Raw genomic sequence first — 57671 nt, forward strand, 5'->3', positions numbered from 1 at the left:
CGAATCGATCAACAACTGGACGCCGCTCTTGTTCATCACGGTGTCGTCTTCGTTGATGGCTTCGTCAAACGTGAAGCCGTACTGGAAGCCCGAGCAGCCGCCACCCTGCACGAATACGCGCAGCTTCAGCTCCGGGTTGCCTTCTTCTTCGATCAGTTCTTTGACCTTGTCAGCCGCCGCGTCGGTAAAGACGAACGGTGCCGGCATCTCGGTCACGGGGGTGTCGGTCACTGCGTCCATGCGAACTCTCCAAAATAGCTTCTACACGCTATTGTATTGCTGTTCCCGATATCGTGCTGAAGCCCATGAAATCAATAGGTTCTTATGCACACCGGTTGATTCATGCGGCGGCAGGTGTCAACCATGTCCTCGTACACCTGTCAGCGATGTCCGCATACGGACCGAACGTGCAGCACGACAAATAAAAAAGCCGCCTTCGCAGATGCGTTGGCGGCTTTCTGCAGCAGGCCCTGTCTGAAACAGAGCCAGCTCGAAACGATTAACGCTTCGAGAACTGCTTGCGGCGACGTGCCTTGTGGAAACCGACCTTCTTACGTTCCACTTCACGTGCGTCACGCGTCACGAAGCCTGCGTTCGACAGAGCCGGCTTCAGCGTCGCGTCGTAGTCCATCAGCGCGCGGGTGATGCCGTGGCGAACTGCGCCGGCTTGACCCGTTTCACCGCCGCCCGTCACGTTGACCTTGATGTCGAACGTAGCAGCGTGGTTCGTGAGTTCCAGCGGCTGACGCACGATCATCAGCGACGTTTCGCGCGAGAAGTAGTCGGCGATAGGCTTGCCGTTGACGACGATCTCGCCCTTGCCTGCCTTGATGAAGACACGAGCAACAGCGCTCTTGCGGCGGCCCGTACCGTAATTCCAGTTACCGATCATGTGGGCTCCCCTTAGATCTCGAGCGCCTTCGGCTGTTGTGCCGAATGCGGATGCGTTGCGTCTGCGTAGACCTTCAGCTTCTTGATCATCGCGTAGCCCAGCGGGCCCTTCGGCAGCATGCCCTTGACCGCTTTCTCGAGCGCGCGGCCCGGGAAGCGTTCCTGCATCTTGCCGAACGTCGTCTCATAGATACCGCCCGGGTAGCCCGAGTGGCGATAGTACTTCTTGTCCGTGGTCTTGTTACCCGTGACCTTCAGCTTGCCGGCGTTGATAACGATGATGAAATCACCGGTGTCGACGTGCGGAGTGAATTCAGGCTTGTGCTTGCCGCGAAGACGGTGTGCCACTTCGCTGGCGACACGCCCGAGAACCTTATCCGTCGCGTCAATCACGTACCATTCGCGCGTAACCTCATGGGCTTTTGCGGAAAACGTCTTCATGATCGATCCAAAAAATAGTGCTGCGCCCTGTGTTTTTTTCCTGCTTGTAAGTGCGCTTCGAGGCGCGTGCAGGCTCTCCCTGGTTCTTCCTCCGCGGGCGCGACTGCGGAAAAGCCCTGAATTATAAAGGAATTTGTGCCAAGGAGTCAAAGCGCCCGGACAACGGAAAGCTGAGGACGAAAAAAAGCCCGAACTAGCGGTTCGGGCTTAATCCACCTTAGGAGGAGGGTGGAGGAGACATGCGGAGATTGTCGAACTGCGACAACCAATGAACTGATTATATGGTTGGTGCTTGTGCGACGCAAGAACATTTGCAATGCGAAATAGAGTTTCATTATGCGGAATTTACTTGAAGCATCCACAAAATAAAGAAAATCTCTTTAAAACAATGATTTAGATTACGCGCACAGATCTACCGCTGCAGTTGCCCTAGAGCAACACGCCTAAAACGGTCCGTGCTATCCCTTATGCGCCGAACATGCCGCAGCGCAGCAAGCAAGGTGTAATCCGCATAACCCGCCGTCGGTGTCGCTCCGGGCGAGCCATCACCCGCCGGGCTACAATGCGCATCTCGAATTCAAGCTTGCGAGCGGAGTACACGAATGGAATGCAAAGTCAGCTGGATGGGTCAGGACGGCATGGCGTTCGCCGCCGAAACGGGCAGCGGCCACCTCGTCGCGATGGACGGCGCGCCTGAAGGCGGCGGTCGCAACCTGGCGCCGCGTCCGATGGAAATGGTGCTGCTCGGCACGGGCGGCTGCACGGCATACGACGTCGTGATGATCCTGAAGAAGAGCCGTCAGGAAATCAGCGGCTGTTCGGTGACGCTGAAAGCCGAGCGCGCCAGCGAGGACCCGAAGGTATTCACGAAGGTCCATTTCCATTTCACGGTGACGGGCAAGAACCTCAATCCGTCGACGGTGGAACGGGCGATCAATCTGTCGCACGACAAATATTGCTCGGCGTCGATCATGATTGCGAAAACGGCCGAACTCACGCATTCGTTCGACATCGTCGCGGACTAAAGCCGCCCGAAGCGGCGCGAGCGCCGAAAAAGAAAATGCCGGCGTCCCAACGGACGCCGGCATTTGTCATTTGAGCGGCAAAGCAGGCCGATAAGCCGGATTTTGTGCACGCGACGCGCCCGAAAGCGCGCCACGCGTGGCAGCCATTCCTCTAGACGCGCCATTGCTGACGCGCTCAAGCTTCCTACCCGCTGACGTGACGGGGGCCCCGCCCTGCATCTCGAAGATGCTAGCCAGCCTACTTGGAATTGCTCCGGGTGGAGGTTACCGTGCCGGTCTGCCTCGCAGCAGCCGCGGTGCGCTCTTACCGCACCGTTTCACCCTTACCTGATCCCAGCTTGCGCCGGGCCATCGGCGGTTTGCTTTCTGTTGCCCTGTTCCGCGTGTCGCCACGGATGGCCGTTAGCCATCACCCTGCCCTGTGGAGTCCGGACTTTCCTCGCCCTCGCCGGCCGAAACCGCCGAGGCCGCGACTGCCTGGCCTGCTTTGCTGGCGGCGATTTTAACATCTGCCGTTATGCGCGACCGCCGTCCGCTGCGAAACACGGACGCATCGTCGTAGAAAGACGGCGCTTCATTCTCTGGCCACCAACCGGGAACGCCGAGCACGGGCAGCGGCGCGAACATCCGGGCGCTGAATCCCGGCGTATCGAGCAACGTGCGGGCAACGCTTTCGTCCAGATACGCGTCGCGCGAAACGCGTGTCCATGAGAAATACGCGGATGGCACATCGACGATCCACGCGTGTGCTGTACACGCTTTATAGGGCGTGACGAGCTTTTCCAGCAGCGCGTGCCCGAAGCAGCGCACCTCGCAGCGCTCGTCCCACGCGGTGCGCCGGTCCACGAATAGGGTTTTCCAGTCGAACGAGCGCAACGCGGCAGCCAGCGATTCGTCCGCACACGCGAACAGCACGGCGTTTTCGTCGAACAGCGTCAACGCATCGCGTGTGCCGCCGCGCGTCGAACCGATGCCGAGCACGTCGACGACCGCGGACCCGCGTGCGCTCAGCGCCGCCTTGATGCGCGGAAACTGAAACCACATCAATGCGTTGAAGAAATCATGCAGATTGTGGCGCGTCGGCACCTGGCCCGTCGCCGCGATATGGGCTTCGTACGCGGTGCCGGGCGGCAATTCGTCCTGCGGGATAAAGGCGAGCGGCTGGCCGCGTCCCGTTGTGACGACGGCGGACGCGGCATCCGCGTTCATCTCGTGCAACTGATCCGCCGCGCTGCGCAGCGCAGCCTGCTGCCAGCGCACGCCGCGCGCCGCAACCTGCGCGAACCACGGCATCGACCAGTCGATATCCGCGAAACCCGACGCAGCGCGTTTCAACGCGCCGCCCGGTGAGTCCATCTCGCGCGACATTCGCTCAGCAAGCGCTCAAACGAGCTTCCAGCCGATCGTCTCGCCGCCGCGCAACGGCACGACGGGCGTGTCGCCGGCCGTGACTTCCGCCGGCAGCGTCCATTCCTCGCGACGCAGCGTCACCTTCTCCTCGCTGCGCGGCAGGCGGTAGAAATCCGCGCCGTGGAAGCTCGCGAAGCCTTCGAGCTTGTCGAGCGCGCCTGCGTTGTCGAACGCTTCCGCGTACAGCTCGAGTGCATGCAGCGCCGTGTAGCAGCCCGCGCAGCCGCACGCGTGCTCCTTCAGGCCCTTCGGATGCGGCGCGCTGTCCGTGCCGAGGAAGAAGCGCGGATTGCCCGAAGTGGCCGCCTCGACGAGCGCCACACGATGCGTCTCGCGTTTCAACACGGGCAAGCAGTAGTAATGCGGACGAATGCCGCCCTGGAAAATCGCATTGCGGTTGTACAGCAGATGATGGGCAGTGATCGTCGCGCCCAGTAGTTCGGGCGGCGCGCCCGCGTCGCGGACGTAGTCGGCGGCATCCTTGGTAGTGATGTGCTCGAACACGACCTTCAGCGCCGGGAAATCGCGGCGCAGCGGCGTCATGACGCGGTCGATGAAGACTTTCTCGCGGTCGAACAGGTCGATCGACGAATCGGTCACTTCGCCGTGAATCAGCAGCGGCATGCCCGTTTCCTGCATCATCTCGAGCGTTTTCGCGCATTTACGGATGTCGGTGACGCCCGCATCGGAATTCGTCGTCGCGCCCGCCGGATACAGCTTCACGCCATGCACGAAGCCGCTTTCGCGGGCGCGGCGGATTTCTTCAGGCGGCGTGTTGTCGGTCAGATACAGCGTCATCAGCGGCTCGAACTTCACGCCGGCCGGAATCGCCGCAATGATGCGCTCGCGATAGGCGCGCGCCATCTCGGTCGTCGTGACGGGCGGTTTCAGGTTCGGCATGATGATCGCGCGGCCGAACTGGCGCGCGGTGTGCGGCAGGACGGCGGCGAGCATCGCGCCGTCGCGGACGTGCAAGTGCCAGTCATCGGGACGGGCGATCGTGAGGGTATCGACGGAAGCAGTGGATGCGGTCATGGCGGGGATTCACGAGCGTCACAGGCGCGGCAAATTGCGCAACTGACGGCATAACTGACGAGGTCTTTCCACAATTGCAGCCAAAACACCCGTCAATTTTGCTTTTTGCCGCTTCTGGCTCGGTGATATGCTTGGAAAATCATCATTGTAACGGGTCGGCCCACGTGGGCTCATACCCCGTTAGAAAGGCTTGTCTTCCGCATCATGTGCCAACTACTCGGAATGAATTGCGCCGCGCCCACGGACGTCACGTTCTCGTTCACCGGCTTCGCAGCGCGCGGCGGCGTCACTGACCACCACTCCGACGGCTGGGGCATCGCCTTCTTCGAAGACAAGGCCTGTCGCCTGTTCATCGACCATCAGTCGTCGGCCACCTCGCCGATCGCCGACATGGTCAAGCGCTACCCGATCAAGTCGAAAAACACGATTGCGCATATCCGTAAGGCGACGCAAGGGCATATCGTGCTCGAGAACTGCCATCCGTTCATGCGGGAGTTGTGGGGACGGCACTGGATCTTCGCGCACAACGGCGATCTGCAGAATTACAGCCCGGTGCTGTCGGGCGTGTATCAGCCCGTCGGCAGCACCGATAGCGAGCTGGCGTTCTGCGCGCTGCTGCAAGGTCTGCGCAAGGCGTTTCCCGGCTCGCAGCCGCCGCTGGACGAACTGTTCGCCGCGCTCGAAACGCTGACGCGCGAAATCACCCAGTTCGGCGTGTTCAATTTCCTGATGTCGAATGGCCAGGCGCTGTTCGCGCACTGCTCGACTCACCTGCATTACCTCGTGCGCAGCTGGCCGTTTTCGACCGCGCATCTCGTCGATGCGGACGTGTCGATCGATTTCGCCAAGTACACGACACCCGAAGACCGCGTCGCCGTCATCGCCACGCAGCCGCTGACCGACAACGAAATCTGGACGGCTTTCGAGCCGGGCGATCTGCTGATGTTCCAGCACGGCGAAGTGATCGCGCGGGCCAACGTACCTGTGCCGCCGGCCGTGCTGGAGAAGGCGCGCAATCCCGGTTGCGATCCGAGCGCTTCCGCGAGCATGCTGCCCGCCGCCTCTGTTGCCGATCTTGAATCCGACGACGCCGCCGCGTACGAATCCTGATCGTCCGATAGCCGTTGTCGCGCTGGTTCCGTCGCTCGCTGCCAGCGTCAATGCTCGCGTACGTTCGCCGCGAGAACGGCTTCGCTACACCCGTCACCGTTTCCCGTCTCATGCGCCGCGACCGTTCCGCACAGGAACTGACGCAGCGCGGGATGACAACGCCACCGTTCCGGTTCGTCTGATTCCTTCGCATCGCCCGGTTCAGTGTTAGGCGAACAACAATCGCACAGCTTAGTGCGACAAACTTCGAGGCTCGCGGCAAGCGCGCTCGCGCTCAGCGGGTCCGCGTAGTTGACCGCGGAGATATCCAGCAGAAGGCGTTTCAGAGGGGAATCTGTTCCGTCACGCAGCACCTCCTTCATCAGGCGCCCGGCGATCTGCTCCGCCTCGTGCTGAAAAATGTCGAACATTCTTCTGGATAACTGATTTCTTTGTCCGTGACGAGAAATCCACAATTGTGCCGACTCCGCGAACTGCGCAGACGTCAGCCATTTGCCTTCCAGCCGCATTGACACCAACTCATGAACGACCAGGTCGCTCATCAAAAACACTTTCATGGATTATCTCTTGTCGATCGAAAGCGAATGACAGCGACGCACCCCGCTCGCCTTCATCACGTTTCGCCGGAAGCTTATGCTCACGCCAGCACAAGTTGCATGAGACGATTCCGATTAATATGTCGCTTAATAGATAACAGTCCTAATAGAAGCAAGACGCAATTAAGAGAAATAAAAAAAGCCGCCCCAAACGGAGCGGCTTTTTTGTCTCTACAGTCTGATTCTTAATGCAGAATCTTTGCGAGAAAATCTTTCGCACGATCCGATTTCGGATTCGCGAAAAAGTCTTCCTTGCGGTCGTCTTCGACGATGAGGCCCTTATCCATGAAGATCACGCGATGCGCGACCTTCTTCGCAAAACCCATTTCGTGCGTCACGCACATCATGGTCATGCCTTCCTGCGCCAGTTCGACCATCACGTCGAGCACTTCATTGATCATTTCAGGATCGAGCGCGGACGTGGGTTCGTCGAACAGCATTGCGATCGGGTCCATCGACAGCGCGCGCGCAATCGCCACGCGCTGCTGCTGACCACCCGACAACTGCCCCGGATACTTGTCCGCATGCGCGCGCAGGCCGACGCGGTCGAGCAGCTTCAGGCCCTTCGCAGTGGCTTCGTCCTTCGAGCGGCCGAGCACCTTGATCTGCGCGAGCGTGAGGTTTTCGGTGATCGACAGATGCGGGAACAGCTCGAAATGCTGGAACACCATGCCGACCTTCGAGCGCAGCTTCGACAGATTGGTCTTCTTGTCGGTGAGCGACTGGCCGTTGATGACGATCTCGCCCTTCTGGAACGGCTCGAGCCCGTTGACCGTCTTGATCAGCGTCGATTTGCCCGAACCCGACGGGCCGCACACGACCACCACTTCGCCCTTTTTCACTTCCGTCGTGCAGTCGGTCAGCACCTGGAACTGGCCGTACCACTTCGACACATTCTTGATAGAGATCATCTTGCGACCTTTTTCTGAAGACTTTTGACGAGGCTCGACGCGACCACGCAGATCACGAAGTAACACGCACCGGCGAACAGTACCATTTCGACGTTCGTGCCGTCACGGTCGCCAATATTCGTGGCCGTGCGGAAGAAGTCGGCGAGGCTGATCACGTAGACGAGCGACGTATCCTGAAACAGCACGATGGCCTGCGTGAGCAGCAGCGGCACCATCGCGCGAAATGCCTGCGGCAGCACGACGAGGCGCATTGCCTGTGCGTAGTTCATGCCGAGCGCGAACGACGCGTTCACCTGGCCGCGCGGTACGGCCTGAATACCCGCACGGATGATTTCCGAGTAGTACGCGGCTTCGAACAGCGAGAACGCGACCATCGCCGACGCGAGACGGATGTCGATGTCCGCGGAAAGGCCCAGCACGTTTTGCAGCAGCTGCGGCACGATCAGGAAGAACCACAGCAGAACCATCACGAGCGGGATCGAACGGAACAGCGTCACGTAGATCTTTGCGAACCATTCGAACGGCTTGAACGACGACAGCCGCATGATCGCGAGCACCGTGCCCCACACGATGCCGATCACGATCGCGAGAATCGTGATCTTGAACGTGACGACAGCGCCAGTCCACAGCGTCGGCAGTGCGCCCGGAATACCGCTCCAGTCGAAATGATGCATCACTTGCCTCCGATATAGCCAGGCAGCCGGCTCTTGGCTTCGACGATGCGCATCAGCGACATCACGATCATGTTGATGAGCAGATACGCGATCGTGACGGCGATGAACGACTCATACGTCTGCGCCGTGTAGTCGACGAGCTGGCGCGCCTGCGCGGACAGATCGAGCAGACCGATCGTCGACGCAACGGCAGAGTTCTTGAAGATGTTCAGGAACTCGGACGTGAGCGGCGGCACGATGATCCGGTAAGCCACGGGCAAGAGCACGTAGCGATACGTCTGCCATTGCGTCAGGCCCAGTGCGAACCCCGCGAAGCGCTGACCGCGCGGCAGCGCGTTGATGCCCGAGCGCACCTGTTCGCATACGCGTGCGGCGGTGAACAGCCCGAGACAGATGATCGACGACGAGAAGAACTGCGCGCCCGGCGGCAGTTGCTTGAACCAGGTGCCGATCGAAACGGGCAGCAACTCCGGTATCACCAGATACCAGACGAAGAATTGAACGATCAGCGGGATGTTACGGAAGATGGCGACATACACGGTGCCGATTGCCGCGACGCGCGGGTTCTGGACCGTACGCAGCACGCCGAAGAACGACCCGACGATCAGCGCGATCACCCACGCGCACAGCGAAACGGTGACCGTCACCCATAGACCGGACAGCAGCCAGCCCAGATAGGTGGTCGGCTCGCCGGTGGAAACCGGACTCAGCAGAATGCCCCAGTTCCAGTGGTATGACATGACGAAGACTCCAACAAAAAGAAACGGAAGAAGCGCTTGCCCCTTCCGTTCCGTTCAACACGTTGACTTTTGAGCTAACGGTTGCCGAGGGTTAGTCGATTGCCTTGTCGTTCGGGCTCTTGTAGAGCGCCTTGATGTCATCGCTTTCCGGGAAGGCCAGGTTGAGGCCCTTCGGCGGGATCGGCGATTCGAACCACTTCTTGTAGATCTTGTCGGCTTCGCCCGACGTTTCGACCTTGGCGATCGCATCGTCGACGACCTTCTTGAACTCCGGATCGTTCTTGCGCAGCATGCAGCCGTAAGCCTCATGCGATTGCGGCGCGCCGACGATGATGAAATCGTTCGGCGTGTTCGACTTCGCGCGCTCGCCGGCGAGCAGTGCGTCGTCCATCATGAACGCGGCAGCGCGGCCCGTCGACAGCGTCAGGAACGACTCGCCGTGGTCCTTCGCGCTGATGATGTTCATGCCCATGTTCTTGTCCTGGTTCATCTTGCGAAGCAGGCGCTCGGACGTGGTGCCAGCCGTCGTCACGACGGTCTTGCCCTTCAGGTCCGCCCAGTCTTTGACGCCGGAATCTTTCTTCGTCATCAGGCGCGTGCCGATCACGAAAATCGTGTTCGAGAATGCAACCTGCTGCTGACGTTCAGCATTGTTGGTGGTCGAGCCGCATTCGAGGTCGACGGTACCGTTCTGCACGAGCGGAATGCGGTTTTGCGACGTGATCGGCGTCAGCTTGACCTTCAGGTCCGGCATGTTCAGCTTCTGCTTGACGGCATCCACGACCTTCAGCGCGAATTCCTGCGAGTAGCCGACCACGTTCTGCTTGTCGTCGTAGTACGAAAACGGAATCGACGATTCGCGGTGGCCCAGCGAAATAACGCCCGTGTCCTTGATCTTCTTCAGCGTGCCGGCGTCCTGCGCATGCGCGCCTACCGTAAACAATCCCAGTGTCGCGAGAAGCAGCGCAGCTTTTTTAACCTTCATTTGTGATCTCCTTGGCAAGAACCGGCGCCAGTGTATCTCAGTAATTATTCTGAAAGTATGGTTGTTAACCATGTTCCGCGTGTGGTGTTGCATAAAGCCACCACTTTGCCGCGGGGCGGCGCCAGTATTGGCTTACAGCGCCTTCACCGGAGCGATGCAACCGTCATCGGATGCGTCGTTTTTGCCGGTTTGGCGCGACGTCAACTGCACAAAAACGGACGGCACCCGAAGATGCCGTCCGCCCGGTATTCTGCGCGAGTCCGCCGATTCGCGCTGGTGAAACATCGTTGCGCGGCGCCCGCCTCCATGCCGGGCGCCGTGCCGCCGTGTATGCGAGATACACGGCAGCGCCGTATCAGGGATACAGGCCGCGCATTTCGCGCGCTTGAAGGATGCGTTTGCAAGCAACGATGAACGCCGCCGTACGCACCGACACCTTCTGCTCGCTCGCCACCTGCCACACGGCCGCAAACGCTTCGCGCATCACGCGTTCGAGACGCTCGTTGATCTCGTCTTCCGTCCAGAAGAAGCTCGAGAAATCCTGCACCCATTCGAAGTACGACACCGTCACGCCGCCCGCATTCGCGACGACGTCGGGGATCACGAGGATGCCCTTGTCATGCAGGATGTCATCGGCGGCCGTCGTGGTCGGGCCGTTCGCGCCTTCGACGACGATCTTCGTACGAATCTTGCCCGCGTTCTTCTCGGTGATCTGGTTTTCCAGCGCAGCCGGAATCAGGATGTCCGATTCGACCGTCCAGAAGTCATCGTTGGCGATCGTGTCGGCTTCCGCGTAGCCGCCGACGCCGCCATGCTTCGCGACGTGTTCGAGCAGTGCGACTGCATCGATGCCCGACTCCTTGTACAGCGTGCCCGTATGATCCTGCACGGCGACGACCTTCGCGCCCGCTTCCTGATACAGACGCGCGGCGATGCCGCCGACGTTGCCGAAGCCCTGCACGGCGATGCGCGCGCCTTCGATATCCATGCCGATGCGGCGCGCCGCTTCGCAGCCGACGACGAACACGCCGCGGCCCGTCGCTTCACGACGGCCAAGCGAGCCGCCGAGCGTGATCGGCTTGCCCGTCACGACGCCCGTGGCCGTTTGGCCCTGGTTCATCGAGTACGTGTCCATCATCCACGCCATGATCTGCTCGTTCGTGTTCACGTCCGGCGCGGGAATGTCGGTGTTCGGTCCGATGATGATGCCGATTTCGCTGGTGTAGCGGCGCGTCATGCGCTCCAGCTCACCACGCGACAGCTTGCGCGGATCGACACGGATCCCGCCCTTCGCACCGCCGTACGGCACGTTCACGGCAGCGTTCTTCACCGACATCCACGCGGACAGCGCCATCACTTCCGACAGCGTCACGTCCTGGTGATAACGCACGCCGCCCTTGCCCGGACCGCGCGACACGTTGTGCTGCACGCGATAGCCTTCGAAGTGCGCAACCGTGCCGTTATCGAGTTCGATGGGCACGTCGACGATCAGAATGCGCTTCGGGCGCTTGAGCGTTTCGAGCCAGCGCGACAGCGGGCCCAGATAGGGCGCCACGCGATCGACTTGACGGAGATAGTTGCCCCAAGGGCCGAGATCGTCGGCATGAAGGTAGGACGGGATGGACTGCAGATTTGCCGCGGTAGACATGAACGCTCCAGCGTTTTTATCGGGTGACGCTATTGTCGAAAAAAAGCGCTGAAAGGGTCCAATGCCGTTTGGTCATCCCATTATGTTTTTCTTGCATAACGCTGGGGAAAGCGCAAATGCGTGTCGCAAAGCCGTTACTTGCGCGTCCCGCAATGCAGTGTTGATTACTTCGAGGCTTGCGTGAGTTCCGTGCTGACGACGTCCCACAGCGCGCGCACCAGTTGCTGGCGCGCGTCGTCGGTCTGCACGGCGAGTTTGTCGCGGTACAGGCGGATCTCCATCGTCAACGTGAGCTGACCTTGTGCGACGCCGCGCGACGCACGGTCGAGCCGGATCAGGCGGCCATCCGCGACGGCGTCTTCGACGGCGCTGTGCGGCAGGAACGCGACGCCGTGTCCGGCCAGCGCCATCGCCTTCAGCCCTTCGGCCATGTCCGTTTCATACACACGATCGAGATAGAGACGTCCGGGCGCCGTCGCAAAGATCACTTCCGTCATGCGTCCCAGATACGCATTGGGTGTGTAGGAGAGATACGGCGTGGGCGCGTCGGACGTGCCGGGCAACGTGTAGCGCGGGCGGCCACCCTTACCTGGCGCGGAGAACGGACTGATCGCTTCGATGCCGAGCGTCAGCATGTCGTAGCGCGCGGGATCGAGCGCGACGGGATGGCTCGGATGGTGATAGCCCATCACCAGATCGCAGCCGCCTTCGACCAGCGACAGCACCGCGTCGTGCACATTCAGCGCGCGCAGCCGCGTGTGAATCGGGCCGAGCTGCGCCTCGATGCGTTGCAGCCAGCGCGGGAAGTACGTCAGCGACAGCGTATGCGGGACGGCGAACTCGATCGTCGCGGCGGGCGTCGCCGTATGGCCGCGCAACAGCGTGCGCGCCTCGTGGAACTGCGACAGCATCGCGAGCGCCTGCTCGTAGAAGACCTGGCCCGCTGCCGTGAGGCGCGTCGGGTAAACCGAACGGTCGATCAGTTCCGTGCCGAGCCATGCCTCGAGCGCCTGGATGCGCCGTGAAAAAGCCGGCTGCGTGACGTGCCGCAATTCCGCCGAGCGGCTGAAACTGCGCGTTTCCGCCAGCGACACGAAGTCTTCGAGCCATTTCAGTTCCATACGGACCAGCGCTCCAGCAGTAACGGAAAGCCTGCATTCTAGCGGCGCCGCGCGTGGCCAGGCGCATGGGCGCCGGGCCCCGCGCCGGGTCCGATGTCCTAAAGTGGTAAAATTCGCGGTTCTCCCCGCTTGTATCTGTCACCGACTCTTCACGGTTTCTGCCCCCTCCCATCATGTCCGACACCCGCCCCGACACTCTCTTCGCGCTGACCGCCCTGTCCCCGCTCGACGGCCGTTACGCATCGAAAACCGAAGCCCTGCGCGACTGGCTCTCGGAAGCCGCGTTCATGCGCCATCGCGTGAAGGTGGAAATTCACTGGCTGATCGCGTTGTCGCACGCCGGTTTCGCGGAAGTGCCGCGCTTCTCGGAAGCGTCGGAGCAGTTCCTGCTGCAACTCGTCGAGCGCTTCACCGCGCATGACGCCGCGCGCATCAAGGACATCGAGCGCGTGACGAATCACGACGTGAAGGCTGTCGAGTACTGGTTGAAGGAATCGGTGAAGGGCCAGCCGGAACTGGAACGCGCGAGCGAGTTCATCCACTTCGCGTGCACGTCGGAAGACATCAACAACACGTCGCACGGCCTGATGCTCGCCGGCGCGCGCGAACACGTGATCCTGCCCGCGCTGCGCGCCGTGCATCAACGCCTCATCGCGCTCGCGCATGCGCAGGCCGATCAGCCGATGCTCTCGCGCACGCACGGCCAGCCGGCCAGCCCGACCACGCTCGGCAAGGAAATCGCGAACGTGGCCGCGCGCCTGTCGCGCGCGATCGACCGCATCGCGAAGGTCGAACTGCTCGGCAAGATGAACGGTGCTGTCGGCAACTTCAATGCGCATCTGTCCGCGTATCCGGAGTTCGACTGGGAAGCGTTTTCGAAGGAAGTCGTCGAACAGCGTCTGAAGCTGACGTTCAACCCGTACACGATCCAGATCGAGCCGCACGACTACATGGCTGAACTGTTCGATGCCGTCGCGCGCGCGAACACGATCCTGCTCGACCTCGACCGCGACGTGTGGGGTTATATCTCGATCGGCTATTTCAAGCAGAGGACGAAGGCAGGCGAAATCGGTTCGTCGACGATGCCGCACAAGGTCAATCCGATCGACTTCGAAAACTCGGAAGGGAACCTCGGGCTGGCGAATGCCACGCTGCGGCACCTGGCAGACAAGCTCCCCGTTTCGCGTTGGCAGCGTGACCTGACCGATTCGACGGTGTTGCGGAATATTGGTGTTGCGTTTGGGTATTCGTTGCTGGCGTATGACGCGCTTAATCGTGGTCTGGATAAGCTTGAGGTGAATCCTCAACGTTTGAACGATGACCTTGATGCTACGTGGGAAGTGCTCGCCGAGCCGGTGCAGACCGTCATGCGCCGGTACGGGATCGAGAACCCGTACGAGCAGTTGAAGGAACTCACGCGTGGGAAGGGTATTACGCGCGATGCGCTGCAGACTTTTATTAATGGTCTCGCTATTCCTGCGGATGCCAAGGAGCGTCTGCTGGCGATGACGCCTGGGTCTTATGTCGGCAAGGCTGCTGAACTGGCTAAGCGGATCAAGTAGTCTCTTTTATTGCCTGCGGCGGCGGTTGGTTTTGGGTTTGCTGTTCGCAGGGTTTTCGATGTGGTTTGCTTTGAGTTTTTTTCGCTGGCATCCGCGTTTTGTTAGCGTGCTTCAGGCGTCGCCCCTGTGCGGGGCGGCACCTACTTTTCTTTGCCGCCGCAAAGAAAAGTAGGCAAAAGAAAGCGGCTCACACCGCCAGTCCTTGTTCCTGCCTGAGGGCCCCCAAAGGGTCTTACACTTCACACGGCAACCACGTGACCCACGTTCGTTGCCAGCGCGCTTACGGTGCGCCTCACCCGCTTCACGCTCCCGCACTACAGCGACCCTTGCCAGACACTCCTCTGCCGCCCAGGTGGCAAACGGTGTGCAGGCCGCAAGTGCTCCACACGCCTCACTCCGGACCGATAGCGCATGCGTCAGACGCTGTAAGAACGCCAGGCTATACGCCGCGACAACCTACACACAGTTTGCCACCTGGGCGGCATATATCATTCGCTGCCGTCTGCCTTTGTATGGGTGCCTGACGCGGGTGATGCGATTGTTCGAAGCGTTGGCAACGAGAACGGGCCAGGGCACTGCCGTGTGAAGGATGGGGACGTTGGGGGCCCGTGGATAGGAACACGGGCTGGCGGTGTGAGCCGCTTTCTTTTGCCTACTTTTCTTTGCGGCGGCAAAGAAAAGTAGGTGCCGCCCCGCACAGGGGCAACGCTCGAAGCACCAATAACATCTAGCGGACGCCAGAGCAAAACACCAAAACCACCACAAACAAAAACGGCCCGCGCAGCAAAAAAAAACGACCACCGCTAACGGGCCATCAACCAACCACTACAAAACACTACCTCGCGCGAAACTGACTGAGCGTCTCCTCAACGATCTGCTCGGGCGTGAGCTCGATACTCACAGTAATAGCCTCATCATCACCAGGCTCTTCCAGCGTATCGAGCTGACTCTGCAGCAAAGAAGGATCAAAGAAATGCCCAGTGCGTGTCTGCAGACGCTCCTGCAGCACTTCCCGCGAACCCTTGAGATAAACGAAGCACACATCCTTATCGCCCGCGCGCAGGATATCGCGATACGAACGCTTCAAAGAAGAACAAGTAAACACCGCATCTTCATGCGCCGCCTGCTTCTCCTCGATCGCGGCGCGAATCGTCCTGAGCCACGGCCAGCGATCATCGTCCGTCAGCGGAATGCCGTTGTGCATCTTCTCCTTGTTGGCAGCGCTGTGAAACGCATCGCCGTCGGTGAAACTGCACTTGAGCCGCTCCGCCAGCATTTCGCCAATGCGGGTCTTGCCGGCGCCCGACACGCCCATCGCGATCAAAATCATCTGAAACTCCTTACAGGACCGCCGCCAATGCGAAGGTCAAACCCAAACCCATCAGCGAAATGATGGTTTCGCAGAGCGACCACGTTTTGAACGTCTGCCCCACCGTCATTCCGAAGTACTCCTTGATCAGCCAGAAACCACCGTCGTTGACGTGCGAGAAAATCAGCGAGCCGGAGCCCGTTGCCAGCACCAGCAGTTCCGGTTTCACCTGCACGCCGCTCGCCGCGGCGATCGGCGCGACGATGCCGCACGCCGTCGTCATCGCGACCGTCGCCGAACCCGTCGCAAGGCGGATCAGCGCGGCGACGAACCAGCCGAACAGCAGCGGCGACAGATGAGCCGCCGTCGCCGTCGCGACGATTTCCTTCGAGATGCCGCTATCCATCAGCACGCGGCCAAAACCACCGCCCGCGCCCACGATCAACGTAATGCCCGCGATCGGCGCAAGACAGTCGCCGCAGAACTTCTGGATCTGCTCGCGATTGAAGCCACGTTTCGCGCCGAAGGTCCAGAAGCTCACCAGCACCGAAATCAGCAGCGCGACGTCCGACGTGCCGATGAACTTCAGCAGATCGTTCGGCGTCGTCTTCGGCGCGAATACGAGGTCCGCCCAGCTGCCGACCAGCATCAGGATCACAGGTAGCAGAACCGTGAACAGCGTGATGCCGAAGCTCGGCAGATCGCGCGATCCCGCCGTGTGCTCGGAATCGACGAATTGCGCCGCGAGCGGGTTGTTTTCCGCGAGCTTGATATGGCGATGGATCAGCAGCGCAAACAGCGGACCCGCGACGATCGCAGTCGGTATGCCGACGATCAGACCATACGCGATCGTGCGGCCGATGTCGGCGTGATACGCCTGCACCGCGAGCAGCGCGGCCGGATGCGGCGGAATCAGGCCGTGCACGACGGACAGACCCGCGACCATCGGCAGGCCGATCAGCAGCAGCGATTTACCCGTGCGCTTCGCGACGTTGAATGCGATCGGAATCAGCAGCACGAAGCCGACTTCGAAGAACACCGGCAAGCCAACGATGATCGCGACGAACATCATCGCCCAGTGAATGTTCTTTTCACCGAACCAGTTGATAAGCGTGGTGGCGATGCGCTCGGCGCCGCCCGATTCCGCCATCATCTTGCCGAGCATCGTGCCGAGGCCGACGACGATCGCGATGTGACCCAGCGTATTGCCATTACCCGTTTCGAACGACTTCACGATCGTGCCCGCCGGCATGCCGACGGCAAGGCCCAGCAGCAACGACACGATAATGAGGACGAGGAACGGATAGACCTTGAAGCGCGTGATCATCAGGATCAGCACCGCAATGGCAATCACGGCGTAGATCAGCAGCGTGCTGCCGTGGACAGCTTCCATGAAGCTCCTCCTTTGCTTTGTTGGTTTGAATTGCAAAGTGCTGCTGCACCTCGCCCGCTTCCGGATGCTGAAAACACCTTCAATCAAGGCACTTTCGCGGACGCTGAATTTTACTGTTTGTTGACGTTGATCGCGCGTGGAATAAACCCGCGCAAAAAATAAAAAAACCTCGCCGCCTCACCCTTTTCGGGCTTGAGCGGCGAGGTTCGATCGATCACGTTCAGCGCGTCGTCAGAACGCGATGCCGTTGATCAGTGTGCGGGCGCAGCAAGTTCGCTCGCAGCACGCGCGAGACGCGTAACTTCGTCCCAGTTCTGTGCAGCGAGCGCCGCCTTCGGCGTCAGCCACGAGCCGCCAACGCACACGACATTCGGCAGCGCGAGGAAATTCGGCGCGGTTTCTGCCGTGATGCCGCCAGTCGGGCAGAACTTCAGCGTCGGGAACGGACCGTGGAAGGCTTGCAGCATCGGCACACCGCCCGCCTGTTGCGCCGGGAAGAACTTGACGATTTCATAGCCGAGTTCGAGTGCGACGATGATGTCGCTCGGCGTCATCACGCCGGGCAGAAGCGGCAGACCGGCGTCCTGCGCGGCCTTGTGCATGTCTTTCGTGAGTCCCGGCGACACGCCGAACTGCGCGCCCGCCTTCTTCGCCTGCTCGCAATGTTCCGGCCTCGTGATCGTGCCGACGCCAACGACGATGTCGTCGGCAAGCTGGCTCGCGCGCTCGATCGCGCCGATGCCCGCAGGCGTGCGCAGCGTGATTTCCAGCACCTTCACGCCACCTGCGTGCAGCGCGCGCGACACGTGTTCGCCCTGTTCGACGGTATCGAATGCGAGGACCGGGATCACCGGACCGAGGCGCACGATTTCGCTGACTGTTTTCGACGTCATCTTCAGACTCCTTTTCGCTTTATTTCTGCATTGCGTGGCTGGCTTCGCTCGCCACAGCGTTTGCCGTTTCAGATGCGTGCTGCGCTGCGTGCGACGCTTCGCCGACGAGCGGTCCGAACACCGATGCACCCAGTTCCGCCGGCGCTGCTGCAGCACGGAACACACCGAACAGTTCGCGGCCGAAGCCTACTTCGTTTTCCGCCTGATGCTGCGACACGGCAATCGGACGCGCAGCCCATTCGGCGTCGTCGATTTCGATATCGAGCACGCCCGCTTCTGCGTCGATCACCAGCATGTCACCCGTGCGCACCTTGCCGAGCGGGCCTTGCAGCAACGCTTCCGGCGACACGTGAATCACGGCGGGCACCTTGCCCGATGCACCGGACATGCGGCCGTCCGTGACGAGCGCGACATGGAAACCTTGATCCTGCAACACGCCGAGCAGCGGCGTCAAACGATGCAGCTCGGGCATGCCGTTTGCCCGCGCGCCCTGGAAGCGCACGACGGCAATGAAGTCGCGCTTCAGCTCGCCGTTGTCGAAGGCTTCCTGCACGGCTTCCTGCGAATCGAACACGATGGCAGGCGCCTTCACCGTGCGATGCTGCTTCGCCACGGCCGAAATCTTGATGACGCCGCGGCCGAGCTTGCCTTGCATCAGACGCAGGCCGCCGTCCGGCTGGAACGGATCGTTGATGGCGCGCAGCACAGCCGTATCGTGGCTTTCGGCTGCAGCCGGCACCCACGTCAACTTGCCGTCGAGCAGCTTCGGCTCTTCGGCATAGCGCGAAAGGCCCTTGCCCACGACCGTGTTCACATCCTCGTGCAGCAATCCGCCTTCGAGCAGGTTGCGGATCAGATACGCCATGCCGCCCGCCGCGTGGAAGTGGTTCACGTCGGCCTTGCCGTTCGGGTACACCTTCGCGAGCAGCGGCACCGTAGCCGACAGCGTGTCGAAGTCGTCCCAGTCGATGATGATGCCAGCCGCGCGCGCGATTGCGACGAGGTGCAGCGTGTGATTGGTCGAGCCGCCCGTCGCCAGCAAACCGACGATGCCATTGATGATCGCCTTCTCGTCGATCACGTGGCCAATCGGCATGTAGTGGCCGCGATCGACGGTGAGGTCGAGCACGCGGCGTGCAGCCTGCGCGGTCAGCGCGTCGCGCAGCGGCGTATGCGGATGCACGAACGCCGAGCCCGGCAGATGCAGGCCCATGATTTCCATCAGCATCTGATTGCTGTTGGCCGTGCCGTAGAACGTGCAGGTGCCGTGGCTGTGATACGCAGCGGCTTCGGATTCCAGTAGTTCATTGCGTCCGCACTTGCCCGTCGCGAATTCCTGGCGCACTTTGGCCTTGTCGTCGTTCGACAGGCCACTCATCATCGGGCCGGCGGGCACGAAGATGGTCGGCAGATGGCCGAACTGCAGCGCGCCGATCAACAGGCCCGGCACGATCTTGTCGCACACGCCGAGGCACAGCGCTGCGTCGAACATGTTGTGCGTGAGCGCGACGGCCGTGCTCATCGCGATCACTTCGCGCGAGAACAGCGACAGCTCCATGCCGGCGTTGCCTTGCGTGATGCCGTCGCACATCGCGGGCACACCGCCCGCGAACTGCGCCACGCCGCCGTTTTCACGCGCTGCGGCCTTGATGATGTCCGGGAAATCCTTGTACGGTGCATGTGCCGAGAGCATCTCGTTGTACGACGAGACGATGCCGATGTTCGGCTGGCGGATCTGCTTGATGACGAGCTTGTCGTTGCCCTCCATGCCGGCGAAGCCGTGCGCGAGGTTCGCGCAGGACAGCGCGCCGCGCGCCGGGAACTTGCCCTGGGCCTGGTCGATGCGCGACAGATACGCGTGGCGGGTCGGCTTGCTGCGCTCGATCACGCGCTTCGTGACCTTCATCAGTTGCGAATGCGGGGAAACCATCGATGCTCCTTCGTCGCTGGCTTGGGGCGCACACGCGCACGGTGCCAGATTGATATCGCGGGGAAACGGCATGGGAAAGCCGGCAACCGGATATTAGTAGAAAAACTACACAAATTCAATGTGGCAGACGCTGAATCCGCAGCGCCACCAAATCGCCTTGAAACCTTTACTGGTTGGCACTTTGAGCAATTCATCCCTAGCCATTAGGGTATTCACCTACGTCAAATATGTAGTTTTTGTACCTTTCGTGTCTATCAGCTATAGTCCACGCATTCTTCAGCATAGTGTGAGATTTCCAATGATGCTGTCCCAGGTGGAAGCGATGCGCGACCAGCTGCGCCCTTCGGAGCGCAAGCTGGCTGACTACGTGATCGAGGCGCCGCGGGAAGTGCTCGACCTGTCGATGACGGAGGTCGCCGCGCGCGCCGGCGTCAGCCAGCCGACCATCGCACGCTTCTGCCATGCGCTCGGGTTTTCCGGCTTCCGTGAATTCAAGATCCGCCTTGCTCAAGGGATAGCAACGGAGGTGCCCGCCGTCTACCGCGACGTGCGCCCCGACGAACCGACGCCCGGCGTCGCCGCGAAGGTGCTCGACCGGACCATTGGCGCGTTGATCCAGGTGCGCAACAACCTTTCGTCGGACAGTGTGGCGGCGGCGATTCAGGTGCTCGCGCGGGCAAAACGCATCGAGTTTTATGGCGCGGGCGGTTCGGGCATCGCCGCGCTCGACATGCAGCACAAGTTTTTCCGGCTTGGCATGCCGAGCGTCGCGTATTCGGATCCGCATACGTTTCTGATGTCGGCGGCACTGCTGGGCGAAGGCGATGTCGTCGTCGCGATCTCGAATACGGGGCGCACGCGCGACATCATCGACGCGGCGAAATCCGCGCTTGCGGTAGGCGCCAAGGTGATTGCCGTCACACATGGGAACTCGCCGCTCGCGCGGATCGCATCGATTGGACTGTTTGCCAACGTCGACGAAGACACCGACATCTTCTCGCCGATGACGTCGCGCACGTCGCATCTCGCGATCGGCGACATTCTGGCCGTCGGTGTCGCGTTGCAGCGCGGACCGGAGCTGGCAGAAAAACTGGCTGGCGCGAAGGATCTGATCGCGAGGCGCCGGATCGGGCCGCAGGAATAGCTCTGCTGCGTGCGTCGAAGCACGCTCCAGCGATCCGGCACACGCCGCGTTTCAGGCAGGCGAATCAGACATACAAACGCAAAACGGGCTCCCGAAGGAGCCCGTTTCGTTTTGAAGCGTACTACTGGTGAAAGTTGCGCTCAGGCGGCCATGACCGCGCCGCCTTTGCACTTACGCCGCGATGCTTACCACTGGTACGAACCGCCGACACCGAAGGTCGTGCCTTGCGCGCTGATGCCCGCGCCGGCCTTGACCTTGATGTTCTGCGTGATGCGTGCCGAGATGCCCAGCGCCGAAGCCGCATAGCCCTTGTACGACGCACCGCCGATACCGACCGCGATCGTCTTGCCCTGATCGACGTCCGGAATCATCGTCAGCGCCGTAGCGGCCGCGATACCCGAGTAGGCATTGCGCGCGACGTCGTTGACGCCGGCCTGGACCTGCTGGATCTGCTGATCCGTATAGTCCTTGGCCGACATGCCTGCCGGCATATCACCGATGGCTGCCGCAATCGAGCTGTTCAGCTGACCGACGTTGACTGCGTCCGTCGTCTGCGTACCCGCCGCGACATTGGTGATCTGACGCTGGTTATCCGCCGAGCCCACCGACACGGTGTTCGCACGATCCGCGATGGAGCCGTCACCCAACGCGACGGCACGCTCCGCCGTTGCCTTCGAGTTGGCGCCCATCGCGATCGAGCTGTCGCCGCTCGCCTGCGCGTTGTAGCCCGACGCGATCGCTTGCGAGGCCGTAGCGCTTGCGCTCGGACCCATTGCCATCGCGTGCGTGCCGTTCACGCTCGCAGCTTCCGTGACGCGGTCGCCATCGACTGCGACCATCGCATCGCTGCCGGCCGGCGCGTTCTGCACCTTGGCAAGCGCGGCGTTCATCTGCGCGTAGTTGACCGCGTCCGTGCCCGCCACTGCGTCTGCAACATTGGTTATCCGGCGTTCGTTGCCTGCCGAGCCCACCGACACCGTGTTGTCGCTGTCCGCCACCGAACCCGAACCCAATGCCACCGAGTTCGCGCCCGAAGCCGATGCGGCACCGCCGATCGCCGTTGCGTTCGTGCCCGTTGCGGACGAATCCGCCAGCGTCGAGTTCGCGTGGAAGTACTTCGACTGCGCCCCCGTGCCAGAACCCGTCGTCGAGATGTTGTTCACGACGTTGGTCAGGTTGGCGAGGTTCTGGTTCGTTGCGTACAGCTGCGAACCGTTCACTGCGTCCTTGCTCGACGCATTCACGCTGCCGTTGGCAACACCCGTCAGCACGCGCGCGCCAGCCGTGCCCGCGAAGTTGACGAGCGTGCCGCCCGTCGACGCCGCGACCGTCACCGCGCCATTCGGCGACACCTGCTGAACCAGACTGCCGAACTGGCCGTTGTCGATCTGGTTCATGATGTTGCTGATGGACGTCGAGTTCTGCGTCACGCGGTCGTCCAGGTTGGTGATCGCGCCTGCAATCGACGTGACCGTCTTGCCGCCGAGAGTGAACGTCGGACCCGTGATCGTGCCCGTCGACGCGTCGTACGTCGAACCGCCACCCAACACGTTCGCGATGCTCGACCCCGCGGCATTGACCTTCGCGTCTTCGGACTGCAACTGGCTCACGTTCACCGCGTCGGTCGCGGCGTAACCCGCTGCAACGTTGGTGATGCGACGTTCCTTGCCCGATGCGCCCACCGACACTTCGCCGTTAGCCGCCGACGCAATGCCCGACAGCGTGCCCGTGCCCGGATTCCAGCCCGCTGCCGACAGGTTCGCCGTCGTCGTCGAGCCCGCGCCCAGCGCCACGGAGTTCGCAGCCGCCGCGCTTGCGCCACCACCGATCGCAACCGAATCAGCACCTGCTGCCACGGAATCCGCCAGCGTCGAGTTCGAGTGGAAGTACTTGATACCGCCACCGTTGACGATGTTCGTCACGGTATTCGTGACGTTGGTCGTCGCCGTGTTGATGTTGTTGACGGTGTTGCTCAGGCTCGACACGTTGCTGCTGATGCCGTTGACCTTCGCATCTTCCGATTGCAACTGGCTCACGTTCACCGCGTCCGTCGCAGCAGAGCCTGCAGCCACATTCGTCACGCGACGTTCTGCGCCTGCCTTGCCCACCGACACTTCGCCATTCGTCGCCGATGCGATGCCCGACAGCGTGCCCGAACCCGGGTTCCAGCCCGCAGTCGACAGGTTCGCCGTCGTCGTCGAGCCCTGACCCAGCGCCACCGAGTTACCAGCCGATGCATTCGCGCCACTACCCAGCGCAACGGTATTGGCGCCCGAAGCGATCGCGTTCGGTCCGATCGACACGCCGTTCGCGCCCGATGCCACCGAGCCCCCGCCGATCGCGACACCGAGCGCGCCCGACACGTTCGCGTTCGTGCCCACTGCAACGGCCCACGACGAGTTCGTCGAATTTGCGCCATTACCGATCGTCACGGACTTGTCGCCCGAGGCCGAGTCACCGCCGATCGCGACCGAGTTGTTCGCAGCAGCTGCGTTCTTTGCGTTGTTGCCAATTGCGACGCTTGCCGCGCCAACTGCCGTCGCGCCGTCACCCACGGCCACTGACGAACCGCCCATCGAATTGGCGCGGTCACCGACTGCAACCGAGTTCGAGCCGCTTGCCACCGCGTCCGCCTGACCCGAATTCGCGTGGAAATATTTGACGCCACCACCGTTGACGATGTTCGTCACGGTATTCGTGACGTTGGTCGTCGCCGTGTTGATGTTGTTGACGGTGTTGCTCAGGCTCGACACGTTGCTGCTGATGCCGTTGACCTTCGCGTCTTCCGACTGCAACTGGCTCACGTTCACCGCGTCCGTCGCAGCAGAGCCTGCCGCCACGTTCGTCACGCGACGTTCTGCACCTGCCTTGCCCACCGACACTTCGCCGTTAGCCGCCGACGCGATGCCCGACAGCGCACCCGTGCCCGGGTTGTAACCCGCTGCCGACAGGTTCGCCGTCGTCGTCGAGTTCGTACCCAGCGCGACGGAATTCTCCGCCGTCGCCGTTGCACGCGCACCGATCGCTACGCTCTGCCCGCCCGCTGCGCCGACGTTTGCCTGCGTGCCAATCGCCACGCTGTCCTGACCCGCAGCGTTGGCCTGATAGCCCATCGCATTCGAATAACCGCCGCTCGCCGTCGATGCATTGCCGATCGCGGTCGCCGACGTGCCGGATGCCGTGGCCGACAGACCACCTGCGAATGCCCCGCCAGTCAGCGCCGACGACTGGTCGCCCACTGCCGTCGCGCCACCCGTACCCGCCGTATGCGTCCAGTAGCCGACGGCAACATCGCCATATGCCGATGCCGTCGCGCCCGTGCCGGCCGCCAGCGCGTTTTGTCCCGAGCCGATTGCCGCCGAACCCAATGCCGTAGCGCCCGTCTGCGACGCTTTAGCGTTGACGCCTACGGCCGTGCCGTTAGAACCCGTTGCCTGGCTGTTATAACCCTCTGCCGTCGCGTACGCCGCCGTCGCCTGCGACCAGCCACCTACCGCCGTAGTCTGCGAACCAGCCGCCGTCGCGTTCGAACCCAGCGCAGTTGCGAAGAGGTAATTGCCGCCGCCCGTTGCCGTGGAAGACGCACCGAGCGCTATGTCTCCGAGCGCGTTCGCCTGTGCAGAATTGCCGATCGCTTCGGACCAGTCCCCTTTCGCGAGGCTCGACGAACCGAGTGCCACGCCGCTCTGGCCCGCGCCCGTCGCCGACATGCCGACCGCGACCGCGTTGCTGCCCGATGCAACGGAATCTGCGCCGGACGAGTTCACGTGAACGTATTTGAACCCGTTGCCATTGCTGATGTTGTTGACGGTGTTCTGGATGTTCGTGATGCTGGTCGAATTGGCCGTCGTCGCGGAGTCGAGCTTCGACAGAGCCGAGCCTACGTCGCTGAAGTTCGCGCCTTGGACTGCATACTTGGGCGCTGCAATCGAGCCATCCGAGTTGACGCCCGCGCCGCCGCCCAGTGCCTTCGTGACGCCTTTGACCTGCGACACGTTCACGGCGTCGTTATCGTTGATACCGGCCGACATGTTCGTGATGCGGCGCGTCAGCGTGCCGAGGAGCGACTGGTTCATCGGCGTCGCGTCGGCTGAGGTTCCATCTCCGTTGTCTGTATGGACGTTGTACAGCGGATTGTTGCCAACCCGGCCGACCGAAACCGTGTTGGGATCTGTCGCCACCGAGCCCGATCCGAGCGCCACACTATTCTGCGCACCGCTGGACACGACACCGTTCGCGCCCAAGGCCGTGCCATACATTGCGTTTGCCTGGCCCGCAAAACCGAAGATCGTCCCGAAGCTGATGTTGGTCGGCACGTACCCGTAGCTGCCGATGACTGTTTCACCGAGATTGTGCGGAGAGTTTGGCACACCCGCATCGGCCCCGCATCCCGCCACGTTTGACCAGTAACCGTTACCGGCATTCGAAGGCGTGCAGTAACCTGCTATCGCAGTCGCCCACGCCGGCATCGCCGTCATCAACCCAACCGCCGAAGAAATTGCGCTGAGAATCAACACCGAGCGTGCGGACTTTTTCGTCCGCCCTCGGGCATTTTCCTGAACCGCCACCCAAGTCCCTGACGACTCATTCCATACCGACCGATAAGCCTTATTCATCCGTTATCCTAAATTTATTGACGAAATCGACACGTCACCGATAGCTCCGTTCCGCGCTGCTTCCTACATCTGCCCCGTGGCGTAACACACAAAAAGCAGCGGATTAAATCTGACGAAGCACAGCGAACACCGACGTCAAGGACACAACTTCGCGACGCTGTATGTTGCAGATTCGCGTCCCATTGAAGAATCCTCTGCCATCTTGACGTAGTGGAGTCGAACTTTATTGAGCGTCAAACATACGGCGAATAGGACTACTCTTAAATCAGATTTCTCATCCTATATTGCTAGTAAACTGGTCACATCTGGATAAATTCTTTTACGCGACTCTTATTCTGTTGATGTTAATCTAAGATTTATCTAGCAGTACATAGAGACATTGAAGGCAGAAATAAATCCGGAATCACGCGAACGTTCTGCGTAATTGCCCCTCGCTGAACGATGTCGAAGTCTTCCGACAGTCGCGCAGAGAGAAATAAACATCGATAGGAAATCTACGAGGTGAGAATCGAAACGAGCCAGCCGCAACGAGCGTTGCTCTGACGTTTTCTGCACACGCAATGTGCCGCGCTCAGCGTTCGCTGATGGGTCAATATCGGATGGCAGAAAAGACAACGGGGCCGAAGCCCCGTAGAAACATCAGAAAGGTTTGATCACCACCAGCGCGACGGCCGCGAGCATGCCGAGAACAGGAAGCTCATTGAACATCCGATACCACTTGTGCGAGCGCGTATTTTCACCACGTTCGAAAGTGCGCAGCAGCACGCCGCAATACGCGTGATAAACGATCAGCAGCACGACCACGCCAACCTTCGCGTGAATCCAGCCCTGCCCACTGCCGATGCCGACCGCGAGCCACAGCCACAGACCGCATGCCAACGCCGGTACCGCAATGAACGTCATGAAACGAAACAGCTTGCGCGCCATGAGCAAGAGGCGCTTCACCGCATTCGGGTCGGTCTCCATCGCGAGATTCACGTAGATTCGCGGCAGATAGAAAAGCCCCGCGAACCATGAGGCCACCAGAACGATGTGAAACGTCTTGATCCACAGCATCGGCATCCATCCTTCTGAAATTATTGACGGCCTTCGCCGTGCCCCAGCACGACGTATTTCATCGACGTCAGCCCGTCCAGTCCGACGGGACCGCGCGCATGCAGCTTGTCGTTGGAAATGCCGATCTCCGCGCCAAGCCCGAACTCGAAGCCGTCGGCAAAACGCGTCGACGCATTGACCATCACGCTCGCCGAATCCACTTCGCGCAGGAAGCGCATCGCGCGGTCGTGGTCTTCCGTGACGATCGCATCCGTGTGATGCGAGCCGTATTCGTTGATGTGTTCGATCGCCTCGTCGATGCCGTCGACGACCTTGATCGCCAGCACGGGCGCGAGATATTCGGTGCGCCAGTCTTCTTCGGTTGCATCGACCAGCGGCGTGACACCCGCCGCTTCCAGCACCTTGCGCGCCGCAGGATCGACACGCAGTTCCACGTCCTTGCCGCGATACAGCTTGCCGAGCGCCGGCAGCACCTCGGCCGCGATACCGCGTGCGACCAAAAGCGTCTCCATCGTGTTGCACGTGCCGTAACGATGCGTCTTCGCGTTATCGCAAACCGTCATCGCCTTCGCGATGTCCGCGCGATCGTCGACATACACGTGGCAAATGCCGTCGAGGTGCTTGATCATCGGCACGCGCGCTTCTTCCATCAGACGCGCGATCAGGCTCTTGCCGCCGCGCGGCACGATCACGTCGACGTATTCGGTCATCGTGATGAGCTTGCCGACTGCCGCGCGATCGGACGTCTCGACCACTTGCACCGCTTCCTGCGGCAAGCCCGCTTTTTCGAGCCCTTCGCCGATCAGCTTCGCCAGCGCCGTGTTGCATTCGAGCGCTTCGGATCCACCGCGCAAGATCGTCGCGTTGCCAGATTTGAGGCACAGCGCCGCCGCGTCGATCGTCACGTTCGGCCGCGATTCGTAGATGATGCCGATCACACCCAGCGGCACGCGCATCTGGCCGACCTGAATGCCGCTCGGCCGATACTTCAGATTGCTGATCTCGCCGATCGGATCGGCCAGCGCGGCTACCTGCCGCAAGCCTTCGACCATCGTCTTCAACGCCTTGTCCGACAGCGTCAGGCGATCGATGAACGCAGCGTCATGACCTTTCTCGCGAGCACGCGCCAGGTCACGCGCATTCGCTGCTTTCAGTGCGCCAGTCTCGCGTTCGATCGCGACTGCAATGGCTTCGAGCGCGGCATTCTTCGCCGCCGTCGACGCCCGCGCCATCGCACGCGATGCGTGACGCGCGCGGCGGCCGAGGTCGGTCATGTACTGGTCGATATCCATGATGATTCCCGTTGTGCCGCGATATGCGTGGATGCGGCAGACGATTTCTGTAAGCGGAACGATCCGCCGATTGTATGACGTGTGACAGTTGTCTGCTCGGGCGAGCGGCGCCGTGTCACGGGCTGGGAAAGGCTGCCGCGCCGCGTTTGCGATGAATCCGGTGTTCCGCCGATACGCCCGCTTGATTCAGGCAAGGTCAGCGGCCAGATCCGTCAAGCGTGCGACAGCCTACGACGGTCGGCGCATTGGCGCCGGTCGCGCTGGAGCTGGGCGATTGGGCACGGCACGCGCCTCGGAAGCGGATGCGCCAGCGACGGCCATCGCGAGTTCGAAAAGCCCCGCCCACGGATCCGGCGGTGGGTCGTTGCGATGATCGCCCGGTGTGCCGCCCGACAACCCCTTCACCTGCCGATCGAGCTTCGCCGCCAACGCCAGCGCCTTTTCCAGCGACGCCTCTGTCACACGCGACAGCGCCGGCCCGACGAGCCGCTCGCGCGGCCCCCACACGCGGTTTTCGCGCAGCAGCATCGGCAGCGGCTTGCCCGCCTCGACACCGCGCTTGATACGCAGCAGCGTCCGAATTTCTTCGACGACGGCCCACAGCACGAGCACAGCGGCTTCGCCTTCGCCCTTCAGCCCGTCGATCATCCGCGACAAACGGCCGACATCGCCCGCGAGCATCGCTTCATTGAGCTTGAACACGTCGTAGCGCGCGACGTTGAGCACGGCGTCATGAACCTGTTCGAACGACAGCGCGCCGGACGGATACAGCAGCCCGAGCTTCTGGATTTCCTGATGCGCAGCGAGCAGATTGCCTTCGACGCGCTCGGCGATGAACTGCAGCGCGCGCTTGCCCTCTTCGCCCGGCGCGACGCGCTGACCTTGCTGCGCGAGACGCTGGCCGACCCAGCCAGGCAACTGCGCGCGCTCGACGGGATCGATCTTCAGCGCGACGCCCGCATCGGCCAGCGCGGTGAACCACGCGGACTTTTGCGTTGCCGCGTCGAGGCGCGGCAACGTAACGAGCGTCAGCACATCGGGATTCGCCGATGCGGCCAACGTCTTCAGCGCATCCGCGCCTTCCTTGCCGGGCTTGCCCGTCGGGATGCGCAATTCGACCAGTTGCCGGTCGCCGAACAGCGACATCGACTGGCTCGCGCCAAGCAGCGAACTCCAGTCGAAGCCGCGCTCGACCGTGAACACCGTGCGGTCGGTGAAGCCGCTCGCCCGCGCCGCCGCGCGGATGCGGTCGCACGCTTCCTGCGCGAGCAGATGCTCGTCGCCGTACACGACGTACAGAGCGGCGGGACCTTTCGCGAGATGCGCTTCGAGCGCGTCAAGACGCAGTTGCATGGCGACGGATGAACGAGAGTGAAAGCAGGTCGATGCCGTGGATCAAAGCGGCGGAGGCGGCAGCGGCGCGCGCGGATTGACGCCCGGCACTTCCTGGCCCGGCGCCGGATGCAGCGAACGCACGACGGCAAGACGGCGCATCAGCTGATCGACGGCGTCGTTCTGCATGTCCGCGTACAGGATGTCCGCTTCCGAAGCCTTCGCTTGCGAGAACTGGTCGCTATACGTCATCGCGCGATTCAGATGGATCGCGCTAGGCGGAATCAGTAGCGTGCCGTCCGCGCCGCGCACCGTGTAGTTCAGCCAGTAGTCGAGCGCGTATTCCTCGACGACGCCCAGCGAGTTCAGCGTCAGCACGCTGTTGCCGCGTCCTTCGGAAATCGACAGGATGGCGTCGGCGTTGGCGGGCGAATTCACGATCACGGTGTCGCTGCCGCCCTGCACCATGCGCGTGAGGCGCGCTGAAACGGGCGCCGTCGCGCCCGTGATGGCGAGCCGCTTGAACGCGTAGTCCTGCTGGCCGCGCAGCTGGAAGCCGCACGCGGACAGTAGCGCCGCGCTGCACGCCAGAGTCAAAAACGATCTGCGAGTCACATGAGCTCCTGGTTCGCAGTTAAAGCGCAATCGATGCGTGCATCAGACGACGATGTTCACGAGGCGGCCCGGCACGACGATCACCTTCTTCGCCGGCTTGCCCTCGCTGAACTTCGCGAACATTTCGTGCGCGAGCGCGACGGCTTCGATCGCTTCGCGCGATGCGTCCTTCGCGACCGTCACGGCGCCGCGCACCTTACCGTTCACCTGCAGCACGAGTTCGATCTCGCTCTGCTCCAGCGCCTTTTCGTCGACCTTCGGCCACGGCGCGTCGAGCAGCGTGCCGAACTCGGCTTCGTAGCCGAGTTCCTGCCACAACTGGAACGTGACGTGCGGCACGACCGGGTACAGCACGCGCAGCAGCACGCCGTAGGTTTCGCGCAGCACGGCAGCGCCCGCGCCCTTCGCACCTTCGACCGCGTTGAGCATCTTCATCGCCGCCGACACGACCGTGTTGTACTGCAGACGCTGATAGTCGAAGTCCGCCTGCTTCAGCACGCTGTAGATTTCACGGCGCAGCGTCTTCTCGGTATCGGTGAGCTTCGCGGCGTCGAAAGCGCCGCGCTGCGAGAGCGCCGCTTCATTCGCCTGACCGAACGACCACACGCGGCGCAGGAAGCGGCTCGCGCCTTCGACGCCCGCGCCCGACCATTCGAGCTGTTGCTCGGGCGGCGCTGCGAACATCGTGAACAGACGCGCGGTATCCGCGCCGTACTGATCGATCAGCACTTGCGGATCGACGCCGTTGTTCTTCGACTTTGACATCTTCTCGACGCCGCCCAGCACGACGGGCTGGCCGTCGGCATTGAGCGTCGCGCCGACCGGGCGGCCCTTGTCGTCGTGCGTGACGGTGACGTCGGCCGGGTTGTACCAGGTCTTCTTGCCGGCGTCGTTTTCGCGGTAGTACGTTTCGTTGAGCACCATGCCCTGCGTGAGCAGGTTCTTCGCCGGCTCGCCGAACTTCACGATGCCCAGATCGCGGCAGACCTTCGCCCAGAAGCGCGAGTACAACAGGTGAAGAATGGCGTGCTCGATGCCGCCGATGTACTGATCCATCGGCATCCAGTAGTCGGTCCGCTCGTCGACCATCGTCTTCGCGTCGGGTGCAGCGTAGCGATAGAAGTACCAGGACGAATCGACGAACGTGTCCATCGTGTCGGTCTCGCGCTTCGCGGCCGCGCCGCAGGTCGGACACGTGCAGTTCAGGAACGCTTCCGACTTCGCGAGCGGATTGCCCGTGCCGTCCGGTACGAGATCTTCCGGCAGCACGACGGGCAGATCCTTCTCGGGCACCGGCACATCGCCGCACGACGGGCAATGGATGATCGGGATCGGCGTACCCCAGTAGCGCTGGCGCGAGATGCCCCAGTCGCGCAGACGCCACGTGACCTGCTTGTCGCCGAGGCCCAGCGCTTTCAGATCAGCCGCGATTGCGTCGACGGCTTCGCCGTACTTGAGGCCGTCGTACTTGCCGCTGTTGACCAGGACGCCGTTTTCCTTGTCGCCGTACGACTCGTGCCAGGCGTCCGTCGAGAACGGCTGGCCTTCGACCGCGACCACCTGCTTGACGGGAATGCCGTACTTCTTGACGAACGCGAAGTCACGCTCGTCGTGCGCGGGCACGCCCATCACGGCGCCTTCGCCGTAGCTCATCAGCACGTAGTTGCCGATCCACACCTCGACCTTTTCCTGCGTCAGCGGATGCGTGACGAAAAAGCCCGTGGCCATGCCCTTCTTTTCCATCGTCGCCATGTCGGCTTCGGCGACGCCGCCGTGCTTGCATTCGTCGATGAACGCCTGCAGCTCCGGCCGTCCCTGTGCGAGATGCGTGGCCAGCGGATGCTCGGCCGCGACCGCGCAGAAGGTGACGCCCATGATCGTGTCGGCGCGCGTCGTGAACACGCGCAGCAGCTTCTGCTCGCCGTCCAGTTCGTACGGGAAGCCGAAGTTCACGCCGAAGCTCTTGCCGATCCAGTTCTGCTGCATGATCTTCACGCGCTCGGGCCAGCCGAGGCCTTCGAGATCGTTCAGCAGCTCATCCGCGTACTGCGTGATGCGCATGTAGTACATCGGGATTTCGCGCTTCTCGACGAGCGCGCCCGAACGCCAGCCTCGGCCGTCGATCACCTGCTCGTTGGCGAGCACGGTCTGATCGACGGGGTCCCAGTTCACGGTGCCCGTCTTCTTGTACGCGATGCCCTTTTCGAGCATCTTCAGGAAGATCCACTGGTTCCACTTGTAGTAGTCCGGGCTGCAGGTGGCGACTTCGCGCGACCAGTCGATGGCAAGACCCATCGACTGCATCTGCTTCTTCATGTACGCGATGTTGTCGTACGTCCACTTTGCGGGCGGCACGTTGTTGGCCATCGCGGCGTTTTCGGCGGGCATGCCGAACGCGTCCCAGCCCATCGGCATCAGCGTGTTGTAGCCGTTCATCCGCAGATAGCGGTACATCACGTCGTTGATCGTGTAGTTGCGTACGTGCCCCATGTGCAGCTTGCCCGACGGATACGGCAGCATCGAAACGCAATAGAACTTCGGCTTGTCGGCCTTTTCCGTCGTTTTGTACGCGTCGGTGGCGCGCCATTGTCCTTGCGCGGCGGATTCGACGTCGGAGGGAACGTATTTTTCGTGCATGGTGTGATGGGATCGCTGTTCGGTGCCGCTGTTCGGATGCTTCGGCACCGGCACGGTGCTCTGCTTGATGAAAATCTTGTCGGTTCCCCTTTCGTCAAGGGGAAAGGGCTGATTATACCGTTCGGCCGGGTTCACGCCGCGCGCGATTGAGCGTGTGCGATACGTTTTGCCCGCCGATTCGGCGCGATGAGCGGTGAATGCGGGCTTTTGGCCCGGCAGACGGCGCGCTTCGGTTATTGCGCGGACGATGCGCCGACTGCAGGCGCCGGCTGGCCCGGTTTGGCGTCGCCCGGCGGCTCCGTCACGAAGCCGATCCGTTCCAGACCCGCCTGCTGCGCCGCGCCCATCACCTGCGCGATCACTTCGTAGCGCGTCGAGCGCTCGGCGCGCAGATGGATTTCCGGCTGGTCCTTCTGCTTGCCCGCGTCGTTGAACTGCGCGCGCATCTGGTCCAGCGTGATGGGCTTGTCGTTCCAGTAGAGCTTGCCCGCGGCGTCGATCGACAGCGTGATCGTCTGCGGCGTCTCGCGCGCCTCGGCGGCCGCGACGCGCGGCAGATCCAGCCGGATCGCGTGCGTGAACAGCGGTGCCGTGATGATGAAGATGACGAGCAGCACCAGCATCACGTCGATCAGCGGCGTCATGTTGATGTCCGCCATCGGCGCGGCCGTCTTGTGCCTGTCGAGTCCGCCGAATGCCATGTGTCGTGCCTCGCTCTTGCCGTTTGATACTTGCCGGTGCCTGCTGTCTCGGCGCGTCAGCCGCCTGCCCGATGCGGCGCTATGCCTGCGTCCGCGCGGGCGCCCGTTCGCCGTGATCGCCGCGCGCGCCGCCGCGCGTGTTGTCGGGCGTATTACCGGGTCCATCGCCCGCAGGCGCGCAGACGTAGGCGTGCAGATCGTGCGCAAAGCCGTCGAGTTCCTCCGACAACTGCCGCACCATCCGCCCGAGCACGTTATAGGCGAGCACGGCGGGAATCGCGACGACGAGGCCGAACGCCGTCATGATGAGCGCCTCGCCGACGGGGCCCGCGACGTTCTCGATCATCGCCTGCCCGCTCTGCGCGATGCTGCCGAGCGCGTGATAAATGCCCCACACCGTGCCGAGCAAGCCGACGAACGGCGCCGTGCTGCCCACCGACGCCAGCAGCACCTGCCCGAATTCCAGCCGCCGCTGCGAGCGGTGCAGCGCCTGGCGCAGCGCCCGCAGCACGCGTTCGCTGCGTTCGACGCGCGCGAGCAGCACGCCCGGCGTCTCGACTTCCGATGCCTGCAGCGCCGCTTCCGCCAACGGAGAAAAGATATGCTCGCGATCCGCGAGACGCAGCGCCGCGACGCCATCGGACAGCGTCGGCGCCTGCCAGAAGCGCACGATGGCGCGCGGCCCTTGCCGCTTCGCGCGGCTCAGTATCCAGCTTTTGACGATCAGAAAACACCAGCTCGCAACCGACATCGCCAGCAGTACGTACGCGACGCCATGCGTGATGGCGTCGCTGGTTTGCAGGTAGTGGATGATGCCGGTGTCTGCCATTGGAGCTCTTGGGTCGCCTCGGCTACGGCGCCTTGGCGGGTGAGAACAGGCTGACGCGGGGCTTAGTGCAAGCCGAGCACGTCCTGCATGTCGAACAGGCCGTTCGGGTGGCCTTCGAGGAAGCGAACCGCGCGCACCGCGCCTTGCGCGTACGACAGACGGCTCGCCGATTTGTGCGTAATTTCGATGCGCTCGCCGATGCCCGCAAACAGCACCGTATGGTCGCCGACGATATCGCCGCCACGAATCGCCGAAAAACCGATGGTGGACGGATCGCGTTCGCCCGTCACGCCTTCGCGTGCGTAGACGGCGCAATCTTCGAGCTTGCGGCCAAGCGCGTTGGCGATCACTTCGCCCATCGTCAGCGCCGTGCCCGACGGCGCGTCGACCTTGTGACGGTGATGCGCCTCGATGATTTCGATGTCGTAGCCTTGCGAGAAATGCTTGGCGGCGAATTCGAGCAGCTTCATCGTCACGTTCACGCCGACGCTGAAGTTCGACGCGAACACGATGCCGATTTTTTCCGCCGCAGCGCGAATCTGCGCCTTCTGTGCTTCGTCGAAGCCCGTCGTGCCGATCACGAGCTTCGTGTTCGTGCGCAACGCCGCGTCGATGTGCGCGAGCGTACCCTCGGGGCGCGTGAAGTCGATCAGATAGTCGGATTGTGCGAGCACGGCGTCGATATCGTCCGACATCAGTACGCCCGTCTGCTTGCCGAGGAACGCGCCCGCGTCCTGGCCGAGTTGCGGCGCGCCCGTGCGGTCGAGCGCACCCGACAGCGTGACTTCAGGATCGTTGAGGACGGTTTCGATGAGCATCCGGCCCATGCGGCCCGACGCGCCCGCGATGGCAATTTTCATGGGTAGTCCTGCTAACAGCGCCTGCACATCGCGCCGACAGGCAGCGCGCCGGGAGGCGACAAAAGAAACGAAGCGGGCGGCGTCTCAGAGCGACACGACGTCGCGGCAAAACGCATGACGGGCGGACACGCCGCCCGTCATGTTAGGGACAACGGAATCAGCCGCCCGTTCCCGTGCCCGATTGTGCGGAAGATTGCGACGACTTCGCGGGCGCGTCTTTCGACTGGCCGTTGTTGCTTTCCGGACCCGTTGGGCCCGTCGGGCCGACCGGGTTGTCGCTCGGTACGCCCTGCATCTGCGGAGGCGGCGGACGCGTGAAGCGGAACTGCGGCTGGCCCGGCTCGGTGGAGTTCTGCGGCACGCCACCATTCGACTGCGGCGTGTTCGCGCGCACCGACGGCGTCGTGCCAGGCGCGGGCGACTGAACCGCGTTGGTCGCGCGGTTCGCAGCCTGCGCGGCCTGCGCGTTCGCGTCGACAGCGGGCAGATTGCCGGCCTGCGCGGCATCGGAAGTCGCCGAGCGCACGGTGTCGGGCACGGCGACGGGCGCAGGCGCAGGCGCAGCCGCTGCAGCCGCCGCGCTCGCCTCGGCCGTCGAACTGGCGACCACAGGCGCAACCTTCACTTTCTTGCCTGTACGATCGCCGTCGATTTCGGCGAGCAGTTCGAGGTTGGACGGCAGATCTTCGCCGCCCGACCAGCTCGCGACGCGATCACCCGTGAAGTTCACGATGAAATCGCGCTGCTGGACGACTGCCGTCGAGCCGCGCTTGAAATAGAAGACGTAGTCCCAGCGGTCCGCGTGGAACATATCTGCCAGAAGCGGCGTGCCAAGTATTTGCCGGACCTGGGCGCGCGACATGCCGACCTGCATTTGCGCGGCCGCTTCCTTCGAGACGAAGTTACCTTGAACCACGGTAATGCGGTACGGCGTGATGCTTTGGGCAACACGCTGAGTCAGGCTGTCATACGTGGAACATCCAGCAAGAACCGCCACCGCCGCCGCGACGATCAAGGTACGCCGTATGCGGCTCCCCCGGTTGATCAATAGAGCTTTTGGAATCATTTCCCTCACCGTGCGGGCTACGCGAGCCGCGCGTGTTTCCGTGTAAGATGACCTGAACAGCAATTCACATTACCATTAGAACCCTGCATTGTACTCTAGGGATCCCTTGCCATGACCAATCCAACCGATCTGAAAAATATCGGACTCAAGGCGACCCTACCGCGCCTCAAGATTCTGGAAATCTTTCAGCACAGCCCGGTGCGCCATCTGACCGCCGAAGATGTCTACCGCAGCCTGCTGCATGAAGAGCTGGATATCGGGCTCGCCACGGTGTACCGCGTGCTCACGCAGTTCGAGCAAGCGGGCCTGCTGTCGCGCAGCAACTTCGAGTCGGGTAAAGCCGTATTTGAGCTGAACGAAGGAACGCACCACGACCATCTGGTGTGTATCGATTGCGGGCTGGTCGAAGAGTTTTTCGACCCTGAAATCGAAAACCGCCAGCAGGCAATCGCGAAAGAACGCGGCTTCAAGCTGCAGGAACACGCGCTGGCGCTGTATGGCGTGTGCACCAAGGACAAATGCCCGCATCGCAAGCATTGACGCGGGTTTCCGGGCCTTTCGCGGCAGCGCGGCCCGGAGCGGATGGCCAGTAAGACGTAGAAAGGCCCGGTCGATTTCGTCGACCGGGCCTTTTGCTTTCCTCTGCTTACCGATCCTCAAACGTCCGCTGTTTCGAACGATTCACGCTCCAGACGCCACGTTTGCGGCAACGCCAACTCATCGCAATTCGGCCCCTCACCGCCGCGATCGACGACGAGAAAATCGCTCACGCGCTCCAACGCGAGCAACGGATGATGCCAGACGCCTCTCGCGTAGTTGACGCCCTGCCAGCCGCGCGTCGAGAACGCTCTGAGCCCGGTCGGATCGAGATCGCCTGCGGGTGCGACGACGATCAGATAAGGCGCATCCGATAGCGGCACGAACGCCTGGCTGCCAAGCGGATGCCGCTCCATCATCGCGATTTCGATCGGCCATGCACGCGGCTGCGCGCGAAACACGTTGATCAGCGGGCGGCCGCCTTGCGTGCCGACATCGACTTTCGCGAGGTCGTGGTAGCGCTCGGTGGTGCCTTCGTTGATCGGGTAGTGGCGCGCGCCGTCCAGTTCGATCACGTCGCCGAATGGAGCGAACGCGTCGCGTGTCAGGCGCTCGATGCGCAGTGTGTTCATGGCCGTCTCCGTCGATCGTCTCTGCCTTGCAGCGTGCGTTATTCGAGTTCGCCCCACAGGCGCAGCCGCGACACGCCGCCGTCCGGGTAAATGTTGAACCGCACGTGCGTCACGGGACCGAGCGCGGTGAGTTCGGCGCTGAACGTATGCACGTTGTCCATCTGCAGTTTCTGTTCGGGCAACAGAACAGGCCAGAACATCGCTTGCGTGACGAGCGAATCGTCGGTGCCGCCCGTCACGGACGCCGCCTGCAGCGAGCAGCGATCGGGGAAATTACCCTTGAAGTGCGCCGTGTCCACTTCGACCTTGCGGATCACGCCCGGCCGCGCGAGCGCGACGATCGCCCAGTCGTTGCCCGGCTCGCGGCGCCGGCGCGTTTCCCAGCCATCGCCCATGTTCACGCCGCGCCCAGGCATCAGCATCTGCGACGCCGGCCCGAAATGCTGGTTGTTCGCGGCGACCAGATACGCGCCGTTTTCGACTGCGGCCAGATCGAGCAGACTGCCGCGCTCGACGCGCTCCCAGTCGCGCTTGGGTTGCCCGTAGACGCGCAGACGCGCAAGCCCGCCATCCGGATACAGATTCACGCGCAGATGCGTGAACGCGCGCGTATCGCTGACTTCGACATAGTGATGCTGATTGCCCTGCAACGTGGTCGCGGGAACGAGCGTTTGCCAGTCGGCGTTGTCGGCGGGGACGTCGTCGGTCGAATAGCAGGCTTCGATCGAGGCGGCGGGCGGGAAATTGCCCGTGAAGTGGCTCGTGTCGAGATCGACACCATGCACGATGCCCGGCCGCGCGAGCCGCACGACGCAGTAGTCGTGGCCCGTGGTGCGCTTGCGGCGCGTTTCCCAGCCGTCCATCCATTTGCCGTGATCGTCGTATTTGCCGGGGATGAACACAGCAGGCTGCGGATCGAGCATCCGCTCTTTGGGTGCGAAGAATTCGTCGCTGGCAAAGAGCGCCTTCGCGCCCAGACGCGGATCGGCGAGGTTCATGTAGCGGCGGGTGAAGGCGGGTGCGTTCGGATCGAGAATCGGATTGGCCATGATCGGTTCAGTGTCGAGTTCGAGTGAGATGAGAGGCGGCGGACTGTGAGTCCGCCGCGTTTGCCATGAGTGGTCGGTCAGATGGCGGAAAGCGTTGTCAGACGGCGTGCGCCGGGTTCGCGTGGCTCGCGTTGTCGTCGTGATCGGTGCTGGCGGGGACGAAGCGATAGTCGCTGTCGAGATTCAGCACATGGCGGGCGCGCGCCTTGTCGATATCGTTTTCCCACACGGCGACGACGACGGTCGCGACGCAGTTGCCGATCAGGTTCGTCAGCGCGCGGGCGATGCCGACAAACCAGTCGACGGGCAGGATCAGCACGAGGCCGAGCACGGGAATCGCGGGAATCGCCGAGAGCGTCGCGGCGAGAATCACGATCGCCGAGCCGGGAATGCCGTGCGCGCCCTTCGACGTCACCAGCGACACCAGCACGACGACGATCAGATCGTGCATCGACAGCGGCGTATTCGTCGCCTGCGCGATGAAGATCACGGCGAGCGTCAGATAGATCGAGAAACCGTCGAGGTTGAACGAGTAGCCAGTCGGAATCACCAGACCGACGGTCGAATCCTTCACGCCCATCCATTCGAGCTTGCGCATGATCTGCGGCAGCACGGCATCCGACGAAGCGGTGCCGAGCACGATCGACAGTTCCTCGCGCAGGTAGCGGATCAGCTTGAACACGCTGAACCCGGCGAGACGCATCACGATACCCAGCACCACGGCGACGAACACGATGCAGCTCGCGTAGAACACGACGACGAGCATGCCGAGCTGCTTGAGCGACTCGACGCCATAGGTGCCCGTGGTGAACGCGATCGCGCCCAGCACGCCGAGCGGCGCGAGCTTGATGATGAAGCTCATCACGCGGAAGAACACTTGCGCGAGTTCGTCGATCAGATCGTTGACGCGCTGCGCTCGCGGCCCGAGCAGCGACAGCGCGGAGCCGACCAGCACGGAGAACACGAGAATCTGCAGGATGTCGCCTTTCGCGAACGCATCGATCGCGGTGTCGGGGATGATCTTCAGCAGGAAACCGGCCGTGTCCTTCAGGCTCTTAGCGTGCTCGGTATAAGTGGCCAGCGAGCCGGCGTCGAGCGTACGCAGATCGATGTTCATGCCGACGCCCGGCCGCGTCGCATACGCGAGCACCGCGCCGATCACGAGCGCGATCGTCGTCATGATTTCGAAGTAGACGACGGCTTTCAGGCCGACGCGTCCCACCTTCTTCAGATCACCTGCGTGCGCCATGCCGCTGACGACCACGCAAAACACGATCGGCCCGATCACCATCTTGATCAGCTTGAGAAAGCCGTCGCCCAATGGGCGCAGCGACTGCGCGAAATGCGGAAATAGCGCTCCGAGCACGATGCCCGCCACGAGAGCGATCACCACCCGGCCAAACAGCGAATTGAAAAACTTCAACACGGCTTTCTCCCAGTCACGAGTTGGGTTTCGAACATCTGTTCATACTGGTCCGACCAGTACTGTTATGGCGAATAGTAGGAAGCCGATATAGTGAGGTCAAGGATTGTCGGGAGAGTGTTTACCCGATCTGGTCTGACCGGCCTTCTTGCCCGGAACTTGCGTGTGGGTGAAGGTTTGCGCGGAACATCGAAAGCCGTTCTACAATGCTGGTCAGACCGCACCGAGCCGCCGCCGACATTATGAAAAACGTGCCGCACACTGTTACCGACTCCGCCATCTCGACGATTCGCGAGAGGATCGAGGGCGGCGTTTATCCCGTCGGCAGTTTGTTGCCGGCGCAGCGGCAATTGTCGGAGGAACTGGATATCAGTCGCGCGTCTTTGCGCGAAGCGCTATCGACGCTCGAGGCGCTCGGGCTGTTGACTATTCGCCCCGGCAAGGGCGTGTATGTGCAATCGACGAAGGCGTCGTCGGCGCATCCCTGGCGTTTCGCGGATCAGTCGTCGCTGCCGGATACTTATCAGATGCGCTTCGCGCTGGAAGGGTTTGTCGCGAGGATGGCTGCGCTGGCGATTGGCGATGATGATGTCGAGTGGTTCGAGGACAATATTGCTTCGTTACACACAGCGCTGACCAATGGCGAACTCGACGATGCCGCGCAGCTTGATTTTGACTTTCATATGCGGATCGTTGCGATTGCGGGCAATGCTGCTATCGAGTCGATTTTGCGTAGTAGCGCTGACATCATGAAGGAGAGTCAGCGGATGCCGTTCTATCGGCGTGAGCTTGTGCTGACTACTTATCATGAGCATCGTGCGATTCTCGATGCGCTAAAGGCGCGCGATCCGCATGTGGCTGGTCTGGCCATCGAGAAGCATATTGCGAATGCGGCGCAACGCGCTGGGGTTTATTTTCCTACGCCGCAGGTTTGAGGTTGGGGTTTGGGTTTTTTTGTCTTTGCGACGCTGGGGGTTTTTAAGGCTTTTCGCTGGCATCCGCGGTTTGCTTCTGGTTCGCATGCGTTGCCCCTGTGCGGGGCGGCACCTACTTTTCTTTGCCGCCGCAAAGAAAAGTAGGCAAAAGAAAGCGGCTCACACCGCCAGCACGTGTTCTTATCCACGGGCTCCCAACGTCCCCACCCTTCACACGGCAACGCCCTTGTTCGCCTGCGTTGCCAACGCACTGAATGAACGCCTCACCCGCTTCAAACGCCCGCACACGGGCCGGCGGCAGCGAATGGTTGCTGCCGCCCAGGTGGCAAACTGTGTGTAGGTTGTCGCGTTGTATAGCCTGGCGCTCTTACACGGTAGAACGCGTGCGCGATCGGTTCGAAGTGAGGCGTGTGGAGCACTTGGGCCTACACACAGTTTGCCACCTGGGCGGCAGAGGAGTGTCTGGCAAGGGTCGCTGTAGTGCGGGAGCGTGAAGCGGGTGAGGCGCACCGTAAGCGCGCTGGCAACGAACGTGAGTCACGTGGTTGCCGTCTGAAGTGTAAGACCCTTTGGGGGCCCTCAGGCAGGAACAAGGACTGGCGGTGTGAGCCGCTTTCTTTTGCCTACTTTTCTTTGCGGCGGCAAAGAAAAGTAGGTGCCGCCCCGCACAGGGGCAACGCTTGAAGCACAACAACAAAACGCGGATGCAAGCGAAACCACAAGCAACCCACCCAGCGTCGCAGACAAAACCAAACCCAAGAAAAAGAAAAAGCCGCCCAAAGGACGGCCTCTTCCCGCTGAAAAGCGAAAAAACTTACTTCGCGTTAGCCAGTGCAACCGCCGTATCCAACATGCGGTTCGAGAAACCCCACTCGTTGTCGTACCAGCTCGACACCTTCACCAGACGGCCCGACACCTTGGTCAGCGTTGCATCGAACGTCGACGAAGCCGGGTTGTGGTTGAAGTCGATCGAGACCAGCGGCGCCGAGTTGTACCCGAGAATGCCCTTCAGCGCGCCTTCCGACGCTTCCTTCATGATCGCATTCACTTCATCGACCGTCGTGTCGCGCTTGGCGATGAACGACAGATCGACGATCGACACGTTGATGGTCGGGACGCGGATCGCGTAGCCATCCAGCTTGCCGTTCAGTTCCGGCAGCACCAGACCGACAGCCGATGCTGCACCCGTCTTCGTCGGAATCTGGCTATGCGTGGCCGAACGCGCGCGGCGCAGGTCTTCGTGGTACACGTCGGTCAGCACCTGGTCGTTCGTGTACGCGTGGATCGTGGTCATCAGACCCGTTTCCAGACCGATCTTGTCGTTCAGCGGCTTGACGAGCGGCGCAAGGCAGTTCGTCGTGCACGATGCGTTCGAGATGACCGTGTGCTCGGCCTTCAGCACGTTGTGGTTCACGCCGTAGACGATCGTCGCGTCGACGTCCTTGCCGCCCGGCGCCGAGATGATCACCTTCTTTGCGCCGCCCTTGATGTGCGCGCTCGCCTTTTCCTTCGTCGTGAAGAAGCCCGTGCATTCCATCACGACGTCGACGCCCAGTTCGCCCCACGGCAGCTCAGCCGGGTTGCGGTTGGCCAGCACGCGGATCTTGTCGCCGTTGACGATCAGGTTCTCGCCGTCGACGGTCACTTCGCCCGGGAACTTGCCATGCGCCGTGTCGTACTGCGTCAGGTGCGCGTTGGTCTTGGCGTCGCCAAGATCGTTGATCGCGACGATCTCGAGGTCGTGCTTCTTGCCGTTTTCATAGAAGGCGCGCAGCGTGTTGCGGCCGATCCGGCCATAGCCGTTGATTGCGACGCGAATCGTCATGTTCTATCTCCTGATGGCTGAAAAAATTCTACCGTGATGCTTCGGCTGATGCGCGGCGAAGGGGTCATGCACGCCGCGCGAAACGCGGCGCGCATGACACGATGCGCAATTAGCCGAGTGCGGCCTTGGCCGTCTCGACAACCTTCTCGACGGTGAAGCCGAAATATTTGAACAGCTCGCCGGCCGGCGCGGACTCGCCGAACACGTCGATACCGACGACGCCGCCTTCCAGGCCGACATACTTGCGCCAGAAGTCCGTCACGCCCGCTTCAATCGCGACGCGGCGCACGCCGTGCGGCAGCACGCGCTCGCGGTACTCGGCGTCCTGCTTGTCGAACGTGGTCGTGGCGGGCATCGACACGACGCGTGCCGCGATGCCTTCACGCGCGAGCGGCTCGACCGCCTTCATCGCCAGTTCGACTTCCGAACCCGTCGCGATCAGGATGATCTTGCGCGCGGGAATGTCCTCGTTCCAGTCCTTCAGCACGTAACCGCCCTTCGCGATGTTCGCGATCTGCGCATCCGTGCGCGGATTGAACGCGAGGTTCTGACGGCTGAAGATCAGGCACGACGGACCGTGATGTTCGACGGCCTGCGTCCATGCGACGGCCGTTTCGACGGTATCCGCCGGACGCCACACTTCCATGTGCGGAATCAGACGCAGGCTCGAGACGTGTTCGATCGACTGGTGAGTCGGACCGTCTTCGCCGAGGCCGATCGAGTCGTGCGTGAACACGAAGATGGACGGCGACTTCATCAGCGCGGCGACGCGCAGCGCGTTGCGGCTGTAGTCCGAGAACGTCAGGAACGTGCCACCGAACGCCTTGTGGCCACCGTGCACCGCGAGGCCGTTGATGGCCGCGCTCATGCCGAATTCGCGCACGCCGTAGTTGACGTAGTCGCCCGCCGCGCCGTTTTCGCCGACGCGCACGTACTTCGCGGCCTTCCAGTTGGTCAGGTTCGAGCCCGTCAGGTCAGCCGAGCCGCCGACGAGTTCCGGCAGCACGGCCACGAGACCTTCGATAGCCTGCTGCGACGCCTTGCGGGTCGCAATGGTTTCAGCGCGCTCGTTCGCGCCGGCGATGATCGCCTGCGCCTTCTCCGCCCAGTCGGCGGGGAGCTTGTTCGCCATGCGGCGCTCGAAATCAGCGGCTTCCTGCGGGTACTTGGCGCGGTAGGCGGCGAACGCGTCGTTCCATTCGCCTTCGATCTTCGCGCCCTTCTCCTTCGCGTCCCACGCTGCGTAGACTTCCGGCGGAATCACGAACGGCGGATAGTGCCAGCCGAGCTTCTCGCGCACGGCCGCGACTTCCTTTTCGCCCAGCGCCGCGCCGTGCACGTCGTGCGTGCCGGCCTTGTTCGGCGAGCCCTCGCCGATCACGGTCTTGCAGCAGATCAGCGTCGGCTTGTCCGATTGCTTCGCCTTCTGGATCGCGGCGTCGACGGCGTCGACATCGTGACCGATCACGCCCGGGATCACGTTCCAGCCGTATGCCTCGAAACGCTTCGGCGTGTCGTCGTGGAACCAGTGGATCACTTCGCCGTCGATCGAAATGCCGTTGTCGTCGTAGAACGCGATCAGCTTGTTCAGCTTCAGCACGCCCGCGAGCGAACAGGCTTCGTGCGAGATGCCTTCCATCAGGCAGCCGTCGCCGAGGAACACGTACGTGTGGTGATCGACGATCTTCGCGTCAGGCTTGTTGAATTCGTTCGCCAGCAGCGACTCGGCGAGCGCCATGCCGACCGAGTTCGCCAGACCCTGGCCGAGCGGGCCCGTGGTCGTCTCGACGCCCGGCGTGATGCCGTATTCCGGGTGGCCCGGCGTCTTCGAATGCAGTTGACGGAAGTTCTTCAGCTCTTCCATCGGCAGGTCGTAACCCGTCAGATGCAGCAGCGAGTACAGCAGCATCGAGCCGTGGCCGTTCGACAGCACGAAGCGGTCGCGATCGGACCAATGCGGGTTTTTCGGGTTGTGGCGCAGGTGCCGCGACCACAGCGCAACACCAATCTCGGCCATGCCCATCGGCATGCCCGGGTGACCGGAGTTCGCTTGTTGAACGGCATCCATGGCGAGCGCGCGGATCGCGTTGGCCATCAGGGAGGTGGGGGCGGGAGACGAGGTCGTCATGTCGATTCCGGAGAATGGTCCAAAAAGCGGAGGCGCCGTTGATGGTCCGGAAGCCGCGCGGCCAGTCTGCTTCGGCGCACGGTGCGGCGCCGGGAGACGCGAGGCGGGCAGAGCAAACGGACAGGGCTGCAAAGCGGGATATTCTAACAGATAGCCGGGCTCCTCTTCGGCCATAGGACGGGCGTTTCCGCGCGATCCGGCGCGCATGGCCGCCCGGCTGGCACACGCTGCGAAAGCCGTCGCGGCGTCATGCAGACTGAATCTGCCATCCGCTTGCGCGCGTTTGATAGCGTGCAATCTTCAGAACTTTTGCGGCACTCTCTGAATCATTCTCTGTGTTGACACCATTCACGAATCCGCAAGGCAAGCACAATCCGCGCGATTTTCCCGGCAAGATGCTGCGAAAATTCGGAGGCGCCTGACGCTGGAAATGTCACCACGCGCTTCATTATTCGCCGTTCGTCGCGTATCCAGCGATAAACTAAGCCGATTCTTAGAGCGTTAGCTATGAGACTGCTGCAAAATTCATCGCTTCTTCGGCACCGGCCGCCTCAAGGCACACACTGGTAGCGAAGGCGATGTCATGACGACCCACTGGTTCAGGAGAGTTCGATGACTGCCTCACGCCCAGCCGGAGTGCCGTGGCTGACGCCGTATCTGACCGTCCGCGACGCGCGCACCTCGATCGCGTTCTTCGAGGCGGCGTTTGGTTTCCGGGTCCGGGACAGCGTGCATGACGACGGCGCTGTCATGCATGTCGAGATGACGTATCAGGATCAATTGATCGTGATGTTCGCGCCGGAAGGCGCATTCGGCTCGACGGCGAAAACGCCGAAAAGCGCCGCCACGACGGCTCCTCAATCGTTTTACCTTTATGTCGACGATGTCGACACGGTCTATGCGCGGGCCATTGCGGCCGGCGCCAGGTCGCTGAGCGAACCGCAAGATCAGTTCTGGGGCGATCGATTTGCCCAGATCGAAGATCTCGACGGCTACCGCTGGGCGTTAGCCTGCCATCTGTCTTGAATGAATGAGAACTTTCCTTATGCCTCGCTTCTTCGTCGGCACCCCGTTCAAAACCGACGACATCGTTTCTCTGCCGGATGAAGTCAACCGGCACGTGCGTGTCCTGCGTCTGCAACCGGGCGACACCGTGAGCCTGTTCAACGGCACCGGCGGTGAATACGGCGCCGAAATCGTCGATATGGATCGACATGGAACCATTGTCCGGATCGGCCCGTTCCGTGAGGTCGAGGCTGAACCGCCCTATCAGTTGACGCTGGCGCAAGGTATCGCCGGCAGCGACAAGATGGACTGGCTGATCGAAAAGGCGACCGAACTCGGCGCCTCCGAATTCGTCCCGCTCACGACCACGCGCAGCGTCGTGCGCCTGTCCGGCGAGCGCGCGCAGCGCCGCCAGGTTCACTGGCAGCGGATCGTGCAGGCGTCGTGCGAGCAGTGCGGGCGCAACCGCCTGCCCGAAGTGATGCCGACGCGCGAACTCGCCACGTGGCTCAGCTCGATGCCGAAGCAGCCCGTCGACGGTGAGTTGCGCCTGCTGCTGTCGCCGCGCGCGAGCGTGCCCTTCTCCGCCCTGCCCAGCGAGCCGCCAGCAGTTCGCGCGCTGGTGCTGGTCGGCCCGGAAGGCGGCTTTTCGGCTGCCGAAGAAGCAGCGGCGGCAGGCCACGGTTTCACGGCTGTCGGTCTCGGCCCGCGCGTGCTGCGAACCGAGACGGCAGGCATCGCCGTACTGTCCGCGCTGGCTGCGCGCTGGGGCGGCTGGTAAACAAAGCAAGGCAGTCTCGCGGCGCCTTCGTCCGAAGTAAGTCCGCGCAAGAATGCAAAAGGCCCGCCAACCGGCGGGCCTTTCTTATTCCAGATCAAACTCAGGCAAACGAGTAAAACACCCGGAACGCCACCTTGCGCTCGGCCCAGAATTCCGCCGCTTCACGGAACACGTCGAGCAGCGTTTCGCGCGCTTCCTTGTCGAATTTGATCGCGATAGGCAGCGCTTCGAGCACGATGACGAATCCCGGCTGCGAGCCAGCCTTGTGAACGAGGTCAGTCAGCGAGTCGTACAGCGCGTCGTAATTCTTGCCGAAATGCTTCGGAAACAGGAACGACGTCGCGATCGTTTCCATCACTTCCTGCTTGGACTGGGCATTGCCCACAAATGCGTAGAGGAAATGCTGACCGAGCCGACTGGCTTCGTCGGCGAGATCCTGCACGCGGAACGCGCGGATCGACTGCACGATGTTCGGTCGTACGGTCTGGAAAAGACTCATGCGCTCCTCTTCCGATGAAAGGCCCGTACTGGCTTCGTTCTGGACGTCACGGACCTGGCCGGCATCGCGCATCTGCATGACGCGCTGGAACATATTGCCGTCGCCGGCCGCGAGAAAATCCGTCGCGACTTTCGAGTCGTGCGCGTAGACGTTGTCGCTCATGCCGATTATCCCGATGTCATTCAATAATGCGATTAAAACTGGCGTAGTGGTCGTCTGAGTAATAACAATTGGTGGTCCGCCTGAGCGGGCCTCCACAGACTATGCGGCGTGCGCCGCGGTCGCGGGCGCCTGGCGTGGGAACGGTGTATTCGTGGTAATAGCCGCGCCGGTGCGGCGGCAGCAACCGCTCACGATTGCCGAATACGACGCCGTCCTTCTCATACGGATAAGGCCCGCCAGCTGCAATCAAGTTCAATGTGGTGACAGCTTGCGGCGGCAATTGCGCCACCGCGATGGTGCCTCCGGCCTGTTCCTGCTGTGCTTCCCGGGCCAGGGCGCCTGCCGGAAAGCCGCCTGAGCCACAGACCAGGCCGCCAACCGTCAAGCCGGCGATCAGCACGCCGTCGCGGAGCCACTTGCGTGCCATGAGTCCAGAATTCCCGCTGTTGACTAACGAGTTTGACGACCATGAAAGTCGTAAGGGTATCGCTAATGTCTTTTGGAATCAATGTTCATTGGTCGGACGAAAGGCCGTCCAGGCGAAACCGGCAGAGCGCCGACGCCGGAAATGACACATCTTGACAAAGTTTTTAGCCCAGGTGAGATAAAGTTATCCCTAAGGCAAGATGTTGGACGACGTTCATGCCTCGTCGTCCGGACAGTTCGCACAACGGATTCATGTCACGCGTCTGCCTTTTGCGGGATGGCTAATCCCCAGCCATTGCTCGAAGGCGTGCCCATTGCGGGCACGCCTCTTTTTTTGCCTGCGCGGGCTAAAAACAAACAGCCCGCGCCGAAACAACGACAGATTTAACGCGTAGCGTTCACATCGGCGACGAGCAGCGCCGTCATGTTGACGATCCGGCGAACCGTTGCCGAAGGCGTCAGCACGTGCACCGGCTGCGCCGCGCCGAGCAGGATCGGCCCGATCGCGATGTTGTTTCCGGCTGCCGTCTTCAGCAGGTTGTAGGAGATGTTGGCGGCGTCGATGTTCGGCAGCACCAGCAGGTTCGCGTCGCCTTCCAGCGTCGAATCCGCGAGGATTTCCTTGCGCAGGTTCGCGTCGAGTGCGAGGTCGCCGTGCATTTCGCCGTCCACCTGCAGATGCGGCGCACGTTCCTGCAAGATCGCCAGCACATCGCGCATTTTCTGTGCAGAAGGCGCGTTGCTCGTGCCGAAATTCGAGTGCGACAGCAGCGCGATCTTCGGCTCGATGCCGAAGCGCTGCACCTCTTCCGCCGCCATGATCGTGATCTCGGCCAGTTCTTCCGCCGTCGGATCGACGTTCACGTGCGTATCGACGAGGAAAATCTGGCGGTTCGGCAGCACCAGCGCGTTCATCGCTGCGTAGACCTTCGCGCCTTCTTTCTTGCCGATCACCTGATCGATGAAGTGCAGGTGGCGGTGCGTCGTGCTGACCGTGCCGCAGATCATGCCGTCGGCATGACCCTTCTTCACCAGCATCGACCCGATCAGCGTCGTGCGGCGGCGCATTTCCAGCTTCGCCATCTGCTCGGTGAAGCCCTTGCGCGCCATCATCTTGTGATACGTCTGCCAGAAGTCGCGGTAGCGCTCGTCGTGGTCGGTGTTGACGATCGTGTAGTCCTGGCCGTTCACCAGACGCAGGCCGTACTTCGCGATACGTTGTTCGATCACAGCCGGACGGCCGATCAGGATCGGCTTCGCGAGCTTTTCGTCGACGGCGATCTGCACCGCGCGCAGCACGCGCTCTTCTTCGCCTTCCGCGAACACGATGCGCTTCTTCTCCGGCTCGACGCCGCGCGCGAGCTGGAAGATCGGCTTCATCGTCGTGCCGCTGTGGTAGACGAACTGCTGCAGATGCTGCTTGTACGCCTCCATGTCCTCGATCGGACGCGTGGCGACGCCCGAGTCCATCGCGGCCTGCGCAACGGCAGGCGCGATCTGGACGATCAGGCGCGGATCGAAAGGCTTCGGAATCAGATATTCCGGACCGAACGACAGATCCTGAATACCGTAAGCCGTCGCGACGATGTCAGATTGTTCCTGGCGAGCCAGTTCCGCGATCGCGTTGACCGCGGCAATTTCCATTTCCTTCGTAATCACCGTCGCGCCGACGTCGAGCGCGCCGCGGAAGATGAACGGGAAGCACAGAACGTTGTTGACCTGGTTCGGATAGTCGGTGCGGCCCGTCGCGAGCACGGCGTCGGGGCGCACTTCCAGCGCGAGTTCCGGCAGGATTTCCGGCGTCGGGTTGGCAAGCGCGAGAATCAGCGGCTTGTCGGCCATCTGCTTGACCATGTCCTGCTTGAGCACGCCACCCGCCGACAGGCCGAGAAACACGTCCGCGCCGCCCATCACTTCCGCCAGCGTGCGTGCGTCCGTTTCGCGCGCGAAGCGCTCCTTGTCCGGGTCCATCAGTTCCGTGCGGCCCTTGTAGACCACGCCGGCGAGGTCGGTCACGTAGATGTTCTCGAGCGGCATGCCGAGATCGACCAGCAGGTTCAGACACGCCAGCGACGCGGCGCCCGCGCCCGACGCAACCAGCTTCACTTCCTTGATGCTCTTGCCGACCACCTTGAGACCGTTCGTCACAGCCGCCGCAACGACGATCGCCGTACCGTGCTGGTCGTCGTGGAAGACGGGAATCTTCATGCGCTTGCGGCATTCGCGCTCGACGATGAAGCAGTCCGGCGCCTTGATGTCTTCAAGGTTGATGCCGCCGAAGGTCGGCTCGAGCGCCGCAATCACTTCGACCAGCTTGTGCGGGTCCGATTCGTTCAGCTCGATGTCGAACACGTCGATACCGGCGAACTTCTTGAACAGGACGGCCTTGCCTTCCATGACCGGCTTCGACGCGAGCGGCCCGATGTTGCCGAGGCCCAGCACCGCGGTGCCGTTCGACACGACGCCGACGAGGTTGCTGCGCGCCGTGAAGCGCGCCGCATTCAGCGGGTTTTCGACGATCGCCTCGCACGCGAACGCAACGCCCGGCGAGTAAGCCAGCGCGAGGTCGCGCTGGTTGATCATCTGCTTGGTCGGGGCAATCGCGATCTTCCCGGGGGTCGGGAATTCGTGATAATCAAGAGCGGCTTCACGGAGTTTGGTATTGACGGGAGTCGACATAAGCGGACTTGGAAGTGCGGATTAGAATAGATGTTCGATCGCATTGTAGCGCCAATCCCAAAAGTCGAACCCTGCAATCCGGGTGCAAGTGCCGGGACCGAAACAGCGTGAAAGGAATGCACATCGTTTTGTTGGGTTCCGCGCCGCGACTACAATGCGCGCCTTTAGCGTCGTGTTAGCTTCGATTAGCGTTTCTTGGGCGCATTCATCCACCCGCTTCCGCTGTCTTTCGCACTCATCCGCCTTATTTATGCTTTCAGAGTTTTCGCTGATCGACCGCTTCTTCGCGCGCCGCGCGTCGGGTTCGACTTACCCGCAGCGTGCTGTCCTTGGCATCGGTGACGATTGCGCACTGCTCGCGCCGCCCGCCGGCGAGATGCTTGCCATTTCGACGGACATGCTGGTCGAAGGCCGCCACTTCTTTCCTGACGTCGATCCGAAGGCGCTCGGCCACAAGGCGCTCGCCGTCAATCTGTCGGACCTCGCGGCGATGGGCGCAAAGCCGCAGGCGTTCACGCTCGCGTTCTCGCTGCCGAAAGCCGACGCCAACTGGCTGTCCGCGTTCAGCGATGGCCTCTTCGAACTCGCGGAGCGGCACGGCTGCGAACTGGTCGGCGGCGATACGACGGGTGGCCCGCTGAATCTGTGCATCACCGTGTTCGGCTCGGTGCCGCCGCAGAGCGCGCTGCGGCGCGACGCCGCGCAACCCGGCGACGACATCTGGGTATCCGGCACGCTGGGCGATGCGCGCGCGAGTCTCGGCGTGCAACGCGACGAGTGGTCCGCCGATGCCAGCGACGCTGCGACATTCCGCCGCGCCATGGAGCTGCCCGAGCCGCGCGTCGCGCTGGGTCTCGCGTTGCGCGGCGTGGCGCGCGCCGCGCTCGATCTTTCCGACGGCCTGGCGGGCGACCTGATGCACATCCTCGAACGCTCGCATGTGAATGCCACCGTCGACGCCGACGCACTACCACGCTCCGATGCGCTGCGCCGCCTCGCCATGGATATCCAGCGCCGCTGCACGATCGCGGGCGGCGACGATTACGAGTTGTGCTTCACTGCGCCGCCATCCGCGCGCGCCGAAGTCGTTGCAGCCGGTCAACAGGCGCGTGTGCCCGTGACACGCGTCGGTACAATAACTCCACTCGATGCGGCCGATGCCGTGCCCGCGATCTCGTGGCACGACGCGTCAGGCGCTCCACTTACATTGACGTTGCAAGGCTTCGATCATTTCCATGCAGAATGAATCCTCGCTTGGCCCGGCCGGCAGTTTCTCCGACGCGCCAACAGGCGGACAGCCCGTCCCATCCGGCGGCACACCCGACGGTAAGCCTGAAGGCACGTCGAACGGTGAACCGCGAGCGCCGCGGCCCCGCCGCGCGACCGCGCGCTTCATGCTGTCACATCCGTTGCATATCTTGTCGCTGGGTTTCGGCAGCGGCCTGTCGCCGATTGCGCCCGGCACGTTCGGAACCCTGTTCGCCTGGGCATCGTTCGCTGCGTTCAGCGCGCAGCTGACCGTCATCGAATGGGGCATTCTGATCGTCGTCGGTTTTATCGCGGGCATCGGCATTTGCAGCTTCACCGCGAACCGGCTCGGCATCGAAGATCCGTCGCCCGTCGTGTGGGACGAGATCGTCGCGTTCTGGCTGGTGCTGCTGATCGTGACGCCCGCCAGCTTCACCGGACAGTTGTGGGCATTCATCGTCTTCCGCTTCTTCGACATGGTGAAGCCGCCGCCCATCCGTTATTTCGACCGCAGACTGAAAGGCGGCTTTGGCATCATGTTCGACGATCTCGTCGCGGCGTTCTTCACGTTGCTCGTCGTTGCGCTTTGGCGGATGTCGGTCTGATCGTTTCCTGCGTTTCCCTTACCCGAGTCCAGCATGGCTACCGATTCCGTCGTTCACCAACTCGCCATTCGCGCCGGCAATCGTCTGCGCGACGAACGGCTGATGCTTGCCACGGCTGAATCCTGCACGGGTGGCATGGTCGCGACGGCCATCACCGATATCTCCGGCAGCAGCGGATGGTTCGAGCGCGGCTTCGTCACGTACTCGAACCAGGCCAAGAGCGAGATGATCGGCGTGCCGCCCGATCTCATCGAGAAGCATGGCGCCGTGTCCGAGCCTGTCGCGCGGGCCATGGTCGAAGGGGCGTTGCGGAATTCCCGGGCTCAGGTCGCGCTGTCCATCACGGGCGTGGCGGGCCCCGGCGGCGGCACCGAGACGAAGCCGGTCGGCATGGTGTGCTTCGGATGGAGCAACCGGCTGCATACCGTCGTCGAGACACTCGTGTTCAAGGGCGACCGCGAACGCGTGCGCGTACAGGCGGCGACGCACGCATTGCGCGGGCTGTTGACCTTGCTCGACGAGCGCGAGCGTTGAGCTTTCCGGTTCTTCAACCACAGCAGGACATCATGGCCCGTCACATCGACCGCGATGAACTGATCCGCCGCTTCGATCTCCAGCCGCATCCCGAAGGCGGGTTCTTTCGCGAGACGTACCGCTCGTCCGACGCGATCCGGCGTACACATTCCGCCGATTCCCGCTCCGCCTCCACGGCGATCTACTACCTGCTTTGCGACGGCGCGCACTCCGCGTGGCATCGCATCCAGTCGGACGAAGTCTGGCATTTCTATGCCGGCGATCCGCTCAACGTCTACGTGCTGGAAGGCGACGGCGCGCTCACGGTTCATCGTCTGGGCAACGCGCTCGAACACGCCGATTGCGTCTTTCAGGCCGTCGTGGCGTCCGGCAAGTGGTTCGCCGCGCAGTGCGACGACACGGCGAGCGTTGCGCTCGTCGGCTGCACGGTTGCGCCGGGGTTCGAGTTCAGCGAGTTCGAGATTGCGGATGTCGACGCGTTGCTGCGCGACTATCCGCAGCATCGGGATTTGATCGAAAAGCTCGGGCCGGCCGGCGCCTGACCGGGACCGGCCTTCTCAGCACGAAAGCCGCGCTTTAACGAAACGCGTTGATCCGGTCGCGCGTATCCTTCGCGGCCTGCGCGGCGGCTTCGACCCAATCGTCGCCCTTGCCCGCGTACAGAATCGCACGCGACGAATTGATCAGCATGCCCGCGCCCGCTGCCGTGCGTCCCGCCCGGACGGTCGCCTCGACATCGCCGCCTTGCGCGCCGATGCCCGGAATCAGCAGCGGCATGTCGCCGACGATGCCGCGCACCACTTCGATTTCCTTCGGGAACGTCGCGCCGACCACCAGACCCAGCTGGCCTTTCGCGTTCCACTTTTCCGCCGCAAGCCGCGCGACCGTCTGATACAGCGGACGGCCCTCCGTCTCGAGAAACTGCAGGTCCGAGCCACCCGGATTCGACGTCCGGCACAGCACGATCACGCCCTTGCCGTCGTGCTCCAGATACGGTTCGATCGAATCGAAGCCCATGTACGGATTCACCGTGACGGCATCGGCACGATAACGGTCGAACGCCTCGCGCGCGTACTGCTCGGCCGTGCTGCCGATATCGCCGCGCTTCGCGTCGAGAATCACGGGCAGGCCCGGATGCTTCAGATGAATGTGCGCGATCAGCTGTTCGAGTTGCTCTTCGGCCCGATGCGCGGCGAAGTAGGCAATCTGCGGCTTGAACGACGATGCGTAAGGCGCCGTCGCATCGACGATCTTCTTGCAGAAATCGAAGATCGCGTCAGAACGGTTGGCGTACGCGCCGGGAAACCGGGTCGGCTCGGGATCGAGGCCGACGCATAGCAACGAATTCGTCGTGTGCCATGCGTGGTCGAGCGTCTGGATGAATGTGGACATAGAAAATCTCGCGGCGCGCGGGTAACGGATGAGCCGCGTATTTTACTCGCGCGGCGCCACGCAGGCCGCATCCGCTACCGGCCCGTTGCGGCTGTCCGCCCTTACGACCCGCGCTTCGCCGCGCGCCCGCCCGCCATTGCGCGCAGCCCCGTGCGTTCTACCGCAAAGCTGAACGAGCGCGTAAGCCGCTCACCGCGCGCGAGCATCGTCATGCCGTTGTCGGCGGCACCGCCCGGCAGGTTCATCGCGTTGATCGGGTGATCGACGGGTTCGAAGCAGAAGAAGTCTTTCGACGTCGGCGTGTAGAGAATGTAGTACTCGGTGCTCGACGACATCGTCAGCGACAGGCGGCGCTTCGGCCACACAACCGTCGCATGCCCGCTCCAGCCAGTGAACGCGTGATTGACGAGCGTACGTGGCAACGGATACGCAACGCCGAACTGCCACGCAGGCGGCACGGGTACATGGCGCACGGGCAGCCAGTCGTCGTCCGACAGCCACAAGCCCGCCGCAGCCGCCGACAGTTGCGTGTCGGCATCGCGCACCAGAAACGGATGCACGCCGAGGCCGAACGGCATCGCCTCACGGCCAGTGTTTTCGACTTCGAGCGTGATGACGAGCGTCGAGCCGTCGAGCGCGTAAGTCTGCGTCGCGCGATACGCGTACGGCTTGCCGTCGCGACGGTCGAGCGTCAGTGTGAGGTTTTCGGCGTCGGCGGCCGCGATAGTCCAGTTCGCGAGCCAGCCGTCGCCGTGAATCGGCAGCGGCTCGCCCGCGCGGTTGCACGGCACGTCGATGGCGCGCTCGCCGAGCATGAATTGCCCGCCGCCGATCCGGTTCGAATACGGCAGCAGCGAATAGCAGGCGAGGTCATTGGCATCCGTGCCTGCACCGACATGGCGGCAGCGCCGGAACACGGGCACGAGCGTGCCTTCGTTGCGAAAGTCGAAGCGCGTGATGCCGCCGCCCAGGGACGGCGCCACATCGAGCCGCAGCAGCGAATTGGCGAGCGTCACGCACGCAACGTCGGCGGCGCTTCCCGCGCCGACCGCGACCGCGGACGTGCTCGGCCCGGCCAGCACCGGCTGCACGGTGGCCGCGAGCCGGGCGCGGCGCGCGCGGGATTGTGGAGACGATGGGACAGCGGAATTCGCGACAGTCATATCAAACTCCCACGAGAGGCATCGGACGGCATGATCGGCGCATCGGAGAACAGATGGCTGCTTGTGCGGGCGGCGCGTCGTAGCGGCCGCCTCCTGAATTTTGCTGCACGCCCCGATCGGACTGCCTTCGGGGCGTGGACTTCCCTGCTTCGGATACTGCCAAAATGTTTTAGTTCGCTTGCTTCAGTTCAATTGCTTCAGTTCGCTCGCCTTAAGCGCCGCGTCTTGCCGCAAGCCCCGCAGGCGACCCCTTGAACACCGGCTCTGGCAAACCACGCCGGCCCTGCGTCGCGACATACACGCCGCCGGCGCGCGTATCGCCCGCCAGCGCCTGGGCGTCGAGCCCCACGCGCGCGCTCGTCACATACAGCGTGCCGAGTTGCGCGCCGCCCAGCGCCACGCAACTGGGCTGCACGGTCGGCACGTCGACGCGCTCAGTCTCCACGCCGTTCGCGTCGTAGCGCACCACGCGACGTCCGCCCCACTGCGCATTCCACAGTCCGCCTTCGCTATCGACCGTCGAACCATCGGGCTCGCCCGTCTTGTCGGTCAGCTTCACGAACAGCCGCTCGTTCGCGACGCTGCCGTCCGCGAGGTAATCGCAGGCGCGGATTTCGAGCGTCGGCGAATCGCAGAAGTACATCGTCGCGCCGTCGGGGCTGAACGCGATACTGTTCGAAATCGCGGGCGATGGCAATGACAAACGTTCGAGTGTCAGATCGTGATTGAGCCGGTAAAACCCGCCGATCGCCTGCACGGGCGACGCTTCGTCCTTCGTGCCGAACACGAAGCGCCCCTGGCGATCGCAACGACCGTCGTTGACGCGCGTGTTCATACCCGGCTCGACATCGACGATGGGCTCGATCTCGCCCGTTGCAAGGTCGAAGAAAGCCAGCCGCGATGCGAGGCCCAACAGCATGTAATGCGGATCGGCGCACAAGGCGAACGTCGACAGGCGCTCCGGCATGCGCCAGAACGTGCTGCGGCCATCGCGCGGATCGTAACGCCAGAGCCGCGCGCCTTCAATATCCGTCCAGTAGAACAGGCCGCTGCGCGCGTCCCACGTCGCGCCTTCGCCCAGCGTGCATTTCGAATCGACGAGCAATGCAGCCTGAACGTTGGTGATCGTGTCGCTCATGCCCAGCCTCCATCGACGATGATGTCCTGCGCGGTAATCATGCGGCTGTCGTCGGCGGCGAGGAACAACGCCATCCGCGCGAGGTCTTCGGGCAGCAGTTCGGCGTCGATGCACTGACCCTGCTTGATCGCGAGACGTCCCGCGTCGTCGAGCCACAGACGCTTTTGCTTGTCCGTCATCACCCAGCCCGGCACCAGCGCGTTCACGCGAATGCCGAAGTGGCCGAGATCGCGCGCGAGCCCCTTCGTGAGTCCCTGTACCGCCGACTTCGCCAGCGTGTACACGGGATAGCCGCCGTTCTTCAGCATCCAGCTGATCGAGCCGAGATTGATGATCGAGCCGCTTTTCGCCGCCTTCATGTCCTCCGCGACGGCTTGCGCCGCGAAGAACTGATGACGGATGTTGACGGCGATACCCGCGTCGAACGATTCGGGCGTCACCTCTTCGATCTTGTGGCGCTTGTCGTTCGCCGCGTTGTTCACGAGCACTTCGATCGGGCCAAGCGCCGCGCGCACGTCGGCGATTGCCTTCTTCAACGCATCGATGTCGGTGAGATCGACGCGCAGAAACAACGGCTTGTGGCGCGAATCGCCGAGTTGATCGGCGAGCGCGTCGCCCGCCGTTTCGTCGATATCGAAGAACGCGACGCGCGCGCCCTGCGCGACGAAATGCTCGACGAACGATGCGCCGATGCCCGTCGCGCCGCCCGTGATCAGCACCGTGCGGTCCACGAGGCTCGGATAGCGCGCGTAGACGCCCTGTTCTTCACGCGCGTTCGCGCTGGCGGGAGACGACATCGTTCGGTTTCCTTCTTGTAGCGTTGAGTGTGAAGAAAAATCAGTCGCTGATCAGTCGCGCGAGCCGCGGTTCTTCAACTGGTCCAGCAGCACCGCAGCGAGCAGGATCGCACCGCGCACGAGGTACTGATAGAACGCGTCGATGTTCATCAGGTTCATCACGTTTTCGACGGTGCCCATAATCAGCACGCCGATCACGACGCCGGAAATCGTCGCACGGCCGCCGAGCAGCGACACGCCGCCCAGCACGCACGCCGAAATCACGTTCAGCTCGAAGCCTTCCGCGGCATTCGGCTGACCCGACGTGATACGCGACGCGAGAATCACACCCGCCAGCGCCGTCACTGCGCCCTGGATCAGGAAGATGTAGACGCGCGTGCGTTCGACGTTGATACCCGCGAGGCGCGACGCTTCCGGATTGCCGCCGATCGCCAGCGTGTTACGGCCGTACACCGTCGAATTCAGCATCACGCCGAACACGATGAAGCAGACCAGCGTCACCCAGATGGGCAGCGACACGCCGAACATCGACAGGCCGCCGAGCGCGATGAACGTGTCCGACGACACGCCCACGGCCTGACCGTGCGACACGATGAAGCCGAGGCCGCGCACGATTTCCATCGTCGCGAGCGTCGTGATCAGCGCGTTGATGCGCAGATACGCGATCACCGCGCCGTTGACGAAACCGATCACCGAGCCGGCCACGACCGCGGCGACGATCGCGATGAACGTGTTGCCCGTTGCGTTGAGCACCATCGCGCACAACACGCCAGCAAAGGCGACCGTCGAACCGATGGAAAGGTCGAAGTCGCGCGAGGCGAGACAGAACATCATCGTGCACGCGACCATGCCGATCTGCGAAATCGACAGCGCGAGGCCCAGCATATTTTC

51 protein-coding genes, 1 other RNA gene and 2 pseudogenes (2 of these 54 running past the window's edge) are annotated in these 57671 nt (G+C 62.5%); 13 read left to right on the forward strand and 41 right to left on the reverse strand.

The window, feature by feature from the left end:
- The 3 genes from erpA to rplM form a co-directional block, all read right to left on the reverse strand.
- Nucleotides 1-240 carry the 5' portion of an iron-sulfur cluster insertion protein ErpA gene (erpA, locus tag PPGU16_RS13735; protein WP_007587442.1) on the reverse strand. It extends 126 nt beyond the left edge of the window, so 240 of the gene's 366 nt are visible here — the first part of the coding sequence; its start codon is at nt 238-240; its stop codon lies beyond the left edge, outside the window.
- A 259-nt stretch (nt 241-499) separates the two neighbouring features.
- On the reverse strand, nt 500-892 hold the full coding sequence (gene rpsI / locus PPGU16_RS13740; protein WP_042308025.1) for a 30S ribosomal protein S9: 393 nt from the start codon (nt 890-892) through the stop codon (nt 500-502).
- Between the two features lie 11 nt (nt 893-903).
- Nucleotides 904-1332: a 50S ribosomal protein L13 gene (gene rplM, locus PPGU16_RS13745; RefSeq protein WP_087739748.1), complete on the reverse strand. Its 429-nt coding sequence runs from the start codon at nt 1330-1332 to the stop codon at nt 904-906.
- A gap of 602 nt (nt 1333-1934) precedes the next feature.
- Here rplM and PPGU16_RS13750 point away from each other — a divergent pair.
- Nucleotides 1935-2357, forward strand: a complete 423-nt coding sequence (locus PPGU16_RS13750; RefSeq protein ID WP_007587439.1) for an OsmC family protein — start codon at nt 1935-1937, stop codon at nt 2355-2357.
- A gap of 75 nt (nt 2358-2432) precedes the next feature.
- Here the strand turns inward: PPGU16_RS13750 and rnpB are convergent.
- Nucleotides 2433-2846: RNase P RNA component class A (rnpB, locus tag PPGU16_RS13755), an RNA gene on the reverse strand.
- A 99-nt stretch (nt 2847-2945) separates the two neighbouring features.
- Nucleotides 2946-3491, reverse strand: a pseudogene (locus tag PPGU16_RS42665) (DUF3025 domain-containing protein); the annotation flags it as partial.
- Between PPGU16_RS42665 and PPGU16_RS42670 the strand changes: the two are divergent.
- Entirely contained in the window at nt 3420-3707 is a 288-nt protein-coding gene (locus PPGU16_RS42670; RefSeq protein WP_243460548.1) for a hypothetical protein, read from the forward strand. The pseudogene PPGU16_RS42665 and the gene PPGU16_RS42670 sit on opposite strands and share 72 nt — an antisense overlap.
- Before the next feature lie 33 nt (nt 3708-3740).
- Here the strand turns inward: PPGU16_RS42670 and pyrC are convergent, their stop codons facing one another.
- On the reverse strand, nt 3741-4802 hold the full coding sequence (pyrC, locus tag PPGU16_RS13765) for a dihydroorotase (protein WP_180720465.1): 1062 nt from the start codon (nt 4800-4802) through the stop codon (nt 3741-3743).
- 204 nt (nt 4803-5006) lie between these two features.
- On the opposite strand from pyrC, the gene PPGU16_RS13770 reads away from it, so the two are divergent.
- A complete protein-coding gene (locus tag PPGU16_RS13770; protein ID WP_180720466.1) occupies nt 5007-5912 on the forward strand; it encodes a class II glutamine amidotransferase in 906 nt (301 codons plus the stop codon).
- A gap of 47 nt (nt 5913-5959) precedes the next feature.
- Here the strand turns inward: PPGU16_RS13770 and PPGU16_RS13775 are convergent, their stop codons facing one another.
- From PPGU16_RS13775 to PPGU16_RS13805, 7 genes are all read right to left on the reverse strand, one after another.
- A complete protein-coding gene (locus PPGU16_RS13775; protein ID WP_180720467.1) occupies nt 5960-6469 on the reverse strand; it encodes a hypothetical protein in 510 nt (169 codons plus the stop codon).
- A gap of 224 nt (nt 6470-6693) precedes the next feature.
- Entirely contained in the window at nt 6694-7419 is a 726-nt protein-coding gene (locus tag PPGU16_RS13780) for an amino acid ABC transporter ATP-binding protein (protein ID WP_007587434.1), read from the reverse strand.
- On the reverse strand, nt 7416-8093 hold the full coding sequence (gene gltK / locus PPGU16_RS13785) for a glutamate/aspartate ABC transporter permease GltK (RefSeq protein WP_042308019.1): 678 nt from the start codon (nt 8091-8093) through the stop codon (nt 7416-7418). The genes PPGU16_RS13780 and gltK overlap by 4 nt, the downstream gene beginning before the upstream one ends.
- Nucleotides 8093-8833, reverse strand: a complete 741-nt coding sequence (locus tag PPGU16_RS13790) for an amino acid ABC transporter permease (protein ID WP_180720468.1) — start codon at nt 8831-8833, stop codon at nt 8093-8095. Before PPGU16_RS13790 ends, gltK begins: the two co-directional genes overlap by 1 nt.
- Before the next feature lie 91 nt (nt 8834-8924).
- A complete protein-coding gene (locus tag PPGU16_RS13795; protein WP_180720469.1) occupies nt 8925-9818 on the reverse strand; it encodes a glutamate/aspartate ABC transporter substrate-binding protein in 894 nt (297 codons plus the stop codon).
- Between the two features lie 355 nt (nt 9819-10173).
- Nucleotides 10174-11466, reverse strand: coding sequence for a Glu/Leu/Phe/Val family dehydrogenase (locus PPGU16_RS13800; RefSeq protein WP_180720470.1), 1293 nt, complete (start codon nt 11464-11466; stop codon nt 10174-10176).
- 164 nt (nt 11467-11630) lie between these two features.
- Nucleotides 11631-12587 (reverse strand): LysR family transcriptional regulator, encoded by a 957-nt coding sequence (locus PPGU16_RS13805; RefSeq protein WP_180720471.1) that lies wholly within the window; start codon nt 12585-12587, stop codon nt 11631-11633.
- A 173-nt stretch (nt 12588-12760) separates the two neighbouring features.
- On the opposite strand from PPGU16_RS13805, the gene purB reads away from it, so the two are divergent.
- Nucleotides 12761-14149: an adenylosuccinate lyase gene (purB, locus tag PPGU16_RS13810; protein ID WP_180720472.1), complete on the forward strand. Its 1389-nt coding sequence runs from the start codon at nt 12761-12763 to the stop codon at nt 14147-14149.
- Between the two features lie 835 nt (nt 14150-14984).
- Here purB and PPGU16_RS13815 read toward each other — a convergent pair.
- The 4 genes from PPGU16_RS13815 to edd form a co-directional block, all read right to left on the reverse strand.
- Complete coding sequence (locus PPGU16_RS13815) at nt 14985-15479, reverse strand: gluconokinase (RefSeq protein WP_180720473.1); 495 nt, start codon at nt 15477-15479, stop codon at nt 14985-14987.
- A 10-nt stretch (nt 15480-15489) separates the two neighbouring features.
- The gene (locus tag PPGU16_RS13820; RefSeq protein ID WP_180720474.1) at nt 15490-16851 is read right to left on the reverse strand and encodes a GntP family permease; all 1362 of its coding nucleotides are present in this window, start codon (nt 16849-16851) and stop codon (nt 15490-15492) included.
- Between the two features lie 251 nt (nt 16852-17102).
- Nucleotides 17103-17744: a bifunctional 4-hydroxy-2-oxoglutarate aldolase/2-dehydro-3-deoxy-phosphogluconate aldolase gene (gene eda / locus PPGU16_RS13825; protein WP_180720475.1), complete on the reverse strand. Its 642-nt coding sequence runs from the start codon at nt 17742-17744 to the stop codon at nt 17103-17105.
- 19 nt (nt 17745-17763) lie between these two features.
- Nucleotides 17764-19674, reverse strand: coding sequence for a phosphogluconate dehydratase (gene edd, locus PPGU16_RS13830; protein WP_180720476.1), 1911 nt, complete (start codon nt 19672-19674; stop codon nt 17764-17766).
- A 298-nt stretch (nt 19675-19972) separates the two neighbouring features.
- Between edd and PPGU16_RS13835 the strand changes: the two genes are divergently transcribed.
- Nucleotides 19973-20818 (forward strand): MurR/RpiR family transcriptional regulator, encoded by an 846-nt coding sequence (locus PPGU16_RS13835; RefSeq protein ID WP_180720477.1) that lies wholly within the window; start codon nt 19973-19975, stop codon nt 20816-20818.
- Between the two features lie 185 nt (nt 20819-21003).
- Here the strand turns inward: PPGU16_RS13835 and PPGU16_RS13840 are convergent, their stop codons facing one another.
- The 11 genes and pseudogenes from PPGU16_RS13840 to PPGU16_RS13885 form a co-directional block, all read right to left on the reverse strand.
- Nucleotides 21004-25188, reverse strand: coding sequence for a YadA family autotransporter adhesin (locus PPGU16_RS13840; RefSeq protein ID WP_243460549.1), 4185 nt, complete (start codon nt 25186-25188; stop codon nt 21004-21006).
- 162 nt (nt 25189-25350) lie between these two features.
- Nucleotides 25351-25434, reverse strand: a pseudogene (locus PPGU16_RS43385) (ESPR domain-containing protein); the annotation flags it as partial.
- 639 nt (nt 25435-26073) lie between these two features.
- Nucleotides 26074-26496, reverse strand: coding sequence for a CopD family protein (locus tag PPGU16_RS13845; RefSeq protein ID WP_180720479.1), 423 nt, complete (start codon nt 26494-26496; stop codon nt 26074-26076).
- Between the two features lie 14 nt (nt 26497-26510).
- A complete protein-coding gene (locus PPGU16_RS13850; protein WP_180720480.1) occupies nt 26511-27782 on the reverse strand; it encodes a glutamate-5-semialdehyde dehydrogenase in 1272 nt (423 codons plus the stop codon).
- A gap of 228 nt (nt 27783-28010) precedes the next feature.
- Nucleotides 28011-29135 carry a DNA polymerase III subunit delta gene (gene holA / locus PPGU16_RS13855; RefSeq protein WP_180720481.1) on the reverse strand — a complete coding sequence of 375 codons (1125 nt, stop codon included), beginning with the start codon at nt 29133-29135 and terminating at the stop codon, nt 28011-28013.
- A gap of 42 nt (nt 29136-29177) precedes the next feature.
- Nucleotides 29178-29729: an LPS-assembly lipoprotein LptE gene (locus PPGU16_RS13860; protein WP_180720482.1), complete on the reverse strand. Its 552-nt coding sequence runs from the start codon at nt 29727-29729 to the stop codon at nt 29178-29180.
- Between the two features lie 42 nt (nt 29730-29771).
- The gene (leuS, locus tag PPGU16_RS13865) at nt 29772-32366 is read right to left on the reverse strand and encodes a leucine--tRNA ligase (RefSeq protein WP_180722635.1); all 2595 of its coding nucleotides are present in this window, start codon (nt 32364-32366) and stop codon (nt 29772-29774) included.
- A 233-nt stretch (nt 32367-32599) separates the two neighbouring features.
- A complete protein-coding gene (locus PPGU16_RS13870; protein WP_180720483.1) occupies nt 32600-33067 on the reverse strand; it encodes an ExbD/TolR family protein in 468 nt (155 codons plus the stop codon).
- 79 nt (nt 33068-33146) lie between these two features.
- The gene (locus PPGU16_RS13875; protein WP_180720484.1) at nt 33147-33896 is read right to left on the reverse strand and encodes a MotA/TolQ/ExbB proton channel family protein; all 750 of its coding nucleotides are present in this window, start codon (nt 33894-33896) and stop codon (nt 33147-33149) included.
- A gap of 62 nt (nt 33897-33958) precedes the next feature.
- Nucleotides 33959-34756 (reverse strand): 4-hydroxy-tetrahydrodipicolinate reductase, encoded by a 798-nt coding sequence (gene dapB / locus PPGU16_RS13880; protein WP_180720485.1) that lies wholly within the window; start codon nt 34754-34756, stop codon nt 33959-33961.
- A gap of 157 nt (nt 34757-34913) precedes the next feature.
- Entirely contained in the window at nt 34914-35822 is a 909-nt protein-coding gene (locus tag PPGU16_RS13885) for an outer membrane protein assembly factor BamE (RefSeq protein ID WP_180720486.1), read from the reverse strand.
- Between the two features lie 111 nt (nt 35823-35933).
- Here PPGU16_RS13885 and fur point away from each other — a divergent pair, with 111 nt between their 5' ends.
- Nucleotides 35934-36362: a ferric iron uptake transcriptional regulator gene (fur, locus tag PPGU16_RS13890; protein ID WP_054928985.1), complete on the forward strand. Its 429-nt coding sequence runs from the start codon at nt 35934-35936 to the stop codon at nt 36360-36362.
- Nucleotides 36363-36478: 116 nt separating this feature from the next.
- On the opposite strand, the gene PPGU16_RS13895 is transcribed toward fur, so the two are convergent.
- The 3 genes from PPGU16_RS13895 to PPGU16_RS13905 form a co-directional block, all read right to left on the reverse strand.
- Entirely contained in the window at nt 36479-36991 is a 513-nt protein-coding gene (locus tag PPGU16_RS13895; protein ID WP_180720487.1) for an ureidoglycolate lyase, read from the reverse strand.
- Between the two features lie 38 nt (nt 36992-37029).
- Nucleotides 37030-38040, reverse strand: coding sequence for an allantoicase (gene alc / locus PPGU16_RS13900; RefSeq protein WP_180720488.1), 1011 nt, complete (start codon nt 38038-38040; stop codon nt 37030-37032).
- Nucleotides 38041-38137: 97 nt separating this feature from the next.
- Complete coding sequence (locus PPGU16_RS13905) at nt 38138-39466, reverse strand: C4-dicarboxylate transporter DctA (protein WP_180720489.1); 1329 nt, start codon at nt 39464-39466, stop codon at nt 38138-38140.
- Between the two features lie 239 nt (nt 39467-39705).
- Here PPGU16_RS13905 and PPGU16_RS13910 point away from each other — a divergent pair, with 239 nt between their 5' ends.
- Nucleotides 39706-40398 (forward strand): FadR/GntR family transcriptional regulator, encoded by a 693-nt coding sequence (locus tag PPGU16_RS13910; protein WP_180722636.1) that lies wholly within the window; start codon nt 39706-39708, stop codon nt 40396-40398.
- Between the two features lie 814 nt (nt 40399-41212).
- Here PPGU16_RS13910 and gap read toward each other — a convergent pair.
- Nucleotides 41213-42223, reverse strand: coding sequence for a type I glyceraldehyde-3-phosphate dehydrogenase (gene gap / locus PPGU16_RS13915; RefSeq protein WP_180720490.1), 1011 nt, complete (start codon nt 42221-42223; stop codon nt 41213-41215).
- Nucleotides 42224-42332: 109 nt separating this feature from the next.
- The gene (gene tkt / locus PPGU16_RS13920) at nt 42333-44351 is read right to left on the reverse strand and encodes a transketolase (protein WP_180720491.1); all 2019 of its coding nucleotides are present in this window, start codon (nt 44349-44351) and stop codon (nt 42333-42335) included.
- 612 nt (nt 44352-44963) lie between these two features.
- Between tkt and PPGU16_RS13925 the strand changes: the two genes are divergently transcribed.
- A complete protein-coding gene (locus PPGU16_RS13925) occupies nt 44964-45377 on the forward strand; it encodes a VOC family protein (protein ID WP_054928993.1) in 414 nt (137 codons plus the stop codon).
- A 19-nt stretch (nt 45378-45396) separates the two neighbouring features.
- Nucleotides 45397-46137, forward strand: a complete 741-nt coding sequence (locus tag PPGU16_RS13930; RefSeq protein WP_180720492.1) for a 16S rRNA (uracil(1498)-N(3))-methyltransferase — start codon at nt 45397-45399, stop codon at nt 46135-46137.
- Nucleotides 46138-46237: 100 nt separating this feature from the next.
- Here PPGU16_RS13930 and PPGU16_RS13935 read toward each other — a convergent pair whose 3' ends face one another.
- The 3 genes from PPGU16_RS13935 to PPGU16_RS13945 all read right to left on the reverse strand — a co-directional run bounded on the left by PPGU16_RS13935 (nt 46238) and on the right by PPGU16_RS13945 (nt 49903).
- Nucleotides 46238-46798 (reverse strand): barstar family protein, encoded by a 561-nt coding sequence (locus PPGU16_RS13935; RefSeq protein ID WP_180720493.1) that lies wholly within the window; start codon nt 46796-46798, stop codon nt 46238-46240.
- 16 nt (nt 46799-46814) lie between these two features.
- Entirely contained in the window at nt 46815-47225 is a 411-nt protein-coding gene (locus PPGU16_RS13940; RefSeq protein WP_180720494.1) for a ribonuclease, read from the reverse strand.
- 383 nt (nt 47226-47608) lie between these two features.
- On the reverse strand, nt 47609-49903 hold the full coding sequence (locus tag PPGU16_RS13945; protein WP_180720495.1) for an NADP-dependent malic enzyme: 2295 nt from the start codon (nt 49901-49903) through the stop codon (nt 47609-47611).
- A gap of 250 nt (nt 49904-50153) precedes the next feature.
- Between PPGU16_RS13945 and thiL the strand changes: the two genes are divergently transcribed.
- Genes thiL through PPGU16_RS13965 form a run of 4 tightly spaced genes read left to right on the forward strand, consistent with a single transcriptional unit; the run spans nt 50154 to nt 52832 of the window.
- Nucleotides 50154-51149 (forward strand): thiamine-phosphate kinase, encoded by a 996-nt coding sequence (gene thiL, locus PPGU16_RS13950; protein ID WP_180720496.1) that lies wholly within the window; start codon nt 50154-50156, stop codon nt 51147-51149.
- Nucleotides 51139-51756: a phosphatidylglycerophosphatase A family protein gene (locus tag PPGU16_RS13955; protein ID WP_180720497.1), complete on the forward strand. Its 618-nt coding sequence runs from the start codon at nt 51139-51141 to the stop codon at nt 51754-51756. The genes thiL and PPGU16_RS13955 overlap by 11 nt, the downstream gene beginning before the upstream one ends.
- A 33-nt stretch (nt 51757-51789) precedes the next feature.
- Nucleotides 51790-52290 (forward strand): CinA family protein, encoded by a 501-nt coding sequence (locus PPGU16_RS13960; RefSeq protein ID WP_007743603.1) that lies wholly within the window; start codon nt 51790-51792, stop codon nt 52288-52290.
- A gap of 32 nt (nt 52291-52322) precedes the next feature.
- Nucleotides 52323-52832, forward strand: coding sequence for a cupin domain-containing protein (locus PPGU16_RS13965; protein ID WP_180720498.1), 510 nt, complete (start codon nt 52323-52325; stop codon nt 52830-52832).
- Between the two features lie 34 nt (nt 52833-52866).
- On the opposite strand, the gene pyrF is transcribed toward PPGU16_RS13965, so the two are convergent.
- From pyrF to araH, 5 genes are all read right to left on the reverse strand, one after another.
- A complete protein-coding gene (gene pyrF / locus PPGU16_RS13970; RefSeq protein WP_180720499.1) occupies nt 52867-53682 on the reverse strand; it encodes an orotidine-5'-phosphate decarboxylase in 816 nt (271 codons plus the stop codon).
- A gap of 101 nt (nt 53683-53783) precedes the next feature.
- Nucleotides 53784-54845: an aldose 1-epimerase gene (locus PPGU16_RS13975; protein ID WP_180720500.1), complete on the reverse strand. Its 1062-nt coding sequence runs from the start codon at nt 54843-54845 to the stop codon at nt 53784-53786.
- A 211-nt stretch (nt 54846-55056) separates the two neighbouring features.
- The gene (locus tag PPGU16_RS13980) at nt 55057-55983 is read right to left on the reverse strand and encodes an SMP-30/gluconolactonase/LRE family protein (RefSeq protein ID WP_180720501.1); all 927 of its coding nucleotides are present in this window, start codon (nt 55981-55983) and stop codon (nt 55057-55059) included.
- Entirely contained in the window at nt 55980-56780 is an 801-nt protein-coding gene (locus PPGU16_RS13985; protein ID WP_180720502.1) for an SDR family NAD(P)-dependent oxidoreductase, read from the reverse strand. Before PPGU16_RS13985 ends, PPGU16_RS13980 begins: the two co-directional genes overlap by 4 nt.
- A gap of 51 nt (nt 56781-56831) precedes the next feature.
- Nucleotides 56832-57671 carry the 3' portion of an L-arabinose ABC transporter permease AraH gene (gene araH, locus PPGU16_RS13990; RefSeq protein ID WP_180720503.1) on the reverse strand. It continues 177 nt past the right edge of the window, so the window shows 840 of its 1017 coding nt (coding positions 178-1017); its start codon lies beyond the right edge, outside the window; its stop codon occupies nt 56832-56834.

Origin of the sequence: Paraburkholderia largidicola (assembly GCF_013426895.1) — a bacterium.
GTDB lineage: Bacteria > Pseudomonadota > Gammaproteobacteria > Burkholderiales > Burkholderiaceae > Paraburkholderia > Paraburkholderia largidicola.

Excerpts from the sequence above, each read along its gene's own strand:
- PPGU16_RS13850 (WP_180720480.1), bottom strand. The coding sequence starts at position 27,782 with ATGGATATCGACCAGTACATGACCGACCTCGGCCGCCGCGCGCGTCAC.
- eda (WP_180720475.1), bottom strand. The coding sequence starts at position 17,744 with ATGACGTCGAAAACAGTCAGCGAAATCGTGCGCCTCGGTCCGGTGATC.
- pyrC (WP_180720465.1), bottom strand. The coding sequence starts at position 4,802 with ATGACCGCATCCACTGCTTCCGTCGATACCCTCACGATCGCCCGTCCC.
- PPGU16_RS13925 (WP_054928993.1), top strand. The coding sequence starts at position 44,964 with ATGACTGCCTCACGCCCAGCCGGAGTGCCGTGGCTGACGCCGTATCTG.
- PPGU16_RS13845 (WP_180720479.1), bottom strand. The coding sequence starts at position 26,496 with ATGCCGATGCTGTGGATCAAGACGTTTCACATCGTTCTGGTGGCCTCA.
- PPGU16_RS13930 (WP_180720492.1), top strand. The coding sequence starts at position 45,397 with ATGCCTCGCTTCTTCGTCGGCACCCCGTTCAAAACCGACGACATCGTT.
- PPGU16_RS13885 (WP_180720486.1), bottom strand. The coding sequence starts at position 35,822 with ATGATTCCAAAAGCTCTATTGATCAACCGGGGGAGCCGCATACGGCGT.
- alc (WP_180720488.1), bottom strand. The coding sequence starts at position 38,040 with ATGGCCAATCCGATTCTCGATCCGAACGCACCCGCCTTCACCCGCCGC.
- fur (WP_054928985.1), top strand. The coding sequence starts at position 35,934 with ATGACCAATCCAACCGATCTGAAAAATATCGGACTCAAGGCGACCCTA.
- PPGU16_RS13820 (WP_180720474.1), bottom strand. The coding sequence starts at position 16,851 with ATGGAAGCTGTCCACGGCAGCACGCTGCTGATCTACGCCGTGATTGCC.
- PPGU16_RS13835 (WP_180720477.1), top strand. The coding sequence starts at position 19,973 with ATGATGCTGTCCCAGGTGGAAGCGATGCGCGACCAGCTGCGCCCTTCG.
- holA (WP_180720481.1), bottom strand. The coding sequence starts at position 29,135 with ATGCAACTGCGTCTTGACGCGCTCGAAGCGCATCTCGCGAAAGGTCCC.
- PPGU16_RS13790 (WP_180720468.1), bottom strand. The coding sequence starts at position 8,833 with ATGTCATACCACTGGAACTGGGGCATTCTGCTGAGTCCGGTTTCCACC.
- PPGU16_RS13770 (WP_180720466.1), top strand. The coding sequence starts at position 5,007 with ATGTGCCAACTACTCGGAATGAATTGCGCCGCGCCCACGGACGTCACG.
- PPGU16_RS13960 (WP_007743603.1), top strand. The coding sequence starts at position 51,790 with ATGGCTACCGATTCCGTCGTTCACCAACTCGCCATTCGCGCCGGCAAT.
- PPGU16_RS13895 (WP_180720487.1), bottom strand. The coding sequence starts at position 36,991 with ATGAACACACTGCGCATCGAGCGCCTGACACGCGACGCGTTCGCTCCA.
- PPGU16_RS42670 (WP_243460548.1), top strand. The coding sequence starts at position 3,420 with ATGCAGATTGTGGCGCGTCGGCACCTGGCCCGTCGCCGCGATATGGGC.
- PPGU16_RS13965 (WP_180720498.1), top strand. The coding sequence starts at position 52,323 with ATGGCCCGTCACATCGACCGCGATGAACTGATCCGCCGCTTCGATCTC.
- PPGU16_RS13985 (WP_180720502.1), bottom strand. The coding sequence starts at position 56,780 with ATGTCGTCTCCCGCCAGCGCGAACGCGCGTGAAGAACAGGGCGTCTAC.
- pyrF (WP_180720499.1), bottom strand. The coding sequence starts at position 53,682 with ATGTCCACATTCATCCAGACGCTCGACCACGCATGGCACACGACGAAT.
- PPGU16_RS13980 (WP_180720501.1), bottom strand. The coding sequence starts at position 55,983 with ATGAGCGACACGATCACCAACGTTCAGGCTGCATTGCTCGTCGATTCG.
- PPGU16_RS13875 (WP_180720484.1), bottom strand. The coding sequence starts at position 33,896 with ATGGCAGACACCGGCATCATCCACTACCTGCAAACCAGCGACGCCATC.
- PPGU16_RS13935 (WP_180720493.1), bottom strand. The coding sequence starts at position 46,798 with ATGAGCGACAACGTCTACGCGCACGACTCGAAAGTCGCGACGGATTTT.
- PPGU16_RS13870 (WP_180720483.1), bottom strand. The coding sequence starts at position 33,067 with ATGGCATTCGGCGGACTCGACAGGCACAAGACGGCCGCGCCGATGGCG.
- PPGU16_RS13750 (WP_007587439.1), top strand. The coding sequence starts at position 1,935 with ATGGAATGCAAAGTCAGCTGGATGGGTCAGGACGGCATGGCGTTCGCC.
- gltK (WP_042308019.1), bottom strand. The coding sequence starts at position 8,093 with ATGCATCATTTCGACTGGAGCGGTATTCCGGGCGCACTGCCGACGCTG.
- edd (WP_180720476.1), bottom strand. The coding sequence starts at position 19,674 with ATGGTTTCCCCGCATTCGCAACTGATGAAGGTCACGAAGCGCGTGATC.
- leuS (WP_180722635.1), bottom strand. The coding sequence starts at position 32,366 with ATGCACGAAAAATACGTTCCCTCCGACGTCGAATCCGCCGCGCAAGGA.
- PPGU16_RS13815 (WP_180720473.1), bottom strand. The coding sequence starts at position 15,479 with ATGATTTTGATCGCGATGGGCGTGTCGGGCGCCGGCAAGACCCGCATT.
- PPGU16_RS13940 (WP_180720494.1), bottom strand. The coding sequence starts at position 47,225 with ATGGCACGCAAGTGGCTCCGCGACGGCGTGCTGATCGCCGGCTTGACG.
- PPGU16_RS13945 (WP_180720495.1), bottom strand. The coding sequence starts at position 49,903 with ATGTCGACTCCCGTCAATACCAAACTCCGTGAAGCCGCTCTTGATTAT.
- PPGU16_RS13805 (WP_180720471.1), bottom strand. The coding sequence starts at position 12,587 with ATGGAACTGAAATGGCTCGAAGACTTCGTGTCGCTGGCGGAAACGCGC.
- PPGU16_RS13910 (WP_180722636.1), top strand. The coding sequence starts at position 39,706 with ATGAAAAACGTGCCGCACACTGTTACCGACTCCGCCATCTCGACGATT.
- gap (WP_180720490.1), bottom strand. The coding sequence starts at position 42,223 with ATGACGATTCGCGTCGCAATCAACGGCTATGGCCGGATCGGCCGCAAC.
- PPGU16_RS13955 (WP_180720497.1), top strand. The coding sequence starts at position 51,139 with ATGCAGAATGAATCCTCGCTTGGCCCGGCCGGCAGTTTCTCCGACGCG.
- PPGU16_RS13780 (WP_007587434.1), bottom strand. The coding sequence starts at position 7,419 with ATGATCTCTATCAAGAATGTGTCGAAGTGGTACGGCCAGTTCCAGGTG.
- PPGU16_RS13795 (WP_180720469.1), bottom strand. The coding sequence starts at position 9,818 with ATGAAGGTTAAAAAAGCTGCGCTGCTTCTCGCGACACTGGGATTGTTT.
- PPGU16_RS13800 (WP_180720470.1), bottom strand. The coding sequence starts at position 11,466 with ATGTCTACCGCGGCAAATCTGCAGTCCATCCCGTCCTACCTTCATGCC.
- PPGU16_RS13975 (WP_180720500.1), bottom strand. The coding sequence starts at position 54,845 with ATGACTGTCGCGAATTCCGCTGTCCCATCGTCTCCACAATCCCGCGCG.
- rpsI (WP_042308025.1), bottom strand. The coding sequence starts at position 892 with ATGATCGGTAACTGGAATTACGGTACGGGCCGCCGCAAGAGCGCTGTT.
- dapB (WP_180720485.1), bottom strand. The coding sequence starts at position 34,756 with ATGAAAATTGCCATCGCGGGCGCGTCGGGCCGCATGGGCCGGATGCTC.
- PPGU16_RS13775 (WP_180720467.1), bottom strand. The coding sequence starts at position 6,469 with ATGAAAGTGTTTTTGATGAGCGACCTGGTCGTTCATGAGTTGGTGTCA.
- rplM (WP_087739748.1), bottom strand. The coding sequence starts at position 1,332 with ATGAAGACGTTTTCCGCAAAAGCCCATGAGGTTACGCGCGAATGGTAC.
- purB (WP_180720472.1), top strand. The coding sequence starts at position 12,761 with ATGTCCGACACCCGCCCCGACACTCTCTTCGCGCTGACCGCCCTGTCC.
- thiL (WP_180720496.1), top strand. The coding sequence starts at position 50,154 with ATGCTTTCAGAGTTTTCGCTGATCGACCGCTTCTTCGCGCGCCGCGCG.
- tkt (WP_180720491.1), bottom strand. The coding sequence starts at position 44,351 with ATGACGACCTCGTCTCCCGCCCCCACCTCCCTGATGGCCAACGCGATC.